Source organism: Phytohabitans aurantiacus (genome assembly GCF_027923225.1).
GTDB lineage: Bacteria > Actinomycetota > Actinomycetes > Mycobacteriales > Micromonosporaceae > Phytohabitans > Phytohabitans aurantiacus.
Window position 1 is genome coordinate 744,187 of record NZ_BSDI01000007.1, and the last position, 55,615, is coordinate 799,801.

Annotated in this window: 54 protein-coding genes and 2 pseudogenes (2 of these 56 running past the window's edge); 25 read left to right on the forward strand and 31 right to left on the reverse strand. The window is 71.2% G+C overall.

The window, feature by feature from the left end:
- From ligD (QMG73_RS10875) to QMG73_RS10890, 4 genes are all read right to left on the reverse strand, one after another.
- On the reverse strand, positions 1–324 hold the 5' end (the start) of the coding sequence (gene ligD, locus QMG73_RS10875) for a non-homologous end-joining DNA ligase LigD (RefSeq protein WP_281894187.1). Its footprint begins 1,278 nt before the window's first position; 324 of the gene's 1,602 nt are visible here — the first part of the coding sequence; its start codon is at positions 322–324; its stop codon lies beyond the left edge, outside the window.
- 39 nt (positions 325–363) lie between these two features.
- Positions 364–1,311, reverse strand: a complete 948-nt coding sequence (gene ligD, locus QMG73_RS10880) for a non-homologous end-joining DNA ligase (RefSeq protein ID WP_281894189.1) — start codon at positions 1,309–1,311, stop codon at positions 364–366.
- Between the two features lie 1,351 nt (positions 1,312–2,662).
- On the reverse strand, positions 2,663–3,073 hold the full coding sequence (locus QMG73_RS10885; protein ID WP_281894191.1) for a DUF1801 domain-containing protein: 411 nt from the start codon (positions 3,071–3,073) through the stop codon (positions 2,663–2,665).
- A gap of 10 nt (positions 3,074–3,083) precedes the next feature.
- Positions 3,084–3,911 carry an NAD(P)H-binding protein gene (locus tag QMG73_RS10890; protein WP_281894192.1) on the reverse strand — a complete coding sequence of 276 codons (828 nt, stop codon included), beginning with the start codon at positions 3,909–3,911 and terminating at the stop codon, positions 3,084–3,086.
- Positions 3,912–3,991: 80 nt separating this feature from the next.
- Here QMG73_RS10890 and QMG73_RS10895 point away from each other — a divergent pair, with 80 nt between their 5' ends.
- Entirely contained in the window at positions 3,992–4,936 is a 945-nt protein-coding gene (locus QMG73_RS10895; protein WP_281894195.1) for an AraC family transcriptional regulator, read from the forward strand.
- 116 nt (positions 4,937–5,052) lie between these two features.
- Here the strand turns inward: QMG73_RS10895 and QMG73_RS10900 are convergent, their stop codons facing one another.
- The 6 genes from QMG73_RS10900 to QMG73_RS10925 form a co-directional block, all read right to left on the reverse strand.
- Positions 5,053–5,676: a histidine phosphatase family protein gene (locus QMG73_RS10900; protein WP_281894198.1), complete on the reverse strand. Its 624-nt coding sequence runs from the start codon at positions 5,674–5,676 to the stop codon at positions 5,053–5,055.
- 605 nt (positions 5,677–6,281) lie between these two features.
- Entirely contained in the window at positions 6,282–7,415 is a 1,134-nt protein-coding gene (locus tag QMG73_RS10905) for a VWA domain-containing protein (protein WP_281894201.1), read from the reverse strand.
- Positions 7,415–8,374, reverse strand: a complete 960-nt coding sequence (locus tag QMG73_RS10910; protein ID WP_281894202.1) for a VWA domain-containing protein — start codon at positions 8,372–8,374, stop codon at positions 7,415–7,417. The genes QMG73_RS10905 and QMG73_RS10910 overlap by 1 nt, the downstream gene beginning before the upstream one ends.
- Complete coding sequence (locus QMG73_RS10915) at positions 8,371–9,258, reverse strand: DUF58 domain-containing protein (RefSeq protein ID WP_281894205.1); 888 nt, start codon at positions 9,256–9,258, stop codon at positions 8,371–8,373. Before QMG73_RS10915 ends, QMG73_RS10910 begins: the two co-directional genes overlap by 4 nt.
- The gene (locus tag QMG73_RS10920) at positions 9,255–10,226 is read right to left on the reverse strand and encodes an AAA family ATPase (RefSeq protein ID WP_281894206.1); all 972 of its coding nucleotides are present in this window, start codon (positions 10,224–10,226) and stop codon (positions 9,255–9,257) included. The genes QMG73_RS10915 and QMG73_RS10920 overlap by 4 nt, the downstream gene beginning before the upstream one ends.
- Positions 10,227–10,252: 26 nt before the next feature.
- Positions 10,253–11,044, reverse strand: a complete 792-nt coding sequence (locus QMG73_RS10925) for a S1C family serine protease (RefSeq protein WP_281894208.1) — start codon at positions 11,042–11,044, stop codon at positions 10,253–10,255.
- Positions 11,045–11,117: 73 nt separating this feature from the next.
- On the opposite strand from QMG73_RS10925, the gene QMG73_RS10930 reads away from it, so the two are divergent.
- The 3 genes from QMG73_RS10930 (at position 11,118) to QMG73_RS10940 (ending at position 15,508) form a co-directional block, all read left to right on the forward strand.
- Positions 11,118–11,930 carry a DUF4328 domain-containing protein gene (locus tag QMG73_RS10930; RefSeq protein WP_281894211.1) on the forward strand — a complete coding sequence of 271 codons (813 nt, stop codon included), beginning with the start codon at positions 11,118–11,120 and terminating at the stop codon, positions 11,928–11,930.
- Between the two features lie 116 nt (positions 11,931–12,046).
- The gene (locus QMG73_RS10935) at positions 12,047–14,896 is read left to right on the forward strand and encodes an immune inhibitor A domain-containing protein (protein WP_281894392.1); all 2,850 of its coding nucleotides are present in this window, start codon (positions 12,047–12,049) and stop codon (positions 14,894–14,896) included.
- Between the two features lie 75 nt (positions 14,897–14,971).
- Complete coding sequence (locus QMG73_RS10940; RefSeq protein WP_281894214.1) at positions 14,972–15,508, forward strand: LURP-one-related/scramblase family protein; 537 nt, start codon at positions 14,972–14,974, stop codon at positions 15,506–15,508.
- Positions 15,509–15,579: 71 nt separating this feature from the next.
- Here QMG73_RS10940 and QMG73_RS10945 read toward each other — a convergent pair whose 3' ends face one another.
- From QMG73_RS10945 to QMG73_RS10955, 3 genes are all read right to left on the reverse strand, one after another.
- A complete protein-coding gene (locus QMG73_RS10945) occupies positions 15,580–17,310 on the reverse strand; it encodes an ABC transporter ATP-binding protein (RefSeq protein WP_281894215.1) in 1,731 nt (576 codons plus the stop codon).
- Positions 17,307–18,998 carry an ABC transporter ATP-binding protein gene (locus QMG73_RS10950; RefSeq protein WP_281894217.1) on the reverse strand — a complete coding sequence of 564 codons (1,692 nt, stop codon included), beginning with the start codon at positions 18,996–18,998 and terminating at the stop codon, positions 17,307–17,309. The genes QMG73_RS10945 and QMG73_RS10950 overlap by 4 nt, the downstream gene beginning before the upstream one ends.
- 111 nt (positions 18,999–19,109) lie before the next feature.
- Positions 19,110–20,021 carry an aminoglycoside phosphotransferase family protein gene (locus QMG73_RS10955; protein WP_281894220.1) on the reverse strand — a complete coding sequence of 304 codons (912 nt, stop codon included), beginning with the start codon at positions 20,019–20,021 and terminating at the stop codon, positions 19,110–19,112.
- 82 nt (positions 20,022–20,103) lie between these two features.
- Between QMG73_RS10955 and QMG73_RS10960 the strand changes: the two genes are divergently transcribed.
- The 7 genes from QMG73_RS10960 (at position 20,104) to QMG73_RS10990 (ending at position 30,379) form a co-directional block, all read left to right on the forward strand.
- Entirely contained in the window at positions 20,104–21,165 is a 1,062-nt protein-coding gene (locus QMG73_RS10960) for a LacI family DNA-binding transcriptional regulator (protein WP_281894221.1), read from the forward strand.
- A 105-nt stretch (positions 21,166–21,270) separates the two neighbouring features.
- On the forward strand, positions 21,271–23,133 hold the full coding sequence (locus QMG73_RS10965; RefSeq protein ID WP_281894224.1) for an adenylyl cyclase: 1,863 nt from the start codon (positions 21,271–21,273) through the stop codon (positions 23,131–23,133).
- A gap of 826 nt (positions 23,134–23,959) precedes the next feature.
- Positions 23,960–24,637 (forward strand): BON domain-containing protein, encoded by a 678-nt coding sequence (locus QMG73_RS10970; protein ID WP_281894225.1) that lies wholly within the window; start codon positions 23,960–23,962, stop codon positions 24,635–24,637.
- A gap of 263 nt (positions 24,638–24,900) precedes the next feature.
- Entirely contained in the window at positions 24,901–27,531 is a 2,631-nt protein-coding gene (locus QMG73_RS10975) for a LuxR C-terminal-related transcriptional regulator (RefSeq protein ID WP_281894227.1), read from the forward strand.
- 55 nt (positions 27,532–27,586) lie between these two features.
- On the forward strand, positions 27,587–28,102 hold the full coding sequence (locus QMG73_RS10980; protein WP_281894228.1) for a general stress protein: 516 nt from the start codon (positions 27,587–27,589) through the stop codon (positions 28,100–28,102).
- Positions 28,092–28,790: an SDR family NAD(P)-dependent oxidoreductase gene (locus QMG73_RS10985; RefSeq protein WP_281894229.1), complete on the forward strand. Its 699-nt coding sequence runs from the start codon at positions 28,092–28,094 to the stop codon at positions 28,788–28,790. The genes QMG73_RS10980 and QMG73_RS10985 overlap by 11 nt, the downstream gene beginning before the upstream one ends.
- A complete protein-coding gene (locus tag QMG73_RS10990; protein WP_309299453.1) occupies positions 28,784–30,379 on the forward strand; it encodes an MFS transporter in 1,596 nt (531 codons plus the stop codon). Before QMG73_RS10985 ends, QMG73_RS10990 begins: the two co-directional genes overlap by 7 nt.
- Here QMG73_RS10990 and QMG73_RS10995 read toward each other — a convergent pair.
- The 3 genes from QMG73_RS10995 to QMG73_RS11005 form a co-directional block, all read right to left on the reverse strand.
- A complete protein-coding gene (locus tag QMG73_RS10995; RefSeq protein ID WP_281894231.1) occupies positions 30,359–30,631 on the reverse strand; it encodes a DUF6458 family protein in 273 nt (90 codons plus the stop codon). The genes QMG73_RS10990 and QMG73_RS10995 overlap by 21 nt on opposite strands.
- Before the next feature lie 202 nt (positions 30,632–30,833).
- Positions 30,834–31,127 carry a hypothetical protein gene (locus QMG73_RS11000; protein ID WP_281894232.1) on the reverse strand — a complete coding sequence of 98 codons (294 nt, stop codon included), beginning with the start codon at positions 31,125–31,127 and terminating at the stop codon, positions 30,834–30,836.
- Positions 31,124–31,450 carry a hypothetical protein gene (locus tag QMG73_RS11005; protein WP_281894233.1) on the reverse strand — a complete coding sequence of 109 codons (327 nt, stop codon included), beginning with the start codon at positions 31,448–31,450 and terminating at the stop codon, positions 31,124–31,126. Before QMG73_RS11005 ends, QMG73_RS11000 begins: the two co-directional genes overlap by 4 nt.
- Before the next feature lie 196 nt (positions 31,451–31,646).
- Between QMG73_RS11005 and QMG73_RS11010 the strand changes: the two genes are divergently transcribed.
- From QMG73_RS11010 to QMG73_RS11020, 3 genes are all read left to right on the forward strand, one after another.
- A complete protein-coding gene (locus QMG73_RS11010) occupies positions 31,647–32,135 on the forward strand; it encodes a helix-turn-helix domain-containing protein (protein ID WP_407676770.1) in 489 nt (162 codons plus the stop codon).
- A 171-nt stretch (positions 32,136–32,306) separates the two neighbouring features.
- A complete protein-coding gene (locus QMG73_RS11015) occupies positions 32,307–32,657 on the forward strand; it encodes a hypothetical protein (RefSeq protein ID WP_281894237.1) in 351 nt (116 codons plus the stop codon).
- 378 nt (positions 32,658–33,035) lie between these two features.
- Positions 33,036–33,587 (forward strand): DsbA family protein, encoded by a 552-nt coding sequence (locus QMG73_RS11020; protein ID WP_281894240.1) that lies wholly within the window; start codon positions 33,036–33,038, stop codon positions 33,585–33,587.
- A gap of 29 nt (positions 33,588–33,616) precedes the next feature.
- On the opposite strand, the pseudogene QMG73_RS11025 reads toward QMG73_RS11020, so the two are convergent.
- A pseudogene (locus QMG73_RS11025) lies at positions 33,617–33,931 on the reverse strand (YbjQ family protein); the annotation flags it as partial.
- 344 nt (positions 33,932–34,275) lie between these two features.
- Between QMG73_RS11025 and QMG73_RS11030 the strand changes: the two are divergent.
- Positions 34,276–35,574: an LCP family protein gene (locus QMG73_RS11030; protein WP_456107250.1), complete on the forward strand. Its 1,299-nt coding sequence runs from the start codon at positions 34,276–34,278 to the stop codon at positions 35,572–35,574.
- Here the strand turns inward: QMG73_RS11030 and QMG73_RS11035 are convergent.
- Together QMG73_RS11035 and QMG73_RS11040 are read right to left on the reverse strand one after the other, a co-directional pair.
- The gene (locus tag QMG73_RS11035; RefSeq protein ID WP_281894244.1) at positions 35,559–36,299 is read right to left on the reverse strand and encodes an ABC transporter permease subunit; all 741 of its coding nucleotides are present in this window, start codon (positions 36,297–36,299) and stop codon (positions 35,559–35,561) included. The two genes, QMG73_RS11030 and QMG73_RS11035, sit on opposite strands and share 16 nt — an antisense overlap.
- Complete coding sequence (locus tag QMG73_RS11040) at positions 36,296–37,006, reverse strand: ABC transporter ATP-binding protein (RefSeq protein WP_281894247.1); 711 nt, start codon at positions 37,004–37,006, stop codon at positions 36,296–36,298. The genes QMG73_RS11035 and QMG73_RS11040 overlap by 4 nt, the downstream gene beginning before the upstream one ends.
- 90 nt (positions 37,007–37,096) lie before the next feature.
- Between QMG73_RS11040 and QMG73_RS11045 the strand changes: the two genes are divergently transcribed.
- The 3 genes from QMG73_RS11045 to QMG73_RS11055 are packed head-to-tail and all read left to right on the forward strand — an operon-like array spanning position 37,097 to position 39,591.
- The gene (locus tag QMG73_RS11045) at positions 37,097–38,176 is read left to right on the forward strand and encodes a sensor histidine kinase (RefSeq protein WP_281894249.1); all 1,080 of its coding nucleotides are present in this window, start codon (positions 37,097–37,099) and stop codon (positions 38,174–38,176) included.
- The gene (locus QMG73_RS11050; protein ID WP_281894250.1) at positions 38,173–38,829 is read left to right on the forward strand and encodes a response regulator; all 657 of its coding nucleotides are present in this window, start codon (positions 38,173–38,175) and stop codon (positions 38,827–38,829) included. Before QMG73_RS11045 ends, QMG73_RS11050 begins: the two co-directional genes overlap by 4 nt.
- Before the next feature lie 9 nt (positions 38,830–38,838).
- Positions 38,839–39,591 (forward strand): alpha/beta fold hydrolase, encoded by a 753-nt coding sequence (locus QMG73_RS11055; protein ID WP_281894253.1) that lies wholly within the window; start codon positions 38,839–38,841, stop codon positions 39,589–39,591.
- A 457-nt stretch (positions 39,592–40,048) separates the two neighbouring features.
- On the opposite strand, the gene QMG73_RS11060 is transcribed toward QMG73_RS11055, so the two are convergent.
- From QMG73_RS11060 to QMG73_RS11080, 5 genes are all read right to left on the reverse strand, one after another.
- Positions 40,049–40,246, reverse strand: coding sequence for a hypothetical protein (locus QMG73_RS11060; protein WP_281894254.1), 198 nt, complete (start codon positions 40,244–40,246; stop codon positions 40,049–40,051).
- 716 nt (positions 40,247–40,962) lie between these two features.
- Positions 40,963–43,110, reverse strand: coding sequence for an alpha-galactosidase (locus QMG73_RS11065; protein WP_281894257.1), 2,148 nt, complete (start codon positions 43,108–43,110; stop codon positions 40,963–40,965).
- 54 nt (positions 43,111–43,164) lie between these two features.
- Positions 43,165–43,800 carry a TetR/AcrR family transcriptional regulator gene (locus tag QMG73_RS11070; RefSeq protein WP_407676771.1) on the reverse strand — a complete coding sequence of 212 codons (636 nt, stop codon included), beginning with the start codon at positions 43,798–43,800 and terminating at the stop codon, positions 43,165–43,167.
- Positions 43,758–45,083 carry an isoprenylcysteine carboxylmethyltransferase family protein gene (locus QMG73_RS11075; RefSeq protein ID WP_407676772.1) on the reverse strand — a complete coding sequence of 442 codons (1,326 nt, stop codon included), beginning with the start codon at positions 45,081–45,083 and terminating at the stop codon, positions 43,758–43,760. Before QMG73_RS11075 ends, QMG73_RS11070 begins: the two co-directional genes overlap by 43 nt.
- A gap of 121 nt (positions 45,084–45,204) precedes the next feature.
- Positions 45,205–46,056, reverse strand: a complete 852-nt coding sequence (locus QMG73_RS11080) for a hypothetical protein (RefSeq protein WP_281894259.1) — start codon at positions 46,054–46,056, stop codon at positions 45,205–45,207.
- A 185-nt stretch (positions 46,057–46,241) separates the two neighbouring features.
- On the opposite strand from QMG73_RS11080, the gene QMG73_RS11085 reads away from it, so the two are divergent.
- From QMG73_RS11085 to QMG73_RS11105, 5 genes are all read left to right on the forward strand, one after another.
- Positions 46,242–46,808 (forward strand): RNA polymerase sigma factor, encoded by a 567-nt coding sequence (locus QMG73_RS11085; RefSeq protein ID WP_281894261.1) that lies wholly within the window; start codon positions 46,242–46,244, stop codon positions 46,806–46,808.
- Positions 46,805–47,653 carry a hypothetical protein gene (locus QMG73_RS11090; protein WP_281894264.1) on the forward strand — a complete coding sequence of 283 codons (849 nt, stop codon included), beginning with the start codon at positions 46,805–46,807 and terminating at the stop codon, positions 47,651–47,653. Before QMG73_RS11085 ends, QMG73_RS11090 begins: the two co-directional genes overlap by 4 nt.
- Before the next feature lie 79 nt (positions 47,654–47,732).
- The gene (locus tag QMG73_RS11095) at positions 47,733–48,491 is read left to right on the forward strand and encodes a zf-HC2 domain-containing protein (protein WP_281894266.1); all 759 of its coding nucleotides are present in this window, start codon (positions 47,733–47,735) and stop codon (positions 48,489–48,491) included.
- A 53-nt stretch (positions 48,492–48,544) separates the two neighbouring features.
- Positions 48,545–49,519: a WD40 repeat domain-containing protein gene (locus tag QMG73_RS11100; RefSeq protein WP_281894268.1), complete on the forward strand. Its 975-nt coding sequence runs from the start codon at positions 48,545–48,547 to the stop codon at positions 49,517–49,519.
- The gene (locus tag QMG73_RS11105) at positions 49,498–50,331 is read left to right on the forward strand and encodes a hypothetical protein (RefSeq protein ID WP_281894270.1); all 834 of its coding nucleotides are present in this window, start codon (positions 49,498–49,500) and stop codon (positions 50,329–50,331) included. The genes QMG73_RS11100 and QMG73_RS11105 overlap by 22 nt, the downstream gene beginning before the upstream one ends.
- On the opposite strand, the gene QMG73_RS11110 is transcribed toward QMG73_RS11105, so the two are convergent.
- From QMG73_RS11110 to QMG73_RS11135, 6 genes and pseudogenes are all read right to left on the reverse strand, one after another.
- Entirely contained in the window at positions 50,319–50,867 is a 549-nt protein-coding gene (locus QMG73_RS11110; protein WP_281894271.1) for an EF-hand domain-containing protein, read from the reverse strand. The two genes, QMG73_RS11105 and QMG73_RS11110, sit on opposite strands and share 13 nt — an antisense overlap.
- A complete protein-coding gene (locus QMG73_RS11115) occupies positions 50,864–51,814 on the reverse strand; it encodes a sigma-70 family RNA polymerase sigma factor (RefSeq protein ID WP_281894272.1) in 951 nt (316 codons plus the stop codon). The genes QMG73_RS11110 and QMG73_RS11115 overlap by 4 nt, the downstream gene beginning before the upstream one ends.
- A 44-nt stretch (positions 51,815–51,858) precedes the next feature.
- A complete protein-coding gene (locus QMG73_RS11120) occupies positions 51,859–52,233 on the reverse strand; it encodes a VOC family protein (protein ID WP_281894274.1) in 375 nt (124 codons plus the stop codon).
- Positions 52,234–52,408: 175 nt separating this feature from the next.
- The gene (locus QMG73_RS11125) at positions 52,409–53,134 is read right to left on the reverse strand and encodes a 5-formyltetrahydrofolate cyclo-ligase (RefSeq protein ID WP_281894276.1); all 726 of its coding nucleotides are present in this window, start codon (positions 53,132–53,134) and stop codon (positions 52,409–52,411) included.
- Positions 53,135–53,305: 171 nt separating this feature from the next.
- Positions 53,306–53,524 (reverse strand): annotated as a pseudogene (locus QMG73_RS46360) (HNH endonuclease signature motif containing protein); the annotation flags it as partial.
- A 36-nt stretch (positions 53,525–53,560) separates the two neighbouring features.
- Positions 53,561–53,824: a hypothetical protein gene (locus tag QMG73_RS11135; RefSeq protein WP_281894279.1), complete on the reverse strand. Its 264-nt coding sequence runs from the start codon at positions 53,822–53,824 to the stop codon at positions 53,561–53,563.
- A gap of 236 nt (positions 53,825–54,060) precedes the next feature.
- Here QMG73_RS11135 and QMG73_RS11140 point away from each other — a divergent pair, with 236 nt between their 5' ends.
- Entirely contained in the window at positions 54,061–54,438 is a 378-nt protein-coding gene (locus QMG73_RS11140) for an Mth938-like domain-containing protein (protein WP_281894281.1), read from the forward strand.
- Positions 54,439–54,458: 20 nt separating this feature from the next.
- On the forward strand, positions 54,459–54,857 hold the full coding sequence (locus QMG73_RS11145) for a hypothetical protein (protein WP_281894283.1): 399 nt from the start codon (positions 54,459–54,461) through the stop codon (positions 54,855–54,857).
- Here the strand turns inward: QMG73_RS11145 and QMG73_RS11150 are convergent.
- Positions 54,838–55,615, reverse strand: the 3' portion of a protein-coding gene (locus tag QMG73_RS11150) for an AAA family ATPase (RefSeq protein WP_281894285.1). 377 nt of this gene lie beyond the right edge of the window; only the last 778 of its 1,155 coding nucleotides appear in the window; its start codon lies beyond the right edge, outside the window — the gene reads right to left on this strand; its stop codon occupies positions 54,838–54,840. The genes QMG73_RS11145 and QMG73_RS11150 overlap by 20 nt on opposite strands.

Genomic DNA, 55,615 nt, shown 5'->3' on the forward strand with positions numbered 1-55,615 from the left:
GATGACGCCCTCGAAGTCGATGTACTCGATGGGGTGATCCTCCACCCGGAACGCGGCCCGGCGCACCTTCGGATCCAGGGTCGGCCCTTTCGGCACCGCCCAGCTCACCAGTACCCCGGCGATCTCCAGCCGGAAGTCGTAGTGCAGCCTGCGGGCCCGGTGCCGCTGCACGACGAACCGCTCCGCGTTCCTTGTCGACGTGGCACCGCCGTTGGTTGTGGCACCGCCGTTTGTTGTGGCATCGTCCTTTGTTGATGTGGCACCCGACGGCTCCGGCGTCCGCCCGAAGTCCCTCTTCCGCCGGTACTGGTCAAGCCGCTCCATGAGTCCGTATTACCCCGCAGGCCCGGTTATGAGTCTGTATCACCGCGGAGCCTCGTGCCAGTAGACCCCGTCGGGTGCCTTGTCCGGGCGCAGGCCGCGCCAGCTCGGGTGCCGGAGCCGGCCGTCGGGCGTGAGCGTCCGGTACACCACCTCGGCCACCAGTACCGGCTCGATCCACCTCGCGTCGCGGCTGTGCTCCCGCGGCGCGGGCACGTCCAGCGGCGACGCGTCGATGGCCAGCGGCTCCAGCAGAGCCGCCAGTTCGCGCAGCGCCGCCTCGGTGAAACCGGTGCCCACGTGCCCGACGTAAACGAGCCGCCCCTGCTCGTCGTACGCGCCCAGCATCACCGAGCCGATCATGCCGAGGCGCCGGCCCGCGCCGGGCTTCCACCCGCACACGATCACCTCCGCGGACCGCTCCAGCGCCGTCTTGATCCAGTCCTGCGAGCGCTGGCCCGGCCGGTACGTCGAGGTCAGGCGCTTCGCGACCACGCCCTCCAACCCGCTCTCGCGGGCGGCCACGAGCATGTCCGCGCCCGTGATGCGGTCGGCGGTAAACGAAGGCGGCGCGTACACCAGGCCGCCGCTGAGCCCGAGCTGATCGAGCAGCTCACGGCGGCGCGTGTACGGCTCGCCGATCAGCGGGTGCCCGTCGAGTTCCAGCAGATCGAAGAGGTACAAATGGACGGGCGTCGACACGACGAGCATGCTCGACGGCCGGGCGACGTGCATCCGATGCTGCAGCCGCGCGAACGACGGCGCGCCCCGCTCGTCCAGAGCGACAATCTCCCCGTCGAGCACGGCACGCAGTCCGCCGAGCGCGCCGTTCGCCTCGGCGATCTCCGGGTACGAGTTCGTGATGTCCCGCAGGTTCCGGCTGGTGAGCCGCGTCCGGCCGCCACTCGGCTCGACGATCGCCCGGACCCCGTCCCACTTGAACTCGTACGCCCACGCCCCGACCGGCACCTGACCAGCCACCGCGAGCATCGGCGCGACAGGCCGATGTAACCCCCCGCCCACCCCTAGATCATGACCGCCAACCCCCAACAATAGGGTCATTTCCCCTAAAACCCACCCACTGCTCGGCTCCGATTCCCCGCTTGCTCACTCCGCGCCGCTACCCCGCCCCCGACCGCGCACCGCGCCGGGCCGCGCGCCCCTCTCGCGCGCCCTCTCCGCGCACCCCCTCTCCGCGCGCACCGCGCCGCGTGCCCTCTCCGCGCGCCGCGCGCACCGCGCCGCGTGCCTCTCCGCGCGCCGCGCGCACCGCGCCGCGTGCCCTCTCCGCGCGCCGCGCGCCCTCTCCGCGCGCCGCGCGCCCTCTCCGCGCGCCGCGCGCCCTCTCCGCGCGCCGCGCGCCCTCTCCGCGCGCCGCGCGCACCGCGCCGCGCGCCCCTCCTTCCGCCGATCAAGGGCAAATGCACGTGGTTGGATCTCTTTCCGCGTGCATTCGCCCTTGATCCATGCAGATCTCCTTGATCGACGCGCCGACACCCCGCGGCCCCCGCGCGCTACACGACAACACCGCACGACCGCACCGCGCACCCCGCCGCCTTCCGCCGATCAAGGGCGAACGCGCGCGATTCGATCTCTTTCAGCGTGCGTTCGTCCTGAGTCCCCGGGGTGAGAGGCGGCGCGCCGTCGTCGCCGGGGCTGGCCGCCGGGTTTGAGAGGTTGGCGGCGGCGTATCGGCGCACCCTGCGCGCCGATCAAGGCCATTCGCATGGATCAAGGGCGAATGCACGCGGTTAGCGATCCAACCACGTGCGTTCGCCCTTGATCGGCGCGACCGGCGTGGCGACACGCCGTGCCGTGCCCGCCGGGCGGCGCCTGCGCGTGGAATCGGAGATCAAAGCACGTGCGTTCGCCCTTGATCGGCGGGAGCGGCGTGGCGACACGCCGTGCCAGGCCGGCCTGGGGGCGGACGCGCGCGGAAAGGAGATCCAACCACGTGCGTTCGCCCTTGATCGGCGGGCGGCGGAAGGCGGGGAGGCGGGAGGCGAGCAGGGCGCGGCGACACGCCGTCACGGGCGGGCGGCAGCGCCGAGGGAAAGGGCGAGCGCGGGCTGGATCGCCCCTCATTCACCGACCTGTGGGTGGCCCGGAGGGTCAGAGCTTCTTGATCCACGCAAACCACCTTGATCGACGAGCGGGCGGCGGCGCGCGCCCGTACCGGAGCGACATGCGCGGCTTCGGGAACCCGCAGCCGCGCGAAGCCCCCGAGGGCGGCCGCCCATAACCCCCGCGAACCCGCCGCACGCATGCGACTGTGGCGATCCACTGCCCCATCAAAGGCAGCGAATCGCCACAGTCGCATGCGTGCGGTTGAGAGTCTGGGTCAAGGGCGACGGTCGGGGGCGGAATCCTTCAGCTTGCGCCAGCCGCCCGCGCGGTTGTTCGCGATGATCTGCTTGAACATCGCCCCCAACGCCCGCGTGTTGAGCTTCTCGCCCTCGTACACCGATACCATGCGGGCGGTCTTGTTGTCGTGACCGGCTGTGATGATGCCCTCCGGATCGGGGACGATCGTGCCGTCGTAGAGGAAGACGTTCACGTGGTCCTTCGTGCCCATCAGCGCGCAGATGTTGCCTTTGAGCACGAAGTAGGGCTGGACCCGCCGTTTGACGGTCTCCTCCACCTCAGGGTCGCAGCCGTGCACCAGGTCGCGCACCTGCTGGCAGATCTCCCGCTGCCAGTCTGGCAGCCCGTCGATGTACGCGTCGACCCGCGGGTCCTTGACGTAAGCCACGTCAAGAATGCTAGGCGTTCCAGACGCCGGTCGCGGCCGCGTCCCTGACGAAGGTCACGAAGTCGCGGGCCGAGCGTCCGGTGACCGCGGTGACGTCGTTGGTGACATGGGCGTTGCGGCCATCGAGAATCCGCGTGAAGAGCAGGGTCAGCTCCTCGGCCTCCTCGACGGGTACGCCGTCGGCGACCATCCGCTCGGTACACACGGCTGGCGTCACCTTCTCGAACCGCACGGGCCGGCCGGACGCCTCAGAAATCAAGGCGGCCGCCTCCGCGAACGTCACCAGTTGCGGGCCGGTCAGCTCGTACGTCCGTCCATTGTGGCCATCCTCGGTCAGCGCGGCCACCGCGACGTCGGCGACGTCCTCCAGGTCGACGAACGGCTCCGGCACGTCGGTCGGCAGCGAGATGACGCCGCTGAGTACCGGCGGGAGCAGGAAGTGTTCGGTGAAGTCCTGCGCGAACCAGGTGCTCCGGACGACCGTCCACTCCAGACCAACGCCTTTGATCATCTCTTCGCTGGCCGCGGCGTCCTCTTCGCCGCGCCCGGACAGGAGTACGAGGCGGCGCACGCCCGCCTCGGCGGCGACCTCGGCGAGCGCGCGGATCGCCGGCGCGGCACCGGGAATGCCCAGGTCGGGGTAGTACGTGACGTACGCGGCGGTCACGCCCCTCATCAGCGGTGCCCAGGTCGCCGGGTCGGCGTGCCAGTCGAAGGCGGGCTGCCCGGAGCGGGAGCCGATGCGTACAGGCAGGTTGCGCGCGGTGAGACGGTCGGCCACGCGGCGTCCGGTCTTGCCGTTGCCGCCGATCAGCAGGTAGGTCGCGTTATCAGTCATGTGAATATTGCACGGCATCACGGTGAGACGATCCATTGTGCAGAAGCTCAACGACATACGCCGTCGTCTAAACTGAGCCTATGGATGCTCTCGCCGGTCTCCTTGACGGCCCGCGTGCCCGCGGCGCGTTCCTGCTGCGGGTCGTCCTCGACCCGCCGTGGTCCATGCGGATCGAGGATCAGGCCCCGCTGGCGCTCGTGTCGGTCGTGCGCGGATCCGCGTGGCTGCTTCGCGGTCGGGAAGACGCGGTGGAGATACAGGCGGGCGACGTGCTCGTCATCCGCGGCCCGGAGCCGTACCTGGTGGCCGACCACCCCACCACCCCAGCGCAGGTGATTATCCACCCGGACGAGCGCTGCACGACCGTCTACGGCGAAGACCTGGCCATCGCCATGGACCGCGGCGTGCGCACGTGGGGAAACAGCGATGACGGCCAGACCATGATGCTCGTCGGCACCTATCAGGACGCCGGCGAGATCAGCCACTCCCTGCTACGGGCCCTGCCGCCGATCCTCGTGCTGACCAAAGAGGATTGGGACAACCCGCTGGTGCCGCTTCTCGCCGCCGAAATCGGCAAAGACGACCAGGGGCAGTCGGCCGTCCTCGACCGCATCCTCGATCTGATGCTGATCGCGGTACTGCGCACGTGGTTCGCGCGCGGTGACACGGCTCCCGGCTGGTTCCGCGCTCAGTCCGATCCCGTTGTCGGTCGCGCCCTGCGGATGATGCACAACCATCCCGCGCACCCGTGGACCGTGGCCGAGCTCGCCACCCGGCTCGGGGTATCGCGGGCGACGCTCGCGCGGCGCTTCACCGACCTGGTCGGCGAGCCACCGATGTCGTATCTGACCGGCTGGCGCCTGGCCCTCGCCGCCGACCTGCTGCGCGAGCCCCGCGCGACGCTCGCGGCCGTCGCCCGCAAGGTAGGCTACAGCAGCGCTTTCGCGCTGAGCTCCGCGTTCAAGCGCGTCCGCGGCGTGAGCCCGCAGGACCATCGGGCCGCGCTGAGCGCCGACTCCGCGTAAAGCTGGGCGACCGACTCGGCATCAATTTTGGTACTTTCCAACGCCGCCCGCCATCATCCGCAACCGCGACGGCGGATTCCGCTCTACTGTGGACGAGTAACCGCCGCGACCACCCGTCAGCGGGCGTCACTGAAGCGATGCAGGGTCCAGCGCGGCGGCGGCATCTCGGTGGGGTCGCCGTCGGTCGTCCACTCGGTGACCGAGGCCGGCGCCACCTTCAGGTCGAACGCCCGATAGAGCGGCTGGGCCGCCAACGCGTGGAACGAACTGGAGACAGTCTCGCTGTGCCCGACCAATACCACGGTTCCGCCGCGGTGCCGATACACGATGTCCATAATAGACTCGCTGACGCGGACGACGAGCCGTGCCCACGTCTCGTTGTCGTGCTCGAACGGTCGGAATACGCCGCCACCCGGCGCCGCGTGCTTGGTCTGGAAGTCGGCCACCGGCATGCCGTCGGCGTAGGGTGGTGAGTGCCATGTGCACAGTCCACAGTGCTCGATAGGGGTCGCGCCGAGCGCGTCGGCGATCGGCCGCGCGGTCTCGACCGCGCGCCGTAACACCGAGCTGTACACCGCGACGTGCGCACCAGCCAACTCCCGCGCGAGCCGCTCGGCCAGCCGGCGCGCCTGCTCGTGCCCCGCCTCCGTCAGCCCCTTGCAACCCCGCGCCCCACCCACCACGGATTCGACCGAGTGCACCGACTCCCCGTGCCGCACCAGCAACAACCGCGTCCGCATCCGACCGAACCTACCGGGCTACCGCCGCGAGCCGCGCCCCACGGCAACCGGTGGCCGGCCGATACTGCCCGCCGGAGGGCGGCGAGCCGCGCCGCGCCGCCTGCCATCGGCCCTGGACCTGGCCGCGGGACAGGAGCGGCCTCGGCCGCACCCATGGGCCTTGCAGCCAAGGCCGCGCCCACGACGCCACGCCCACAAGACCGTGCCCTACACCGGCCGCGCCGCCGTCCCGCGCCGCGCCCTGCGCGCCGATCAAGGGCAACCGCATGGATCAAGGGCAACTGCACGCGGAAAAGAGATCCAACCGCGCGCATTCGCCCTTGATCGGCGCGCAGGGCGTGGCGACACGCCGTGCCGGGCCCGCCTTGGCGGCGGACGCACGCGGAAAGAGATCAAACCACGTGCATACGCCCTTGATCGGCGGAAGGGGGCGGCACGGACGCCGATGGGGCGCGCCGCGGACGCCGCACGCCGCACGCGGGGGCGCGCCGCAGGCGCCGCACGCCGCGGGGGCACGCCGCGGAGCGCGCCGCAGACGCCGCGGAGCGCGCCGCGGACGCCGCGCGCCGCGCGGGCGGCGGGGTGCCGCGCGGAGGTGCGCGGGGCTAGGGCGCGGAAGAGAGTGGCGCGGCGGACGGGGTGCGGGTGGGCGGCGCGGCGGCGCTGGCGGTTAGGGAGCGCGTGGGGAGGGTGGGGCGGGTCCACCAGGCGGACAGGGCTAGGGCGGTCAGGAGGAGGGCGGCGCCGGCCAGGGCGAACCACACCGTCACCTCCACGTCCTCGCGCTGGGTGACGATCGAGCCGGGCAGGTCGGACAGGACGTCGGTGAGTTCCTCGGCGTCTTTGGCCTGGTAGTACTCGCCGCCGGTCATGTCGGCGACCTGTGTCAGGGTCTCCTCGTCGATCTGCCGGAATCGTCCGCCGCGCGCGAATCCGCCGCCGGGCGGGCCCTGCGGGTCGCCGCGGAACGCCGCGTCGCCGCTGATCTGGTCGGGTGTGCAGACGGAGGTGGCGGGCTCGGTGGTGCCGAAGCCGATCGTGTAGACGCGCACGCGGCGGGCGGCGGCCTCGGTGGCGGCGGTGAGGGGGTCGACGCCCTGGGTGTTGCGGCCGTCGGTGAGCACCACCACGGTGTCGGGTACGAAGTCGCCGGTGGGCTCGGCGGGCGGCACCTCGACGCCGGTGGGCGGTACGTCGTGGTTGGTCGCGGCGATCGCGTCGACCGAGGTCAGGATGGCCTGGCCGATGGCGGTGCCGCGAGCCGTGCGCAGCGAGTCGATGGCCTCGACAAGTTTCTTCTTGTCGGTGGTGGGCTCGACGAGCAGCCCGGCGATACCGGAGAACGTGACCAGCCCGATGCGGGTGCCGTCGTCTTGCTCCTCGACGAAGTCGCGGGCGGCGTCCTGGGCGGCGGTCAGCCTGTTCGGCGACACGTCGGTCGAGCACATCGACGCGGACACGTCCATGGCGAGCAGGATCGACGTGCCGTTAAGCGGTACGGGCACCGACGCCTGCGGGCGCGCGGCGCCGGTGCCGAGCGCGACGAGACCGGCGGCGAACAGCCAGATCGGGATCCGGCGCCGCCACAGCGAACGCCCGGGCAGGGCGGCCCGGATCAGCGCGACGCTCGGCACCCGCACGGTCTCGCGCCGCCGGCGCCGGCGGGTCCACCACCGGTACGCGAGCAGCAGGGGGAAGGCGAACAGCGCGGTGAGGGCCCACGGCCAGGTCAGCGACATCAGAGTATCCGTCCGAACCAGGTGATCATCAGCAGCGCGCCGATCGTAAGGAGCAGCACCGAGGCGGCGACGACACCGCCGGTCAGCTCGACGAACTCGTCTTCGACCGTGATCCGCAGGTCGAGCGACTCGTAGACGGCGTCGAGGGCCTGCGCGTCCTGGGCGCGGTGGTAGGCGGCACCGGTCGCCTCGGCGACCTGGGTGAGCAGGTCCTCGTTCAGCGCGGTCGCTATCTGGTACCCGTCGACCTCGATCGTGTCGCCCTGGAGCGTGCCGATGCCGACGGTCTCGATGTGCACGCCCGCGGCGGCGGCGAGTTCGGCGGCCGCGATGGCGTCTGGACCGCCGGTGTCTTCGCCGTCGGAGAGCAGCACGATGGTGGCCGAGCGCCAGTACCCGAGATCCGGCAGCGGCTGCCCCTCTTCGGGCAGGCTGACCGACTCGCCGGTGATGGCCGACAGCGACGCCAGGATGGCCTGCCCGAGCGAGGTGCCGCCGGCGATGGTGAGCCGGTTGATGGCGCCGATCGTGCCGTCGGTGTCGTTCGACGGGAGCTGGGTGGTCTGGGCGCCCTGTCCAAAGGCGACCACACCAACGTCCACTGTGTCTGGTTGCTCCTTGACGAACCCGGTCGCGGCGGCCTGCGCGGCGGCGAGCCGGCTGGGCGCGATGTCGTCGGCGGCCATGCTGTTGGAGACGTCGAAGGCGAGGATCACCGTGCCGGAGGCGCGCGGAACCGGTACCGTCGCTTGTGGACGGGCGAGTCCCGTGAGAAGCAGGATCAGCGCAACCAGAAACAACGCCGGCGGGATGTGCCTTCGAAGACCTTTGTCCGCGGGCCGCAGGCCCGCGGACACCAACACAGACGTCCGCCGCCGGTGCATCCACCTGTACGCCAGCACGAGCGCCACGGCACCGATGGCGGCGACCACGAGCATGGCGGGGTTCTGGAAGCTCACCTCCGCCTCGCCTTCGACCGGCGCGCCATCCCGACGAGCGCGGCGACGAGGTCGTCGCCGGTGCCGACGCGGTGCGCGGTCACGCCGGAGCGGCCCATGGCGCCGCTGACGGCGGCCTCGCGGGCGTCGACCTCGGCGCGCAGTCGCTGGCGGAAGAGCGGATCGCTGGTGTCGGCGAGCAGTTGCTCGCCGGTCTCGGCGTCTTCGACCAGGACCAGCCCCAGGTCGGGCAGGTCCAGCTCCATCGGGTCGACGACGCGGATCGCGATCACCTCGTGCCGGTAACTCAGCCGGGTCAGCGCCGGCTCCCAGTCGACCTCGGCGATGAAGTCCGAGATGACGAACACCAGGCTACGCCTGCGTATCGTGCCGGCGGCCAGCCGAAGCATCGCGGCGAGGTCGGTGGTGCCGCGCATCGGTGGCGCCGCAACGGGTTTGGTGAGTTCGTGCGTCAGGTGCAACACGTGGTTGCGGCCGGTGCGCGCCGGGATGACCCGCTGCGCGTGGTTGTCGTACAGGATCGCGCCGACCCGGTTGCCGCCCTGTGTGAACAGGCGCGCGAGGCAGACGGCGAGCTCGGCGAGGCGCGAGTCCTTGCCCCGGTCGGGCGGGCCGAACCGCATCGAGGCCGACTGGTCGAGCACCAGCCACGCGGTGAGGTCGCGGTCTTCGGTGTACTGGCGGACGTACGGCTCGTCGAGGCGGGCGGTGACGTTCCAGTCGATGTGCCGCACGTCGTCTTCGGGCGTGTACTCGCGCAGATCGGCGAAGTCGATCCCGGTACCGCGAAAGACCGTGCGGTACGCGCCCAGCAGCCGCCCGTCGAGTCGACGGACGACCTGCCAGTCGAGGCGCCGCAGCAGCCGGTCGGGTGGGCTTGTCACACAGCGGCCTTACGCATGGGCGCGTCCGGCACCGGCAGCGCGCCCAGCACCTGGGTGAGGATCGTGTCGGCGGTGACGTCGTCGGACAGCGCCTCATAGGTGAGTACGAGCCGGTGCCGCAGCACGTCGAGGGCCAGTTCGGTGACGTCCTGCGGCACCACGTAGTCCCGCCCGCGGATGTAGGCGAGGGCGCGCGCGGCGAGAATCAGGTTGATCGACGCGCGGGGGCTGGCGCCGAAGTCGACGTACCGGGTCAGCCCGCCGAGCCCCACGCTGGCCGGCTCGCGGGTGGCGGTGGCGAGGCGCACCGAGTACTCGATCAGGGCCGGGTCGACGTACACGTCGTCGACCTGCGCCTGCATCTCGATGAGCCGGTCGGGGTCGACGACCGCCTGGGTCATCGGGTCGGGCGAGATCGCCCGTTCGACGATCACGAACTCCTCGGTGGCGCTCGGGTAGCCGACCAGCACCTTCATCATGAACCGGTCGACCTGCGCCTCGGGCAGCTGGTAGGTGCCCTCGGACTCGATCGGGTTCTGCGTCGCCATGACGAGGAAGGGCCGTGGCACCTTGTGCGTCTCGCGCCCGATCGTGACCTGCTGCTCCTGCATGACCTCCAGCAGCGCGCTCTGCACCTTCGCGGGCGCCCGGTTGATCTCGTCGGCGAGCAGCAGGTTGGTGAACACCGGCCCGAGCGACACCTCGAACTCCCCGCTGCGCTGGTGGTACACCCGGGTGCCCACGATGTCGGCGGGCACCAGGTCGGGCGTGAACTGCACGCGGTGGAACTGCCCGCCGATCGCTCCCGCGAGCGCCTTGACGGCCAGCGTCTTGGCGAGGCCCGGCACGCCCTCGACGAGGATGTGACCGCGTGCCAGCAACCCGATGAGGAGCCGTTCGAGCAAAGCGTCCTGCCCCACGATGGTCTTCTTGACCTCGTACAGGATCTGCTCCACCGGTGCGTCCATGCGTGTTTCCCTCAGCTCTTGGTCGGTCACTGTTGGGGTCCGTCGCCGCCGCCCGCGGCGGCGGCCGCGCCGATGGGCACGGCGAAGCCGATGCCGATGAAGGTGCCGGCGGACGTCGGGTTGGCCAGCGCCACCACGATCCCCACCGTCTCGCCGCGCAGGTTGACCAGCGGCCCGCCCGAGCTGCCCGGGTTGACCGCCGCGTCGAACTGGATCAGGCCGTTCAGTCGCGGGCCCTCCGTGCCGGCCGCGGACCGGTCGAGGCCGGAGACCACACCGGTGGTCGCGCTGCGGACCATGCCGAGCTGGTTGCCGACGGCGACGACGCCATCGCCGACGGCGAGGCCACCACCCAGTACCGCCGGGACCAGGATCTGGGGCAGGGTCGCGGCCGCGAGCATCGCGATGTCGATCTCCTCGTCCGCCGCGCTGACCGCGGCGGCCGATTGGGTACCGTCGGCGAACGTCACCCGCACCCCGCCGGCACCCTTCACGACGTGCAGCGCGGTGAGGATCACGCCCTGCGCGCTGGCGACCACCCCCGTGCCGGTGGCGGTGGTCTTGCCGCCCTTGTCGAGCGCCTCGACGATCACCACCGAGGGTGCCACGGTGTCGTAGACCTCTTTGGCGCTGAGCTCCTCGACCGCGGTGGGCTCGGGTGTCGGCGTCGGCACGGCGACGGGTTGATCGGCGGCGCCCCAGCGGAACGACGCGAACGCGACCAGCGCGAGCACAGCGATCGCCGCACCGGTGATCAACAGACGGCGCGAGCGCGCGGGTTTCTGGACCGGGGGGTCGCCCGCGTCGGGTTGGCCCATGCCTCAACATAACCGGGCAGCCTGTGAATCACTTATGAATCCGTCGCCCCCCGCGAACCGCCGCCATCGAGTAGTGTCACGCGCCGTGCTGTGCCAGACCTGTGGAACCGAACTGCGCCCCCGCGCCCGCAAATGCTCGCGCTGCCTGCGGCCGGCGCCGCAGTCCCTCATACCCGGGTACCCGCTGCGTGGCCTCGGCCTCGCGACGGTGATCGCGATCGGTGTCGCCAGCGTCGCGTCCTTGTTGTTCGCCTTCTGGCCGGTCGCGGGCGCCGCGCTCGCGCGCAAGGCCGCGCGGACCGAGGACGCCGACCTGCTCGACACGACGGCCCTCGTCGAGGGCCTGCTCGGCGTGAGCACGCTCTTCATAATGATCACAACGGCGGTACTGCTGATCGTGTGGCTGTACCGGGCTCGGCAGAACCTCGACAAGCTGGGTACGGCCGAGGGCGCCATGGGGCCGGGCTGGGCGATCGGCGGCTGGTTCATCCCGTTCGCCAACCTCGTGATCCCGTTCCGTGTGATGGCGGCGGTTGCGCGTGGCAGCCTGCCACGGTCCGGCCGGCTGACCGCGCTGCTGTGGGGCTGGTGGCTGACGTACCTGGCCGCGACCAGCCTCGAACAGGTCATGAGCACGATCGACACCGCCGCCTACGACAAGCTGCCCTATCCGGTGGTGAACGCCTCCAACTTCGCCGACTACGTCGCGTACTACGAGGACCAGTTGCTGCGGTTGCTGCCCAGCGGCTTGCTGTACGTGATCGCCGGCGTATTCTTGATCATGCTGATGCTGCGCGTGAGTCGCGGCCAGGAGGAGCGGCTGAGTGCCGTGCCGGCCGAGCCGATCATGCCAGGAATGGCCGTCTCTGGCCCGCCGACCGCCTGAAGCCGGCCGGCATTTCGGGAGTATCCGATTTGGACGCTAGGCCGTCCGAAACTGTCTGCTCACTGACGGTTGTCCATGACACAGCGTTCGCATAGCCTCCTCACGTTCGCTCAGTGATGCGCGAGAAGGGGGAGAAAGTGCGCGGCAAGAAGATACGGGCACTGGTGTCGGTACCCGTCCTGGTCATCGCGTCGGCGGGCTTATCCGTCGCCAGCGCGGGGCCGGCGGCCGGCAAGCCCGCCCGGTTCGTTCCGACGGACCGTGATTACTACATCAACTACGTGGAGCCGAAGGTCGAGCGGCCCACCGACGGCCGCGAGGTGGTCGCCGAGGGCGCCAAGGGCAAGCTGAAGCAGGAGAGCCCCGACCCGGTCAGCGAGTATGGGCGCAAGTTCGCCGAAGGCAACCCGGTGGCCGCCCGCGGGCTGGCCAGGACCGAGGCCGAGGCGGTGCGCACGGGCAAGAACCCGAGGCACATCCGATACAAGCAGGCCGACGAGACCCAGGTCGCCAAGCTGCTCACGATCCTGGTGGAGTTCAACCCCAACGCAAACGACGACTTCACCGGCGTCATGGTGCCGCAGGCGACGTTCGACGACGCCACCACGCCGCAGAACGAGCGGTCCTGCGTGCCGGGCAACACGCAGAACGGCCCGCTGCACAACAACATCCCCAACCCGGCCGAGGCGTCGCACCCCGACAACAACTCGATGTGGGTGCCCGACTTCTCGTCCGAGTTCTTCAACAAGCTGCTCTACAGCAAGGAGGGCGTCACCGAGCGGGTGCGGCCCGACCTGCGCGGCCCGGACGGCAAGAAGGGCATCAGCCTGCGCGGCCTGACGATGGCCAACATGTACACCGAGATGTCCAAGGGCGCCTACACGGTCGACGGTGAGGCGACCCCGTGGGTGACCGTGCCGCACTCCGAGGCGTGGTACGGCGCCGACACCTGCACGCTGGTCGACGGCGTGTGGGAAGCCGGCGCGAGCCAGGACATGAACGGCCACCCCGACAACCCGGCCGGCCCGGCGGCGCTCGGCGCCGACGCGGTCGACGTGCTGGCGGCGCAGAACCCGAACTTCCCGTGGGCCGACTACGACATCGAAGACGTCGCGGACGCCGACGGTGACGGCAACGTGCTGGAGCCGGATGGCGTGGTCGACCACCTCGTGCTGGTACACGCCGGTGAAGACAAGTCCGGTGGCGGCGGCGCCCAGGGCCCGTACGCGATCTGGGCGCACTCCTCCGCGATCGTTCCGGGCCACACCGTCCCGGGCACCGACATCGCGATCAGCAACTACATCGTCCAGCCGGAAGACTCCGGCGTCGGCGTCTTCGCCCACGAGTACGGGCACGACCTCGGCCTGCCGGACCTGTACGACACCGGCTCCGGCGGCGACTCGGACGTCGACTTCTGGGACCTCATGTCGTCCGGCTCGCACACCGGCCCGATCTTCCAGAGCATGCCCACGCACATGGGCCTGTGGGACAAGTTCGTGCTCGGCTGGGCCGACCCGCTGATCCTCAACCCAGGTGACGCCGCGCAGCGGGTCAAGCTCGGGCAGACCTCCCGCACCCCGGTCGGCACCGAAGACGGCATCCGCGTCAACCTGCCGCCCAAGCAGGTCACGCTGTCGACACCGCACAGCGGCGCCAACCAGTGGTGGTCGAACAACGACCAGTCCTGGGCCGACGTGCGCCTCACCCGGTCGATCGCCGTACCGGCCGGCGGCGACGTGCGGTTCTGGATGTGGGACAACTACTCGATCGAGGAAGACTGGGACTTCGGCTTCGTCGAGGTGTCCACCGACGGCGGCGCCACGTGGGCCGAGCAGAAGATCTTCGACGCGGCCGGCACGCTGGTGTCCACCGACGACGGATACGCCGACCCCAACAACCGGATGCGCGACTACGGCAACAAGAAGTACGGCCTCACCGGCACCACGGGTGGCCAGTGGCGGCACGACTACGTCAGCCTGACGCCGTTCGCGGGCCAGAGCATCCAGCTCCGGCTGCGGTACGCCACGGACGCCGCGTTCGAGGACACCGGCTGGTTCGGCGACGACTTCTCGGTGACCGCTGACGGCGCCACCGTGTGGTCCGACGACGTCGAGGGCGGCAACAACGGCTGGACGCCGACGGTCACGACCTTCACCAACACGACCGGCGCGGGCTGGAACATCTCGCCCGGGGCGTTCTCGTTCGCGCACTACTACCTCGCGGAGTGGCGTAACCACGACGGCTTCGACGAGGGCCTGAAGTACGCGTACTCCACGAACTACCTGCGCGACGGTGCGTGGAAGGTCGAGCGGGTGCCGTACAACGCGCCCGGCATGCTGGTGTGGTACCGCGACACCAGCTACGGCACCCTCAACCACGTCCTCAACAACCTCTTCGACCCCCCGAGCATCGGGGCGAAGGGCGGACTGCTGATCGTCGACTCGCACTTCGACCCGCTGCGCCGCAAGGGCGTGGCGGCAGACAAGGACCCGTCGGCTCTGAACAACCTGCCCTCGCGTCCGCAGTCGTCGAACGCGGCGTTCGGCTTCCGCTCGACGTACCCGTTCACCGAGTGCTTCGAGGCGCCGAACGAGCCGTTTAGCTCGTACTGCTCGAAGTTCGGGCCCAAGCCCGGCAAGCTGTCGTTCACCGACGCCAAGGGCTGGTACCCGGGTGTCGAGTACCGGCCGGATCTCAACCCCAACAACCCGCTGTTCTTCCGCGACTCCGACGCGTCGGTCGTGGTGCCCTCCGAGGGCAACGCGCCCTACACGGTGCGGATCGTGGACGCGAACGGCAACCCGGCCACCGACGTCTACGGTGTCGACCTGGGCGGCGGTGTGCTCACCGGCACGGGCAACCCGGGTGACGCCGGGGTGGACTTCGGCGTGAAGTTCGTCCTTCTGGAAGAGGGGCAACGCAACCAGTGGGCGACCGTCCGGGTCGTCCCGCCCGCGGCGCCGTAACCGCTCGACACACAGTGTTGGGGGCCGCCCACGGGCGGCCCCCTTCCCTTGTCGGGATCAACTACCGTCGGCGTCATGGATCTGCGCGTCCCGTTCACCGGCACCCTCTACCTGCCCGACAAGGAGTTCCTCGCCGCGGGCACGCCGGTGCTCCTGGCCGACGGGCAGCCGGTGGCCTCGATCCGGTGGCACACCTGGACGCAGCGGTTCGAGGTGCTCGACAACGCCGGGGCGGTCGTGGCGGAGTGCCGGCCGGAGGGGCTGTTTCGGCGGCGGTACCCCGTGCACGCCCCGGATGGGCGGGTCCTGGTCGACCTGAAGCCGGGCACGTGGCGCGCCTTCAACGGCGCCGAGCTCACCGTCGCGAGTGGTCGCCGGCTCACGATCCGCCAGCCGAGCATGTGGTCCAGCCGGAACTTCGAGTTTCACTCGCCGGAAGGGCTGGTGGGCCGGATCTCGCCGACCACCGGCACGTTCACGTTCCGGCCCGATTCATACGCCTTCGAGCTGCTCCGGCCGGTGCTGTCGGCGCTGGAGGCCATCTCCCTCGCGCAGGTGCTCCGGCTCGTCGCGCGCGGCCAACGGGCGGCCGCCGGGTCTGCCAGCAGCTGACCCCTCCCGCGTGATCAGGGCGTCCCTCAAGTCGCCCTAACGGCTTGAGGGACGCCCTGATCACGGGATGGCTAGCCGTGCCAGGAGCGCCAGAGGGCGGCGTACGTGCCGCCGGCGGCGACCAGCTCGTGGTGGCTGCCCAGCTCGGCGATCCGGCCGTCTTCGAGTACCGCCACCCGGTCGGCGTCGTGCGCGGTGTTGAGCCGGTGGGCGATCGCGATCACGGTACGCCCGGCCACGACCGCGCCGAGGGACCGCTCGGTACGCCGTGCGGTGGTCGGGTCGAGCGCGGCGGTGGCCTCGTCGAGGATGAGCGTGTGCGGGTCGGCGAGGACGAGCCGGGCCAGCGCGATCTGCTGCGCGTCAGCCGCGCTGAGGTCGAGGGCACCGTCGCCGAGCTGGGTGTCGAGCCCTTCGGGCAGGTCGGTGTGCCAGTCCGCGCCGACCGCCGCCAGCGCCTCGCGCATCTGCTCGTCTGACGCACCGGGCGCGGCGAAAGCCAGGTTGTCGCGGAGCGAGCCGATGAAGACGTGGTGCTCCTGGGTGACGAGGGCGATCCGGCGGCGGCGCTCGGCCGGGTCGAGGTCGGTCACCGGGCAGCCGCCGACGCTGACCGTACCCTCGCGTGGCGCGTCGATGCCGGCGAGCAACCGGGCCAGCGTCGACTTGCCGGCGCCGGACGGGCCGACGATCGCCAGCCGCTCACCCGGTTGTACCTCCAGGTCGATGCCGTGCAGCACGTCATGCCCCTCGGGGTACGCGAACCGGGCACCGCGCACGACGAGCCGCTCGCCCCGGGGCGTGGACGACTCGCCGCGCGGCTCGGGCGGCACCATGCCGACGCCGAGCACCCGGGCGAACGAGGCCATGCCCCGCTGTGCCTGCTCGATCCACTGCAGCATCTGGTCGAGCGGCCCGATCGCGCGTTGCAGGTACAGCGCGGCGGCGACCACCTCGCCGAGCGTGAACCAGCCTTTGTCGAGGAAGAACCCGCCGAACAGCAGCACCGCGGCGATGGGCAGCGCGTAGCTGCCCTCGGCCACCGGGAAGAAGACCGACCGCAGCGCGAGCGTGGCGCGCCGGGTCGCCCACATGTGGCCGATGCGCTCGGTGCCGTACCGGATGCGCTCGTCGGCGAGGCCGAGCGCCTCGACGGTGCGCGCGCCCTCGGCGGTGGTGGTCAGCGCGTCGGTGAGCTCGGCGGTGGCGGCGCCCTCGGCGAGGTACGCGGCGCCGGCCCGGCGCAGGTACCACCGGGTGCCCGCGTAGATGGTCGGGAAGCCGACCAGCGCGACCAGGCCCAGCAGGGGGTGCAGGAGGAAGATCGCGCCGATCAGCAGGGCCAGCTCGGCCAGCGACAGCATGATGACCGGCAGCACGTCCCGGACCATGGTGCCCACAGTGGACACATCGACCGAGCTGCGGGTGGCCAGGTCTCCGGTGCCGGCGTGCTCGACGACCGACACGGGTAGCTGGAGCGCCTGCCGGACGAAGCGTTCGCGCAGCCGCGCGACGGCCCGCTCGCCGAACCGGTGGCCGGCGTACTGGGCGTACCGGGTCAGCAGCGCCTGCGCCAGCACGCACCCGCCGATGGCCAGCGCCAGGCGGTCGACGGTGCCGATGCCGGCGCCGCCGCTGACCTCGTCGATGATGCGGCCGAGCAGCCACGGTGTGGCGAGCCCGGCGATCGCCGCGGCGCTGTGCAGGGCCAGTACCACCGCGGCGGCGCGCCGGTCCCGGGCGATGAGGTCGAGCGTGGCGCGGCGTACGGCGGCGCGGTCGGCCACCGGGAGCCGCCTCACCGCCGGACCCCGCCGCGTTCCGCGGCGTCGTCGTCGATGTCGGCGTCCCGGGCCACCAGCGCCCGGTAGCTCGGGTCGTCGTCGAGCAGCTCGGCGTGGCGGCCGGTCGCGACCACGCGGCCGTCGCGCACGTGCGCCACGAGATCGGCCTCGCCGAGCAGCAGCGGCGACGTGGAGACGAGGACCGTGGTGCGGCCGGCGCGCGCCGAACGCAGCCGCCGCGCGACGCGTGCCTCGGTGTGCGCGTCGACGGCGGAGGTGGGGTCGATCAGGATCAGCACATCGGGCTCGGCGAGCAGGGCACGGGCGAGGCGTATCCGCTGGCGCTGGCCGCCGGAGATCGTGCGGGCGCGGGCCACGAGGTGGGTGGAAAGCCCGTCGGGCAGCGCGTCGACGACGTCTTCGGCGGACGCGGCGCGCAGCGCGGTCCAGATCTCGGCGTCGCTGGCGCTCTCCCGGATCCGCAGCGTCTCGCGTACCGTGCCCGCGAACAGATACGAGTCGTGGTCGGCGACGAGGATCCGGGCGCGCACCTCGTCGAGTGCCATCTTGGCGAGCGGTATCCCGCCCCAGGTGGCCTCGCCGGGTGCGAACCGCCCGAGCCGGTCGCCGAGCGCCACCGCCTCGGCGGGCTCGTCGACGGCCACGCCGACCAGCAGACCGTCGGGCACCACCAGCCCGGTGTCGGGATCGTAGAGGTCGGCGGGGCGCTCCGGCCCGGGCTGATCTCCTCGGCCACCGGTGCCGTCCGGGATCACGCTCAGCACGGCGATGATCCGGCGGGCGGCGACCCGGCCACGGATCATCTGGTAGGCGGCTTCCAGGAGGAACCAGACCGGCACGATCAGCACCGACACGTACCCGTACACGGCGACCATCTCACCGATCGTGATGTCGCCGCTCGCGGCGGTGCGCGCCGCGAGCCACACCACGGTGGCGAGGAAGATGCCCGGTATCACCACCGTCAGCGCGTCGATCCAGCTCCGGGCGGCGCCGACCCGGTACCCCTGTGCCAGCAGGTCCTGCGACTGGGTCGAGAAGCGGCGCGCGAACAGGCCACGCCCGCCGACACCGGCGAGCACGCGCAGCCCGGCGACGATGTCGCTGGCGCGGGCGGTGAGCGCGCCCTGCTGGTGGCGGTACACGTGCTCGGCGCTCTCCAGGCGGCGCAGCAGCGGGCCGGCGATGAGGGTCATCACCGGTACGCCGAGCAGCACGAAGAGCGCCAGGAACGGAGAAGCCGACCACAGCAGGACGGCCACGACCCCGTACGCGATGACCGCGCCCACGCCCGGCCCGGTGACCGTCAGCACCGCCGACACGTTTCCGATGTCGGCGCCGCCCACCGTGGCGGCCTCGCCGGCGGCCAGCCTGCGCGGCAACACGGCGCCGACCCGGGAGACGTGCCGCACCAGGACACCGGCGGACCGGGCGGTCGCGTCCTCCCGGACGAATGTCATCGTGCGGTGGCGCATGATGCCCAGGTACGCGAGCACGAACCCGGCGACGGCGATCGCGCCGACCCACAGGGCCAGCGCCCGGCGGTCGTGCGCGCGCAGCCCGTCGTCGATGGCGCGGGAGATAAGGTACGGCCGGACGGCCAAGCCGATCATCCAGACCGTGCCGATCAGGCTGCCCCGGAGCACGCGCACCGGCTGGCTGCGCACCAGCCACCACATGTACCGCATCGGCCCCCTCGTGTCCGGAACGCCAGGGTCCGGGTGAGGGATTCGCGGCATGAACCACACGCTACCGACGCGGCCGGCGATTGTTGAATCGATTTTCGCCTGGTCCGCCCGTCAGCGCAGAGCGGCCGCGACCGCCTCGTCGAAGCCCGCGTGGAAGGTCGCGTCCTCGGACTCGACCTCCCACAGCTTGTTCTGGAGCACCCGCGCCAGCGTCCACGCCACCGCCCGCTCCCGGTCGAGGCCGAGCACCTCGGTCATCAGGTCGAACCGGCGGCGGACCGCGCGCGGCACGTCGCCGGTCGCGACCACGTCGTCCCAGCGGTTGTGCAGGCCGGCGAGCAGCTCGAACCCCGGGTCACCGGCGAGCGGCTTGGGGTCGATGGCGAGCCACGGCTCCCGCTCCCCCGCGAGCACGTTGTCGAAGTGCAGGTCCCAGTGCAGGAGCCGGTCGCCCGGCTCGGGCAGCACCTCCCGGAGCGCGGCCGCGCAGTCGCGGATCAGCCGCCGCCGGTCCTGGTTCGCGTCCGTGGCCAGCGCGACTGGCACCCGGTCGAGCATGGCGGCGCCCACGTCGACCATGCGCCGCACGTCATCGGGCGCGGGCCGGGCGTTGAGGCGCAGCAGCAGCTCGCTGATGATCCGGAGCGCGTCCAGGTCGCTGGGCACGTCCGCCAGCGTGCGATCGCCGAGCCGCTCCAGGAGCAGCGAGCCGCTCTCCGCCTCGTACTCCAGCAGCCGCACCGCGCCGGCGCCGTTCCAGGCGCGGAGCGCGACCGGTTCCCCGACCGTCTCGTCGTCGACGGGCTGGATCTTCAACATCGCCGGCGTACCGTCGGCACGCACCACCGGCACGATCAGCGCGACCGCCCCGCAGATCGGCGTCCCGTCGCGGCGCAGCTCCCATCGCTCGATCAGGTCCGCCGCGAGCCCCGGCAGGTTGTCCAGCCACACCCGCCCGGCGTCGCCGAAGTACTTGCTGTGCGTGGCGACCAGCTCATCGGGCACGCGAAGCTCGCTCGTCATGCGCCCAAGCATGGCTTCACAGCTCTTCGAGATCCAGGAGGCAGGCCCTAGACTGGCTCGGCTCTCAAGGGAAAGGACATCGATGCGAAGACGGCCGACCGTCTACGACGTCGCGGCGCGGGCGGGCGTGTCGATCGCCACGGTCTCGTTCGCCTTCACCCAGCCGGGCCGGGTCCGCAAATCCACGCTCGACGCGGTGCTCGCGGCCGCCGACGACCTCGGCTACGTCCCCAGCGCCAACGCCCGCGGCCTCGCCACCGGCCGCACCGGCGCCATCGGACTCTACTCCTTCGACTATCTACTGGACTCGGTCGACTACCTGCTCGACTCGGTGCCGCGCCAGACCACTCAGACCGACATCCGCACCTTTCCCCTCTACATGGACGAGGTCCAGCGCGGCGTACAGCTCGAATGCCGCCAGCGCGGCTGGGCCCTCATGCTCGGCGCCGGCCACACCCACGGCCACCTGCCCGACGTCATCGACGTCGCCGGCCGCGTCGACGGCCTCATCGCCTTCGCCGGCTCCGCGACGCCGGAGGCCATCATCCAGGTGGCGAAACGCATCCCGGTGGTCGAGCTGGGAGGCACGGCACGGCACGAGGGCGTTCACACGGTACTGGTCGACAACCGCACCGGCATGCGCGAGCTCACCCGGCACCTGGTCACCACGCACGGCTGCCGCGACCTGGTCTACCTGGGCGGCCTCGGCCTGGCCGAGTTCGACGCGCGCTACGAGGGCTTCGGCCACGCGCTGGCGGCCGCTGGGCTGCCCGTGCCGAGCCCCACGCCCAGCAAGCCCGGCCACGACCACACCACCACAGCCGCCGTCGAGGAGCTCATCCGGGCAGCGAAGCTGCCCGACGCGATCGTCTGCGCCACCGACCAGGAGGCGCTGGTCGCGATGGACACGCTGGTCGCGGCGGATATCGCGGTACCGGCCAACGTGATCGTCACGGGCTTCGACGGTACCGTCGCCGGCCGCTTCGCCACCCCACGCCTGACGACCGTGCGCCAGCCGATGGAAGAGATCGGCCGCACGGCGGTACGGATCCTCGCCGGCCTGCTGGACAGCTCCGGCGGCTACCCGAACGAGTACGACTACCTGCCGTCCACGTTCGTGATCGGCGCCAGCTGCGGCTGCTGACCCCACTGTCCATAGCGGAACGCGCTACCAGATGGGGATGGCGCGGGCGGGCGGCACAGGGTAGAAACATCTCGGAGAGCGCTCTCACGACGAGAGGACCACCTCATGCCCGCACGCACACGTACCAGCCGCGCGGTCACGCTCGGCCTGATACTGGCGACCGTCGCCGCCGCCAGCCCGGCCGCCAGCCCGGCCGCCAGCGCCGCCGCCGCGCCTTCGCACGGCGGCGCCCAGTCCCTCGGACCGAACGTCACGGTCTTCGACCCCGGCATGCCGGTCGGGCAGATCCAGGCGGCGCTCGACGCCGCCCACACGTCGCAGGTCGACGCCGAGATGGGCACCAGCCGGTACGCGTTCCTGTTCAAGCCGGGGACGTATGGGAGCGCCGAGCAGCCGCTTCAGATCAAGGTCGGGTACTACACGGAGATCGCCGGGCTCGGTGGCTCGCCGACCGACGTGGTCATCAACGGCAAGGTCGAGGTGTACAACCGCTGCCTCGCGGACGGCGGCACCGGCAACTGCCTGGCGCTGGTGAACTTCTGGCGCACGCTGTCGAACCTGTCGCTCACCGTCAACGCGTCCGGCCAGGACTCCTGCCGCGCCTCGGCGAACTTCTGGGCGGTCTCGCAGGCCGTCTCGATGCGCCGCCTCAACGTGTCCGGCGCCAACCTGTCCCTTATGGACTACTGCACCGCCGGACCGCAGTACGCCAGCGGCGGCTTCATCGCCGACTCGCGGCTGCCGTTCGTCATCAACGGATCGCAGCAGCAGTGGCTGACCCGCAACAGCGAGGTGGCCGGCTGGTCCAACGCGGTGTGGAACCAGGTGTTCGCGGGCGTCACAGGCGCCCCTGACGACGCCGCGTTCCCCGACCCTCCATACACGACACTCGCCACGACGCCGGTGAGCCGCGAGAAACCATACCTTTTCGTCGACGCCAAGGGCCGGTACCAGGTGCGCGTGCCCTCCGCGCGGCGAAACAGCAGCGGCATCACGTGGGCGGCGGGGCTGACGCCGGGCCGCACGATCCCGCTGTCCGACTTCCACGTCGCGACGCCCCGAGACTCCGTGCGCACCATCAACACCCAACTGGCGCGCGGCAAGCACCTGCTGCTCACCCCGGGCGTGTACGACATCGGGCGGAGCATCGAGGTGCGCCGGCCGAACACCGTGGTGCTGGGCATCGGGCACGCGACCCTGACCGCGGTCGGCGGCGCGACACCGCTGGGGGTCGCGGGCGTGCCAGGCGTGGTGATCGCGGGCGTGACGATCGACGCGGGCCTCACCGAGTCGCCGGTGCTGCTGCGGGTCGGCCGCAAGCACGGCTTCGAATTCACCATGCCGAACAACCCGACCACACTGTCCGATGTGTACTTCCGGGTGGGCGGGCCGCACGTGGGCAAGGCAGACACCGCGCTCGAAGTCAACAGCGACCACGTACTCATCGACCACACGTGGGTGTGGCGCGGCGACCACGGCGTCGAAGGCTTCACCGACACTGAGCGCTGGAACACCAACACCGGCCGGTACGGCGCGGTCATCAACGGCGACGACGTGACCGCGACCGGACTCTTCGTCGAGCACTTCCAGCGGTACAACACAGTCTGGAACGGTGAACGCGGCACCACGATCCTGTACCAGAACGAGCTCCCGTACGACCCGCCAACGCAGGCAGACTGGATGAACGGCGACGTCGAGGGGTACGCCGGCTACAAGGTCGGCGACCGCGTCCGCAAGCACACCTTGTACGGCGGCGGCGTGTACGTTTTCAACCAGAACAACCCGTCGATCCATACTGAGAACGGCTTCGAGGTCCCGAACCGCCCGGGTGTCACCCTGCACCACGTGATGACCGTCAACCTGAGCGCCGGCACCATCGACCACGTCGTCAACGGCACCGGCGAAGCCGCCGACACCACCCGCATCGGCGCCCCGGTCTACCTCCCCCACTACCCCAAGTCCCCCTAACCCTCCCACGCGCCCCGGCACGCCCCCGCACGCCCGCACAACCGCACGAGGTCGCAACCGCACAACCGCGCCGGCGGGCGCGGCTTCGCGGCGCGCCCTCTCCGCCGATCAAGGACGAATGCACGTGCTTTGATCTCCGATCCACGCGCAGGCGCCGCGCGGGCGCCGCGGGGCCAACGCGGCACGGCGCGCCGCCGCGCCCTCTCCGCCGATCAAGGGCGAACGCACGTGCTTTGATCTCCGATCCACGTGCGGGCGCCGCGCGGCGAGCGCGGCACGGCGTGTCGCCACGCCGGCTACGCCGATCAAGGGCGAACGCACGTGGTTGGATCTCTTTTCGCGTGCATTCGCCCTTGATCCATGCAAACGCCCTTGATCGGCGGGGCGCTGCCGGCCGTGAGAGCCGTGCCGCCGGATGGCGATGAGGCAGAGCAAGGAGATTTGAGCTACCGCGACGGCCGCCGCGGTCCGAGCCGTCGCTCCCGCGGCCTCGCCCGCCGCCGTCCCACGGGCCAACCCGGACCGGCGTTGATTGTGCAACGCGGAGGGTGAGGCCGCGCTGGCCGCGATCAAGGGAGATCGCGTTGATCGAGGGCAAACGCACGCGGAAAAGAGATCCAACCGCGTGCATTCGCCCTTGATCGGCGAAAAGAGGGGCGCGCGCCGCGAAGCCGCGCCCGCCGGCGCGGGCGAAGGCGCGCGCAGCGGGCGAAGGCGCGGGGGCAGGGGGATGGGGGTGAGGGGGGTTCATCCTTCGGGGGTGACAACGCGTCATCCCGGTTGGCGGCACGATGGCGCGCGATGGTCGCCTTTCGGAGGAGAGAGAATGACGCCCGCAACGATCACCCGCCCCGATGAGCATGTTCAGCGGGACATTCTTACCGAGCTTGAGTGGGATGCCCGGGTACAGCCGAACGAGATCGGCGTGGCCGTGCGCAACGGGGTGGTGGTTTTGACCGGCTGGGTGGAGAGCTTCGCCAAGAGGTGGGCGGCCGAGCGGGCGGCGCAGCGGGTACGCGGTGTGCAGGCGATCGCCAACGATGTCGAAGTACGGCTGCCGGCCACCGCGGACCGGACCGACGCGGATATCGCCTCGGCGGTACGGCTGGCGTTGGACTGGGACGCGATGGTGCCCGCCGAGCGGATCGCGGTGTCGGTGTCCCGGGGTGCGGTGACGATGCGCGGCGAGGTCGAGTGGGAGTACCAGAAGCGCGAAGCGGAGCGCACGGTGCACCGCCTGACCGGGGTCCGCAGCGTGACGAATCTGCTGGTCGTCAGGCCCAGGCGGCAGCCGGAGCCGAGCGCGCTCCACGGGCGGATCGCGGCGGCTCTGGTGCGCAGCGCCGAGACCGACGCGGAGCGTATCCAGGTGGAGTTGGACGGCGACCGGGTGATCCTGCACGGCAAGGTGCGGTCCTGGGCTGAGCGGCGCGAGGCCGAGCGGGTCGCGTGGTCGGCGCCGGGCGTCTCGTCGGTCGAGAACGACATCATGATCGCGCCGTAAACCCAAACGCGAAGCGCCCCGGCCCCCGACGGAGACCGCACACAATAGCCGCAACCCGCGCGCAGTAGGACGAACGAGATGCTAGGTTCGGTCGGGTTTGTCGGCTCGCCATGTACGGCATCGCTTCCGCGGTGGCCCCAACCGTGTCATGGCACGACTCGTTCGTCGTTCCGGGGGTGGGACGGATGCGCGAGCACCGGCGCCACGACAGCTTGTTGATGGGGCGCGGCTCGTTCAGGGAACCGCTACACAGCGGTGTCCCCTTGTTGGGATCGAAGGTCGCGGCACCGCCGCCGCCGGAGATCATGTTGGCGCGGGAGCGGCTGTTCGCGCTGCTCGACGCCGGTGCGGCCGGTCCGGTGACGGTGGTCGCCGCGCCGCCGGGCTGGGGCAAGACGGCCCTGCTCAGCGCGTGGGCCCACGAGCGAAAACCGGCCTGGTTCACCGTCGAGAGCGACGACGGCGTGAGCGGCAAAAGCCGCGGGAGCGACGACGGCGTGAGCGGCGACGGAGGCGCCCGCTTCTGGTCGTACCTACGCGCGGCCGTAACCAGCGTGACGGCCCACGATGAGCTCGACATACCGGCACCGCCACGCCAGCGGGACGACACGTTTCTGGTGCGGTTCGCGCACGCGCTGGCCAGGCTGCCGCGGCCGGTCGTGGTGGTACTCGACGACCTGCACCAGGTCACCGACCCCGCCGTACTGGACGGCCTGGACTTCCTGCTGCGGCATGCCGGCGAGCGGCTGCGCCTGGTCGTCGGCACCCGTACCGAACCCGCGCTCGGCCTGCACCGGTGGCGCCTCGGCGGCGGGTTGACCGAGATCGGGGCGGCCGAACTGGCGTTCACGCCCGACGAGGCGAGCGCGCTGCTGGCCCGCCATGGCGTACACGCGACTCCCCGCCAGGTCGACGACCTGCACTTTCGCACCGAAGGCTGGCCCGCCGGCCTGCGGTTGGCGGCGCGCGGGCTGCGCGGGCATCCCGATCCGGACCGCTTCATCGGCGAGTTCGGCGGGGATCATCCGAGCGTCTCGGCGTACCTGAGCGAAGAGGCCCTGAACGGTCAGCCGGCCGAGGCGCGGGACCTGCTGATGCGCACGTCGATCGTGGAGCGGGTGTCGGGCGAGCTGGCGGAGGCGCTCACCGGACGCGACGACGCGGCCAGCATCCTCGCCGACCTGGAGGGCACCAGCGCGTTCGTCATCCGGCTCAGCGCGCGGCCGGCCGCGTACCGCTATCACCGGATGTTCGCGGACCTGTTACGGGCCGAACTGCGCCGGCACGCGCCGGACCAGATCGTCGACCTGCACCGGCGGGCCGCGGCCTGGCACGCGGCGCAGGGCCTTCCGCAGGACGCGCTGCGGCACGCCCTGCGCGGCCGGGACTGGGGCCGCGCCACCGGCCTGCTCGCCGGCCACTGGCCGGAACTGGTGCCGTTCGCGCCCGGACGGGCGAGCGGCGGCAGCGTGCCCGCGCCGCCGCCCGACGCGGTGCGCGCCGACCCGGAGCTGGCGCTCGCGTACGCGGCCGAGCTGCTCAACCTGCCGGACCTGTCCACGGCCGACATGTACCTGCGCACCGCCCACCAGCACCGCGACCGCCTGCCGGACGACCGCAAGGAAAGGTTCGCGCTGGTCGCCGCCGCGCTCCGGCTCGCGCACGCGCAGTTGGGCGGCGATCGTACCCAGGTGCTGCCGGCCGCCCAGCGACTGCTCGAACTGACGCGGTCCCCCGAAAGCGACCTGCGCACCCGTGCGGTCGCCCGCACCGCCGTCGGCGTCGCCGAGTTGGACGCCGGCGACCTGCTCGCGGCCGAGTCCACCCTGGTCAAGGGGTTGGCCGACGCTCGGCGGGCCGACCTGTCCCGGCCCCGGCTGACGTGCGCCAGCCGCCTCGCGGCGATCCGGGCGGTACGCGGTGAGCTGCGCCGTGCCGAGCGCACCGCCCGGAGCGCGCTGACGCTGTCGGCGTACCCGGGACAACCGACCGCGGACCGCTGCTTCGCGCACTTGGCCATGGCGGTCGTGGCTCTGTACCGCGACCGGCTCGACGACGCCGAGGCGCACCTCGCGCTGGCCGCGCCGCCGCGCGTGCCGGCACCGGCTCCGGCGCTGGTCGCGCTCGTCGCGACCACGCGGGCGCGGCTGCTGCAGAGCCGCGGCGACCTGGCCGCCAGCTACGCGGCGCTGGCCGCCGCCCGCCGCGAGCTGCCGCCGCTCCCCCAGGTGCAGGGGTGGCTGGTCGCCGCCGAGGCCGACCTGCGCACCGCGCACGGCGACACCGGTACCGCGCGCGAGCTGCTGCCAGACCCGGCGGCGGACGACGCGATGGCGGTGGCGCTGGCCCGCGCCCACCTTCGAGACGGTGACCCGGGTGCGGCGGCTCGCGCGCTGCCCGCGTGGCAGCGGGCCGACAGCGGCTGCGCGGCGGGCGTCCGCGTGGAGGCGGGGCTGCTCGACGCCCTCGCCGCGCGCCGCGCGGGCGATCGGCACCGCGCGGCCCGCGCGCTCGAGCTGGCGCTCGACCTCGCCGAACCGGAGGGAAACCGGCGGGCGTTCGTGCAGGCCGGCGCCGACGCCCGCGCACTGCTCGCGGAGCATCTTGAGGCGGGTACCGCGCACTGGCCGCTGATCACCGAGCTGATCGCGGCCAGCGACCGCGGCCGTCCCGCGATACCGGAGGCGCCGCGGGCGACCAGCGACGCGCTGACCGAGCGGGAGTTGACGGTGCTGCGGTACCTCCAGAGCATGCTGTCCAATGTGGAGATTGCCCGCGAGATGTCGTTGTCGGTCAACACCGTCAAGACGCACGTGCGCAACATCTATCGCAAGCTCGACGCCACCCGCCGCCGCGAAGCCGTCCGCCGCGGCCGGGAGCTGCGCCTGCTCTAGAAATCACCCGGGCTGGGTGATCTGCCGTCACCTGCCGGGCCGCGAAGGTGTGCGCATGACACACGCGCACACGTCGGTGCTGGACCGGCGTACCACCGTCACGGTCGCGGCGTACGACAGCTATCCTGCCGCCCAGCGTGCCGTGGATCTGCTGTCTGACCGACGGTTTCCGGTCGATCGGGTAGCCATCGTCGGCAACGACGTGCACCTGGTCGAGCAGGTCGTCCGCCGGCTGACCGTCGCCCGCGCGGCGCTGGCCGGAGCCGGTACCGGTGCCTGGATCGGCCTGCTCATCGGCCTGCTCGTGGGCGCCTTCGCCGTCGACGGCTGGTTGCCGGTCATCGCCAGCGGCGTCGTGCTGGGTGCCGTCTGGGGCGCGGTGTTCGGCGCGATCGCGCACGCCACGACCGGTGGCCGCCGCGACTTCGCCTCGGTGAGCGGCCTGCGCGCGAGCGAGTACGCGGTCGTGGTCGACGCGGCACACGCGGAACACGCCATCCGCATCCTGGAAAGCGCGCGCCACGACCGGCCCAACGGCCGGGAACGCGAACGCTGGCGCAATGAACGGTAGACGGACGCACGTGGTCGTGGGCGGCACCAGCGGGTTGGGCCTGGAGGTCGCGCGGCTGCTGGCCGCCGAGCACCGGGTGGTGGTGCTGGGCGACGTGGAGCGCGAGGTCGCGGCGGCCAGTGACTACCTCGCCTGCGACGGCATCGTGTGCGACGTCTCCGACTACGACGACGTGCGGCAGGCGATGCGCGAGGTCGCCACTAGGCACGGCGGCATCGACGGGCTGGCCCACTGCGCGGCCATGTGGGCCGGCGGCGCGCTGGACGAGCTGACCCCGGCGCGGCTGCGCCGGGTCGTCGAGGTCAACGTGCTCGGCACGGCGTACGTCATGCGGGAGGCGCTCACCTGGATGAAGGCGGCCTCCCGGGGCAACATCGTGTACGTCGGCGCGATGGCGGTCGACGTGCCGCGCCCGGGAATACCCGTGTACCGGGCCACGAAGAGCTTCGGCAAGAGCCTGGTCGAGTCGCTCGCCCAGGCGATGGGCACCGACGGCATCAAGGTGATGCAGATCCACCCGGGGCCGATGCCGACCCGGTTGCAGGAGCGGGCCGGCGCCCACTTCCTCGACCAGGTGTACGCCCAGCCGGCGCAGGTGGCCCGCGAGGTGGTCCGGCTGCTGTCGCTGGGGCCCGAGGACCTGTACGTCTCGGACCAGAAGGTCCTGCGCGCCGACGGCCGGTGGTGACAGCCGAGGCGTCCGCCTGGGCTCCGTTGCGCATCGCCGCGTACCGGAACCTCTGGCTGGCGCTGCTCGCCGCGAACGTCGGCACCTGGATGCAGACCGTCGGCGCGCAGTGGCTGCTCGTGGACGCGCCGAACGCGGCGCTGCTGGTGGCGCTGGTGCAGACGGCGGCGACGGCGCCGGTGCTGCTGCTCGCCCTGCCCGCCGGCGTACTGGCCGACGCGTTCGACCGGCGCCACCTGCTCGTCGCCGTACAGGCCTTCCTGTCGGCGGTCGGCCTGGTGATGACGTGCCTGACCGCCACCGGCGGGATGCGGCCGCCGCTGCTGCTCACACTGACGTTCGCGCTCGGTGTGGGGCACGCGCTGACCCTTCCCGCGTGGGCCGCCACGATCCCGGAGCTGGTGCCGCGCGAGCAGTTGCGGGCCGCGTCCGCGCTCGGCTCGATCAGCGTCAACGTGGCCCGCTCGGTGGGCCCAGCGATCGCCGGCCTGCTCGTCGCCCGTACCGGTGCCAGCGTCGTGTTCGCGGTCAACACCGCCACGTACCTGGTCTTCGGCGCGGTGCTGCTGCTCTGGCGGCCGGGAAGCCCGCGCGCCGACGACGTACCCGAGCGGCTGCGGTCGGCGCTGCGCGCCGGTGGCCGGTTCGTGCGCCACTCGCCGGTGTTGCAGCGGATGCTGCTGCGGGTGGTGCTGTTCATCCTGCCGGGCAGCGCGGTGTGGGCGTTGCTGCCGCTGGTAGCCAGCGACCTGCTGCACCTGGACTCCAACGGGTACGGGCTGCTGCTGGCCGCCCTCGGCGCGGGCGCGATCGGCAGCGGTCTCCTGCTGCCCTGGGTGCGCTCGCGCGTGTCGTCGGGCCCGCTGCTGGTCATGGCGGGGGTGCCCTTCGCGGCGGTGCTGTTCGTGGTGGCCGCGGTGCGGGAGCCGTGGGCCGTCGCGGCGGCACTCGTCGTGGCCGGCGGCGCCTGGGCGATAGTACTGGCGAATCTCAACGCGGAGATCCAGCTGTTCCTGCCGCGCTGGGTGCGTGGCCGCGGCCTGGCCGTGTACCAGTTGGTGTTCGGCGGCGGGCAGGCGCTCGGTGGCCTGGCCTGGGGAGCGGTGGCCGAGATCTTCGGCGTGGTGGCCGCCTACCTGGCCGCCACCGGGCTGATGCTGGCGAACGCCGGGACGATGTGGCTGTGGCCGCTGCCGGACCTGCGCGGCGTCAGCCAGCAGCCGGTCGACTTCTGGCCGGAACCGCGGCTGGCGGTCGAGCCGGACCGCCGCGCCGGACCGGTGCTGGTGGTGGGGCTCTACGAGGTGCCGTCCGAACGCGAGGACGCCTTCGTCGAGGCCATGCGCCGGGTACGCGGCTCCCGCCAGCGCACCGGTGCGGTCCGCTGGGGCCTGTTCCGGGTCGGCGAGGAGGCCCACCTGTTCGTCGAGATCTACGAACTGCTCTCCTGGGACGAGCACCTGCGCCAGCACGAGGGCCGGATGACGGTGACGGACCAGCAGGCGGAGCAGTACGCGCACGCGCTGACCGACGGCGTACCGAGGGTGTGGCACCTTCTACCGGCGGTCTCACTCGACCGGTGGCGGTGACGCGTCGGGCGGGAAGGGCGGTTGCGAGGCTTCGCCGGGGTTCCGGGAGAGCCGATTCTCCTCCACTATGGACCGGATCACCCGGCGCCGGCGGTCCCGCCAGTACCACAGGGTGATCACCAGGATCGCCGCGCCGGAGAGCATGAGGATGACGCCCATCGCGTCGAGGTCTATCCACCATGGATCGACCTGGAGGGCGTACGCGAGCACGGCTCCCACCGCGATGAGGAAGATACCGCCGCCGATGCCCATCTACTGTGGTCCCTTGCTCGTGGAGACGCCGGCCCGCCCGGGTGCTGGGTTGGATGAATCCCGGGCGGGCCGGCTGGGAGGGGCCGGCCGGGACGCACGCCCCATGAACACGTCCCGACCGGCGGATCACCGGGCACCGCTCAAGAGCCGGTGATCCCCGGTGCGCGGGGGCCACCCCGCGCACCGCTTTCGCGGGAGCCGCTCACTCCGCCATCGCGGAGTGTTTCCCGCCACCCGTGACGGCTCCCGCATACGCACCGCTCGTGTACGTGGTTCCCGGACGTACCAGGGCGGTGCGGGTTTCGTTGGCGGCTCGGATCGCTGAGGTGGCGGCTACCTGCGCCTCGCGGCGGCGGCGGTTCCAGCCCGCCCGATCCCCGTCGAAGTAGCCCTGCCGATACCCGAGCCGGTAGTTGAGCTGTCCATGGATCCGGCCGACCGCGTAGCTGGACGACCCCACCAGCAGGAGGCAGAAGAGCACCATGAACGCGGTCATGGGCGCCCCTCGTCGTCCAGTAGCCGGCCGATGTCCGTCATGCTCACCTCCTCGATGAGTTCGACGCTGATCCGGCAGCCCCGGAGCACGACCTCGGCTATCGAGGAGCGCCGGATGTCGCCTCCCGCGTCGTAGACCCGCACGCTGAGATCGGGGCAGCCGAGGTGGCTCCGCCAGGACTCCCACTCCCTCCGATCGGCCACGCTGAGCGAGACGTAGCGGGTGCCGCGTGCCAGGAAGACACGCCACGGCACGTTGAGGCCCGCCGAGACCCCGTCAGCAATGAGAGCGAACGCTTCGGCCCGCGTCGCCACATCTGTCATCTGCTGATCCTCGTCAGTTTCCGATATCTGTCACGTGCATGTGACAGACCGTAGGTGTAACACACATGAGACAGCATCGTACTTTCGGCTGACATGTGATCGACGAAAGGCTAGGTATGGTTTGGAGGTGCTACCCCTCTTACGTAAGCGAAATAGCGCGATCAAACCCGGCGAACCTCCGTCCCAGCGACGTGACATGGATGTACCGTCTGAGGGTGAGTCGGAGAACTCGTCGTACCGTCACGGCGTGTCGGAAAGCCCCGGACGGAAGCTGGCGTTCGCCGCCTTTGTGCGCAAGGCCCTCGAAGACGCGCGCGCGACGCGCGCGTGGACGGGGTCGGAGGTCGCGCGCCGCACCGGCGTATCGCGCCAGACGATCAACCGGTGGGTACGCGGTGACTGGACCAGCGACCCGGAGGCCGAGCGCGTCGTCGCCTTCTGCGCCGGCCTCGGCATCGACCCGACTGTCGCTTTCGGACTTCTCGGTTGGGCCGAGCACACGCCCGTGCGGTCAGCGCCGGCGCCGCCGCCCATGGATCCTGATGTCGAGGCGTTGCTGCGCCGCCTGGTCGACCCGAACGTGTCGGACGCGGAGAAGTTCCACATTCGAGAGACGATCCGGTATCTCGCCTACCGGCCGCCCGTTCGCGAGGAACCGCGCAAAGGCCGCAGAAGGGTCAGCTAGGCCGTTCCAGTCTCCATATGGCGAAAGAACCACGGCGGTACCGGCGATGTACCCCGTGCAATGTCGCTTTTCGGACTACGGTCCCTCTTCGTACTGCTTGGGCTCGTCGTCGGCGGGGAGACGGGACAAGGCCGGACACAGCCCTGCGGGACAAGAGGAGGGGTCTGCCCGATGACCCTGAAATGGAGCGCGGTCGTCATAGCGGCCGTCGCCGTAAGCCTGTGCGTGACAGCCAACATCCTCGTCGAGGCGCTCACCGTCAACCAGGTGCCGCTGGTGGTCAACCTGTTCGCGGTCGCCAGCGCCGCCGTGGCCACGGTGCTCGCCGTCCTGGCCGAGTACCAGCACCGGCTCGAGGAACGGTTAGGCACGCTCTCCGACTACCTGGTCAAGCAGCTCAACGACATCGACAACCGCACCGGTGACCACAACGCCGGTTTCGTCGAGGGGTACATGCTCGGCCAGGCCCACGACGGCACGGTCGTGCAGCTGGCGCCCCGCGTCTCCGGCCGCCGCGACTAGGGCTTTTTTATAAGGGTCGCTTGACTGGCACGACTCTCTGCTTGACAGCGCGTACTATCCGTTGCTGCACTGGTGCGCGGCGTAGAAGTTGCACGAATGGATTTCGCACGGCACGGCTCCCCGCCATGACCCGCCGATGCCGGAAACGACGCCGTCCGTGCCCGTGACCATCCGCACGCGTGGTCCCGGGGCTGGTGACGCCTGGACTGACCGACGCGCCGACAAAGTCGTGGCGCGGCGCGAGGGAAGGCGCTGCCTCCAAGGCCCCGGGCCATGCTCCGCTCACGCGGGGCGCTGCCCCTTTTCACCCCGCGGGTGTGACCCCTGATCACCCGCCCGCCGCCCAGGATCGGTCGGCAAGGTAGAAGAGGGGGCAGCATGAGTAACCCATTCCGGATCACGACCAGCCGCCTGCGCGGGCCGGTCACCGACGAAGACCACATCCTGGGCAGTACCCGCGCGCCGGTGACGCTCGTCGAGTACGGCGACTACCAGTGCCGGCAATCCGCATCGGTACACGCGATCGTGCAGGAGGTGATGTGGCAGCGCCCCACCACCGTCGCCTTCGTGTACCGGCACTTTCCGCTGACCGACCTGCACCCGTACGCGGAACTGGCCGCCGAGACCGCGGAGGCGGCGGGCGCCCGCGGCCACTTCTGGCAGATGCACGATTGGCTGTACGCCCACCAGGACCAGCTCAAGCCGCTGAACCTGGCGCTGGCCGTGGACCGGATCGGGCTGGACGTCGAGCACGTGGGCCGCGCCCTGAACGGCCGCCACTACCTGTCAAGGGTGCGGCGAGACTTCAGCAGCGGCGTGCGCAGCGGCATCGTCGGCACGCCGGCGTTCTTCCTCAACGGCGTACGGTACGACGGAAACTACGCGCTCACCGACCTGCTCACCGCGATCGACCGGGCCGCGATAACGTAGCTCTGCGCTCACTCCCCTGACTCGGTCAAAGGCGACACGACCACCGCGGTGCCGTACGCGCACAGCTCCATCCACGTCGTACCGACCTCGCGGTGGTCGAATCGCATCCCGATGACCGCGTTGGCGCCACGCTGACGGGCGGCGGCACGCAGGTACTCGATGGCCTCCGTCCGCCAGCGCAGCAGATGCTGGCTCGCCGCGGGGTCGAACCGACCCCCTCGCAACGACTTCACGCCCTCGGCGAACGCATTGCGAGTACGCGGCAACGAAATGACCACCTCGCCCAGCACCGCGTGGATCCGGTACCCAGGAAGGCCATCCGTCGTCACCACCAACATTCCCCCAAACTAGGACCCGTCACAATCGTCCACAGCGGAATCCACGAAGTTTCCGCGTTCTGCGAAACGGCACTCCCGGTCGCACTCGCCGCGCCGCACATCCAGCGTCCGATGTAGACACTAACCTCGTGTCGTCGAGCAAGGAGCCAGCAACGGCGACGCGGCTCACGATGCCGGGCAGCACGCGGCGGGCATCGGGGTAGCCCGATATCCCTTGGAATAGATCGTTTGGACGCCGCTCACCGACCAGATTGTCCCAATCCGCGCGGCGGGCCTGCCGTCGTGACGTTGCCGCAATATCCGCGAAAACGCGGCCTCCGGAAGGCGGCGACGCCGCAAAATCCCCGAAAATGTCCCCTCCACCCACCGCCGCAAGACCGGCACGCCCGGACAGGCTCCACCAGCGCGGCGGCGCCGCGCCGGCCAAGGTCCGCGGGTGCGGAGCACGGCCAGGCCGCGCCGATCAAGGGCATTCGCATCGATCAAGGGCAAACACACGCGGAAAGAGATCCAACCGCGTGCATTCGCCCTTGATCGGCGGAAGAGGGCGGGCGGCGCGGTGCGCGCGCCGAACGCGGCAGCGCCGCGCGGGACGGGCGGTGGCGGGGCGGAAGAGGGGGTACTCAGGTAACGCTGCGTTGCCGCACAGGTTGCGTTCAGGAATCCGGCATACCGTGCGCAGCGTGAAGCGTCGCGCTCTGGTTATCACGCTGGCAGTGGTGTTTTTGCTGGCCGGCGGGGGTCTGGGGGCCGCGTGGGCGTACGGGCGGTCGCTCGACCACCACCTCGCACGCACCAACGCGTTTGCCGGGCTGCCCAGTGAGCGGCCTACCGAGACCGTCACCGGAGCGCTCAACATTCTCGTGCTCGGCAGCGACTCTCGCGACCCGGACAGCACGACCGACTCGCGCACCGACACGATCATGCTGGTGCACGTCGACGCCGACCATCAGCATGCCTACTCGATCTCCATACCGCGCGACACGTGGGTGTACGTGCCGGAGTCGGCGGACGGCAGGAACGGCGGGACCAAGGCGAAGATCAACGCCGCCTACGCGTGGGGCGGGACGCCGCTGGTGGTGCAGACGGTGGAGAGGTACACCGGGGTGCGGATCGACCATGTGGTGCTGGTGGACTTCGCCGGGTTCGCGCGGATCACCGACGCGCTCGGCGGCGTCGACATGTACGTCGATCAGAGCATCACCTCCATCCACCCGCCGTACCGGAAGTTCACCAAGGGCGAGCACCATTTCACCGGTGCCGAGGCGCTCGACTACGTGCGGCAGCGGTACCAGTTCAAGGATGGCGACTTTACCCGCGAGAAGCACCAGCAGGCGTTCCTGAAAGCCTTGATGGACAAGGCGGCCAGCACCGGGACGCTCACGGACCCGGTGCGGCTCAACGCTTTCCTTCAGGCGGTCACGAGGTCGGTGACCGTGGATGAGGACTTCGACCTGGTCGACACCGCACTCGCCCTGCGCGACCTGCGCGCCAACGACATCACGTTTCTCACCAGCCCCAGCACCGGCACGGCCACTGTAGACGGTCAGAGCGTCGTCGAGCCCGACACGGTCAAGGCGAAGGCGCTGTACGCCGCGGTTCGCGACGATACCGTGGCGCAGTGGGTGGCCGCTCAGGCGTCGCGCTGACGCAGGACCGCGTATCCGCCGAGGAGCGCGGCCGCCACCCACAGCACGAGCAGCCCCATGCCGCTCCACGCCCCGTAGTCCCGCGCCCACCGGTCCTCGTCCTGCGGGCCGGCCAGGTGCAGCATGACCCACGCGGTCTGGTCCGGCAGGAATTGGGTCACCTCGCGCACCTTCGGGATGTTGCCGAGCCCCTGCGAGCCGAGAAACAGCACCGGCAGCAGGATGCCCATGGCGAGCGGGCTGCTGCGCAGCATCGTCGCCACGCCCAGCGCGAACGCGGTCATCAACGGCAGGTACAGGCACGCGCCGAGGACCGCCTGCGTCCAGCCGTCGACGGTGAGCGACCTGCCCAGCCCGGCCTGCGCCGTGAGGAACGTGACCGGCACGGCCACCACCGCGACCGCCGCGGCCACGAGCGTCGTGGCGGCCACCTTCGCGGCGAAGAACCGGGCCCGGTCCGGAATCGCGGCGAGCGAGGCCCGGATCGTGCCGGTGGAGTACTCGCTGGTCATCGCGAGCACGCCGAACACCACCAGCGGCAACTGCCCGAGCGTCAGCGGCAGGAAGGCGATCATCAGCGGGTCCTTCTCGAACGCCTGGCCGCCGCCTGATCGGACGCTCAGCGCCAGCAGGTACCCGAGCGCGCCACTGAGCACGACGGTGAGCGGCAGTGTCCACAAGCTGGACCGGACGGACCTGATTTTTGTCCACTCCGCGGCGATCATCGGGCGCCTCCCGCGGTGAGCCGCAGGAACGCGGCCTCCAGGGAGTCGGTGCCGCTCTCAGCTACGAACTCGGAGACGGTGGTATCGGCCAGCAACCGCCCCCGCGACACCACCACGAGGTGGTCGGCGGTCATCGCCATCTCGGTCATCAGGTGACTGGAGACGAACACGGTGCGCCCCTCGGCGGCCAAGCCGCGGAACAGTTCGCGGGCCCACACGACGCCCTCGGGGTCCAGCCCGTTGACTGGCTCGTCAAACAGGAGCACCGGCGGGTCACCGAGCAGCGCGGCCGCGATGCCCAGCCGCTGTCCCATGCCCAGTGACAGCGCCTTCGCACGCCGGCCGGCCACGTCGGCGATGCCCACCTGTTCCAGCACGGTGCGGACCCGCGACCGCGCGATCCCGTTCGTCTGCGCCAGCCACAGCAGGTGGTTCAACCCGCTGCGGCCGCCGTGCACCGACTTCGCCTCCAGCAGAGCGCCCACGCGCCGTAACGGATGGCGCATGTCCCGGTACCGCTCGCCGTCGATGCGCACGTCGCCACCGCTCGGGCGGTCGAGCCCGAGCATCATGCGCATCGTCGTGGACTTACCGGCGCCGTTCGGCCCGAGAAACCCTGTCACCACACCGGGACGCACCGTGAACGACAGCCCATCGACCGCCACCACCCGCCCATACCTCTTGCTGAGGTCACACACTTCGATCACCCACACCACGCTAGGAACGCGGACGGCCGCCGGCAGTCCACGAAAGTCGCGATCCGCGCCGACGAAGGTTGACGCACGTACCCTTCAGGCGTGAGCCGACACATCCTCGCCGCCGCCGTGGTCGCCGTCGACACCGCGCTGCTCGTGGCCGTACACGGCATCGGCCACCTGTGGGTGGTGGCGCTGTTCGCCGCGACGGTGATTCTCGGGTACCGGCAGCGGCTCGCCGGGTTCGGTGGCGCGCTGCTGCTCGGCGCGGCCACCGCTGGCGGGTACGCCGTCCTGGTCTGGACCGCCTACCGCGCAGGGCGCGGCTCGTCAAAGCGCGCGCTGGTCGCTGTCGGCGCGGTTGGCCTCGCGGCGCATCTCGCGATACGCCCGGCGGATCCGCGCGCGGTCCCCCAGACCATCGTCGTCTACCTGGTGTTCGTCGCGCTGCCGGCGGTCGTCGGCCGGTACGTCACGCAGCAGGAGCGGCTGATGTCCGCGCTCAGTGACCAGGCCCGCCTGGCCGAGCGGCTGCGCATCGCGCGCGACATGCACGACTCGCTCGGTCGCCGGCTCAGCCTGGTGTCGATACAGGCGGCGGCGCTCGAGGTGACACCGCTGCCGGCGGAGCAGCGGCGCGCCGTCCATCAGCTCGGCACCGCCGCACGCGAGGCCATGACGGAGCTGTACGGCGTGATCGGTGCTCTGCGCGGTCCACATGACACTGTCGACATTGGTGTGTTGGTGACTCAGTTTCGTGACGCCGGAGTGCCCGTGACGGTCGAACCCGAGCAGCCGCCCGCCGTCAGCGAAACCGCCTACCGCGTGGTCGAGGAAGGACTGACCAACGCCGCGAAGCACGCACCCGGCCAGCCGGTGTCGGTAAGCCTGCGCGGCGAGGGCGACACGCTCCTCGTCACCGTCGCGAACCCAGCGCCGTCGAGCTCGGCCGCCGCGGGCGGCAGGCGCGGCCTTCCCGGTCTGGATGAGCGGGTACGCCTCGCGGGCGGGCTGCTGCGTCACGGGTACGCCGACGGCCGGTTCCGGCTGACCGCGATGCTGCCCGCCACGCCGGCCGCGCCAAAAGCGTCCCCGGTTCGCCCGGCGTTGCTCGGCACCGCCGCGGCGGTACTCGTCCTCGTGGTCCTGCCCGCCAGCCTGATGCTGGGGGTCAAGGGGTGATCCGGGTGCTTGTCGTCGACGACGAACCACTGATCACGGCGGGCATCCGCACGGTGCTGGAGTCGGCGGGCGACATCGCGGTCGTGGCGGAGGCGTCCGATGGCCGTTCCGCCGTGACGCAAGCCCTGCGGCACCACCTCGACGTCGCGCTCATCGACATCCAGATGCCGGTACTAGATGGACTGTCCACAGCGGAGGAACTGCGCCGCGTCAAGCCGGATCTGCGCACGGTCATGCTGACCTCGTACGGCGCGGAGCCAAACGTGTTGCGTGCCCTGGAGGGTGGCGTCGCCGGCTTCGTGCTGAAGAACTGCGCTCCCGACGAACTGATCGGCGCGGTCCGGGCGGCGCACCGCGGCGACGCGTACCTGTCCCCCGAGGTGACCCGGATGGTGCTCGGCATGGTCGGCCCGTCCGCCGCCGGGCGCCGCCGCGCGGCCACCGACCGCTTGGCGGGGCTCGCACCACGCGAGGCGGATGTGCTTTCGTTGGTCGCCGAGGGCCTGTCGAACGCCGAGATCGGCCGGCGCCTGGGCATGAGCGAGCCAACCGTGAAAACCTACGTCAGCCGGGTACTCGTGAAGCTCGACTGCGAAAACCGTGTACAGGCGGCGCTTCTTGCCCGCGACGCCGGCCTGTCCCGCCCGTCGTAGGGTGTTGCGGTGACTCTCGCTCATGACGTGGCCGGCGACGGCTCAGCACTGCTCCTGCTGCACTCCACGGTGTGCGACCGGCGGATGTGGGACCCACAGCTACCCGCGCTGGCCGGCGCCGGATTCCGTGCGGTGCGCTGCGACCTGCGCGGCTACGGCGACTCCCCGGTGCCCGCCGAGCCGTACAGCGACGCGGAGGACGTCGCCGAGCTGCTCGACACGCTCGGTGCCGACCGGGTGGCGCTGGTGGCCGCGTCCGGCGGCGGGCGGGTGGCGCTGGAGGTGGCCGCGCGCTGGCCGTCGCGGGTGTCCGCGCTGGCGCTGCTGTGCACCGCGATGGCCGGGCACGAGCCGAGCGCGGAGCTGCGGGCGTTCGGCGAGCGGGAAGACGCGCTCCTGGAGGCCGGCGACGCCGACGCGGCCACCGAGCTGAACGTGCGAACCTGGCTGACGCCGGACGCCACCGAGCAGACCCGCGAGGCGGTCCGCGCGATGCAGCGGCACGCGTTCATGGTGCAGCTGGCCGCGCCCGACGTGGCACCGATCCGGGCCGAGTACGACCTCGGCGCGATCACGGCACCCACGCTGCTGGTCTCGGGCGCCCGGGACCTCGTCGACTTCGGCCAGATCGCCACCCGGCTGGCGGCCGAACTGCCCGACGCCCGCCACATCGAGCTGCCCTGGGCGGGCCACCTGCCGAGCATCGAGCGCCCGGACGAGGTAAACGAGATTCTGCTCGACTTCCTGCGCGTTGACAGCTGACTACGCGAGCCCTATGGTCACAGGAAAGCGCTTTCCTGAGCTGAAGGGACACCTCAGATGGGCACCCGCTCCGGCCACGGCCACATCGCGAACGCGCCGGCGGCGGCCCGCACGACTCCGCACCCACGCGGCACCCCGTTTCCACCACCGAGGGGCACCCGCCGCCCCATCATCCCCGCCCGCGACAAGCCCGGCTAGAGGCTCAGGACCACGATCGAGAGTTGAGCTGCCGCGATGCCCGCCGCGCTCCAGACCGTAGCTCCCGCGGCCTCGCCCGCCGCGGCTGGTCACGCTCACCGGGTTGTGTAGCCGCGAAGGGCGAGGCCGCGGGAGCAGCGGTCTCGCGCACGACGAACGCCGCGGTAGCTCAAGAGCGCTTTGGGCGGGATGGGCGCGCCGCGCGGGCGGCCGGCATCGAGGGGGGATCGACGCCAGCCGCCCGCGGCGAATTCGCCGGTCAGCGGAAGCCGAACCGGCGCCTGCGCTTGCGCCCGCCAAGGCGCTGCAGGGTGTCCGCACCGCGATGCAGCATGCGCGTGGCCCGCGACGAGCCGCGCCGCTGCTCGACGGCGTGTCCGATCTGCCGCGCACCCGCTGCCACCAGCGGCACGGCGATCGCGATCAGTGCCCAACGTCCAAGGGCCTTGCCGATCATGTCAACCTCCAAGGGGGTGCTCCCTTGGGCTTACCCACACGCCCCTCCGATCATGTACGCCCGCCCTCCCTGCGCGCCGCCTCCCGCCGATCAAGGGCGAACGCACATGGTTAGATCTCTTCTCCGCGCGCGTCCGCCCCCAGGCCAGCCCGGCACGGCGTGTCGCCACGCCGCACCCGCCGATCAAGGGCAAACGCACGTGGTTGGATCGCTAAACCGCGTGCATTCGCCCTTGATCCATGCGAGTGCCCTTGATCGGCGGCGGAAGCGCGCGTGCGCCGCTGCTCGTTGCGGGCCGGGGTTGCTCGCTGCTCCGGTCGCGGCCACCGCAAGGCGCGTCGAGCGAAGGCATCGCCCGGGTCGATCGTGGATCGCGGAGGGTGAGGCTGCGGGAGCGACGGTCTGGCGCGCGACGCGCATCGCGGTAGCCCAAAGCTCGATCCTGGTCTTGAACATGACGTCTGGATCCACAGCAAGCGTCGCGCGACGGCGTTACGACAAGTTCGGGGATGTTGCGGCCTCAGAGCGACCAGGATGCCGCATCTTCGCCGAAGATGCGGCATCCACCCCCGCGCGATGCGGTCGCGCGGCGGTCATCGCCGTCGCGAAGGGCCGTCGATCAAGGGCGATCGCATGGATCAAGGGCGAATACACGCGAAAGGAGATCGAACCACGTGCATTCGCCCTTGATCGACGAGAAGCGGAGCGGGGCGGGGTTAGGCGGGGGTTATGGAAACTAGGGTTACGGTGTTTGGGGCGCGGCGGGGCATGGGGAGGCCTCGGGCGGATAGGACCTCGGCGTCCACTGCCGCCTCGCCCGCGGGGCCCACCGGGTCGATGTCGCCGGGGTAGGCGCCGCCTCGGGTCACCGGCCTGAGCCAGCGCGCCTCGTACCGGCCCGGCGCCAGTCCCGGCACGCGTAGGTACGGCAGGCGCTCCGACTCGGACTCGTCCATCTGTACATGGGCCATCAGCGCCCGCCGCCCGTCCGCCGCGATCACGCCGTGCGCCCACACCGCCGGGTCGGGCGAGTCCAGGCGGACCACGCGCCCGCTGTGCAGCAGGTCACGGTGGGTCTTGTAGATGTCGATCCACTCGGCCAGCGCGGCGCGCTCGTCGACGTCGGTACTGGTCAGGTCCCATTCGATGCCGAAGTGGCCGAAGAGGGCGGTCGCGGCCCGGAAGTCCAGCGGGAACACCCGGTGGGTCTGGTGCGACTCGGGCGACGCGATGTGCGCGCCCAGGTACTCAGGGGCCGCGAGCTGGACGGTCCAGCGCTGGATGGCCTGCCGGGACTTGGCGTCGGTCATGTCGGAGGTCCACACCCGCTGGACGCGTTCCAGTACGCCGATGTCGACCCGCCCGCCACCGGACGCGCACGACTCCCACTCGACGCCGGGGTGGCGGGCGCGCAGCTCGTCGAGGAGCCGGTAGAAGCCGAGGGTGTGTCCGTGTACCGCTGGGGCGCCGCCGCGGGCCGCCGAGCCGGCCTCCAGCAGGTCGCGGTTGTGGTCCCATTTCACGTACGAGATGTCGTATGTGGACAGTACGGCGTCGATGCGCTCGATCAGGTAGTCGACGACCTCGGGGCGCGACAGGTCCAGCACGTACTGGTTGCGCTGCAGCAACGGGGTGCGCCCGCCCGTCGACAGGATCCAGTCGGGGTGCTGGCGATACAGGTCGGAGTCCGGGTTCACCATCTCCGGCTCGAACCACAGGCCGAACGCCATGCCCAGCCCGCGTACGTGGTCGATGAGCGGGCCCAGCCCGTCCGGCCAGACGCCCTCGTCCACGTACCAGTCGCCGAGCCCGGCCTTGTCGTCGCGCCGGCCACGGAACCAGCCGTCGTCCAGCACGTACCGCTCGACGCCGATCGAGGCCGCGATGTCGGCGAGTTCGCGAAGCCGCGCCAGGTCGTGGTCGAAGTAGACGGCCTCCCACACGTTGAGGTTGACCGGGCGGGGGCCGCTCGGGTGGGCCGGCAACGACCGCTGGTACCCGTGGAAGGCGGCCGCGAGTCCGTCGAGCCCGTCGCGGGAGGCGGCCACGTGCAGCCACGGCGAGCTGTACGAGTCGCCGGGCGCCAGGATCAGCTCGCCGGGCAGCAGCAGCTCACCCCCGCCAGCGGTGGCCGGGGAGGCGCCGCTGCGCTCCACCCGGTACACGTTGTTTCCGCTCCACGCCACGTGCACGCCGATGACCTCGCCGCGCTCGAAGCCGAAGCCGGGCGTGCCGACCACGATCATCGTCGCCGCGTCGAGGCCGGTCTTGCCGCGCCGGTTCTCGCGCAGGTACAGCCCGTCGGTGAGCTCGTGCCGCTGCGGCACCCGCTCCCGCGCCCAGCGGCCGGTGAAGTCGAGCACCTCGGTCAGGTGCTCGGGCAACGGCAGCACGACCTCCAGACCGTCCACAATGTACGGCGAGTCGCCGGTGTTGGTGACGGTGTGCCGCAGCCGCAGCGCTCCACCGGGCAGCGACTCGGCCTCGGTCGCGAGCGCCAGCCCGGCCGCCTCGTCGGTGGCGCTCACCCGCAGCAGCGTGCCGTCGGTCGTGACAGCCGTGGTGCGAAACACCGTGGACCAGTCCAGCCCGGCTGGAGGAGAGCCGGCCGCAGTAGCGGTGCCGAGGCGGTGGCCGCGCAACCCCGGCCGCACGTACCAGCCGTGGGCCTGCTCGGGCAGCAGCGAGCCGGCGCCGGCCCCGGCGGTCGCCGCCCACGAGGCGCCGTCGCCGCCCGCGACACCGAGCCACGAGACCAGCGGCAGCCCACCGGACGGGTCCGGCGCCAGCGCCAGCACGGTGTGCCCGGCCGGAGCCGGATCCGGGTGCACCAGCGCGTCCCACCGCAGGTCGTCGTCAGCCATGTCCCGCCTTTCAAGCCGCTCGGACCTGGAAGCGTACCGGCCCTGAGCAGAGCGTCAGCGGCGGGCGGAGGCGCGGGTGACCTTCGCACGCAGGGCGCGACGGGCGACCGGACCGAGTTCGTCGACGACCTCGACGAGCACCGCCAGCTGTTCGAGGGCGTCCAGCGCGTGCCGCGCCCCGTCGGAGTCCACCCCTTCGAACAGCTCCAGCCCGATGAACGCCGCCGACACCGCGCGCGCCAGGCCGGGCACGTCGGCGACGTCCGCGAACGGCGATCCGGCCAGCAGGCGGCTGAGTACCGGCTCGATCTGGTCGATCCAGAGGCGCAGCGCGGCGGCGACCGGTGCGCCCAGCTTCGGGTCGGCTTGCGCGCCGGCGAGCAGTTGGGCGAGTACCGCCACGTTGCCGAGCCCGCGTTCCTCGGCGTGCAGGGTGCGGCCGACGTCGAGCAGCTCGCGCAGCGAACCGACCTCGGCGAAGGCTTCGGCGTACCGCTCGACACGCGCCGCCGTGCTGATGGTGCAGGCGGTGGAGAGCAGCTCGTCGACGCTGCCGAAGTGGTAGAACACCAGCGCCTGGTTGACTCCGGCGGAGGCCGCTATCGTGCGGGCGGAGACGCCGGCGATGCCGTGGGTGCGGATCGCGTCTATCGCGCCGTCGAGCAGCCGCTGCTTGGTGTCGTTCGACATCCGCTCCCCCGTGCGCTGTCTCGGTCTCCGCTGTTTCGTAGCACCGTGTCAGAGAGCGGCGCGGCCATGTGCGGTGCCGCAATCATCGCATCGGTGACGAGTTGCGCAAGCCAAGCGGCGCCGGGCAGCCGCAGCAACCACCCGACCGTGGCCCAGCCGAGGCTCAGGTGCTCCAACGCCCGCGCGACGGCGGCCACCCCCCGTTCCTCGTGGCCGCCGTCGGCGTACAGGGATCGCCAAAGCGGCGGATGATGCTCGTGCGCGGGTGCCAGGGTGAGGCCGCGCGGGCGCCGCCGCTCCAGGAACCGCCACACGCCGCGGCACGCCTCGCACCCTTCGTCCAGCCACAGCACCGCGGGCGGACCGGCACGGTACGGCGTCCAGCGCGGACGCCAGTCCCGCACGGACCGCCGGTATTCGCGCCACCGCTCGCCGTGCCTGACTTCGAGGTCGTGGTGTTCGTGCGGGCGCGCGACGCCCGCGCCGAACGCGGCGGTCGCCAGCGCCACCGCGCCGAGCGTCGCGCTGCGCGTGCCGGCCGCGAGCAGCACGAGCAGCGCGACGGCGCTGAGCTGCATCGGATTGGCGAGATAGGAGTACGGGCCGGTGGTCACCAACCGCACCGGTGGATCCCATGGGTACGGTGTGCCGCCGCCCCGGACCACGAACTCGCGCACCGCCATCAGCGCGGGCGTCGCGACCAGGAGCCCGACCTGCGCCAAGGGAAACAGCGACGGTCCCGTCAGGTGCGCCCACGAGCCGTCGCCCAGCTCGAACGCGACGCTGGGCACGAGCCACAGCGTGACCGCCGCGAACACGGCGACCTGGAGCACCGCGCGCGCCCCGAGGTGGCGCCGGTCGGCGGTCCAGCGGCCGAGAAGCTGCGCGGGCAGCGCGACGAGCAGCAGCCCTACTGTCTCACCGATCAGCCAGTGCGGGCCGAGCCAGACGAGCGGGTCGAGGGCCGGCATCGCGACCGCGTCCAGCCACAGCAGCAGACCGAGCGCGACGGGCAACGGCACGAACCGCCGGTACAGCACGGGAATCGCGCCCCACAGCACCGCCCAGCCGAGCCACAGGTCCACCGGCAGGCCGCGGAACGCGCCGTCGACGGCCGCGAACCCGTACCACCCGGCGAACCGCGCCACCTCGCCCAACGCCGCGATGCCCACGGCCGCCGCCACAAAGGCGAGGAGCGTGGCGGCCCCGTCGCGACCGGGCCGCCATCGCGCCATCGCGGCCAGCCCCGGCACGATGAGGCAGAGGTACCGCGCGGCGGTCATGCGCCGCCGCCCGCAGCCGACACAAAGCGGAGGGAGCGCAGCGACCGTAGCGACTGTCGGCTACAGGGCGGCTTTGAGGCGCATGACCCGCGTGAGCGGAGGCGAGCGCCGGTTGACTCGGTCACCGCAGTGCCATGGCGTCGAGCAGATAGCCGGCGCCTTCGCGCATCAGCACCTGCTGTACCGGGCCGAAGTACCACGACGGGTCCAGGCGCCGGGTGTACACGATGGACAGTCGCACCTCGGTGCGCTCCCCCACCGCCTTCCACCGCACGGTCGCGCTGCGCCAGACGAGCCAGCGCGCCGTGATGGCGGAGTCTTCGACGACGCGGAACTCGACCCGCCCCGGCGCGGCCTCGACCACCTCGGTGATGGTGTGACCGCCCGACCCGTGCGCGCTGCCCGGGTAGTGGAACATCCAGCGGTCGCCGGGCGAGAGCCCTCTCCCCTCGATCCGCTCCGGCAGGGGGACGCCGAGCATCCGCAGCGGCACCGAACGCACCGCCGCCGGCCCCGGTCCGTCCGTGAGCCGCCGCGCCACCTCGTCGGCGCTCAGCGCGACCGTCCGGGTCACCGTCACCGCCTGCTCCGGATCCAGCCGCGCACCCGTACCTTCCAGCGCCAGCACCAGCAGTAACGGGATCGGCAGCAGCGCGTACCGCTTCTCGGGCCGCTCGGCCCAGTTCAGCAGCGCAACGGCGCCGTGCGCGACCGCGTACACGAGAGGGGCCGCGAGTGCGACGCAGATCGCGCCCTCGTGGAGGACGACCGCCGCGAGCAGCAGGCCGACGGTGGTCACCGAGAAGACCCGGCCGTGCGTGGTGCGGCCCGGCATCAGCACGAGCCCGACCGCCAGCAGGACGGGCAGCCCGACGAACAGCAACGCGCTGTCGGCCCGCCCGTCACGCACGGCCAGAAGGAACACCGTCACACCGAAGAGCCCCACCAGGCCGGCCAGTATCCAGCGCGCCATCGCATCCACCCCCGTGCACTTGAGCGCTCGCTCAAAAGCACGGTAGCACTCGTTTGAGCGAGTGCTCAAGAGACGGGGTCAGGGTCACTACCTCTAAGGCGTCCTAGGAGGCTGGTCTGCTTGGGTGCTCTCGGCGAATGCGACACGGTTGTGCCCGCCGGCCATAAAGAGGTGTGACCACGTCGATGGCTCCAACCGATGAGCAGCTCTGGTCGGCCTGCACCCTCGGCGACCACAGCGCCTTTGGTGAACTCTTCGAGCGGCACTCGCGGGCGGTGTACAACCACGCGTTCCGGCTCACCGGCTCGTGGAGCGCGGCCGAGGAGGTCACCCAGGCGACGTTCGTGACCGCCTGGCGGCGCCGGAAAGCGGCTCGGGTGGTGGACGGCTCCACGCTGCCCTGGCTGCTCGTCGTGGCGACCAACACCGCACGCACGGAACGCCGGTCGGCGCGGCGGTGGCAGGCACTGCTGCGCCGGGTGCCGCCTGAGCCGGAGGCGGTACCCGATCCGGCCAACGACGTGCCCGCGCGCCTCGACGACGAACGCCGCATGACCGCGCTGCTGGCGCTCGTGCGCCAGCTCCCCCGGGCCGAACGCGAGGCCATCGCGCTCTGCGTCTGGTCCGGTGTCCCCTACCCGCAGGCCGCGACGATCCTCGGCGTCGGCGAAGGCGCGGTCCGCTCCCGAGTGAGCCGCGCCCGCGCCCGCCTGGCCCGCATGGTGGCCGAGTCCCAGGAGGAAGAACGATGAACGACATCCTCGACCCGCCCGGCGAGCGCGACCTGCCCGCTGGCCGGCAGGAGCGCATCCGCGCGCGGGTGCTCGACAGCGTCCAGCACCCCGAGCGGCACACCGCGCGCCGGCTGGTGCTGGTGGCGGCGGTGACGGCCGTGGCGGCCGGCACCGTCGGGGCCATCCGATGGAACGGTGACAGCGACTGGGGCGTGTCGGCGATGTCGATGGCGATGTCGGCGTCGGAGCTGTCACCGAATCTGCGCAAGGCGGCCGACCAGTGCCTGGAGTGGAACCGCGACCAGGCCGATTCGGTACAGGTCACGCTGGACGACGTGGCGGTCGCCACGCAGCGTGAGTACGACTCGGCGCTGCTGTTCCTGACCGACGACGGGTTCTACAGCTGCAGCGTACGGAAGGAGCCCTCGATGGAGGTGACGGGCGGTTCCCGATCCGACATCTGGAGCGCCCCGCAGAGGGAGTGGCTGCCCGGCCCGATCCAGCGCCTCGGCGGTACGTCGAGCGACGTCGACGGCGGCGACGTGACGGTCATCGGGCGTGCCAGCGCCCGCGTGGACAAGCTGCTGCTCGACTATGGCGATGGGCACACCACCGCCGCGCGGCTGCAAGACGGCGCGTTCGGCCTCATCAGCGACGGCACGCCGGTACGCCCGGACGCGCGGCTCGTCAGCTACGACCGGGATGGCAACGAGATCGACCGGCGGCCGCTCTTCAACCGCCAGAGCGACTACGAGCACTGCTACGTCGACCCGGCCGGCACCGTGGTGTATCGGAAGGACCGTACGGAGACGACGGACCCGGACCCGCGCGAGTGCCAGCCCGCCGACCGCTGGGACCGCTGAGTCGCCGGTCTGAACACGGGCGCCGGTCTGATCTCGGGCCGTCGGGAACCAAACGCGCCTGATGACCGACAATCCAGTCATGAGGTGTGATGACTTCCGGGAATCGCTGTCGGCGCGGCTGGACGGTGAGGACGACCCGGCCGAGCGCCCCGCGACCGACGCGCACCTGGCCAGTTGCCTGGACTGCGCCACCTGGTTCGAGGCCGCGGCCCAGGTCACCCGGCTGACGCGCACCTCGGCAGTACCGGACGATATCGACCTTACAAGTACAATCCTGGCCAATATCCCCACGCCGGCCGCACGCCCGCGCGGCCGGCGTCTGGTGGCGGTCCTCCGGGTACTGCTCGGTGCGCTCGGCGTCGCGCAGTTCCTGCTCGGCGCGGCTCAGATCAGCGGCTTCGCCGCCGCGGCACACCTGCACAGCGTCACCGGGGAGCCCGCCGGGCACCTGTGGCACGAGTCAGCCGCGTGGAACGTCGCCGTCGGCGCCGGGTTCGCTTGGATCGCGTGGCGGCGCACCCGCCCCACCGGGATCGTCCCGACCCTGACCGCGTTCGTCGCGGTGCTCACCCTGCTGACCGTCAACGACCTGATCAGCGGCCGCGTCGACGTCGCGCGCGTCCTCAGCCACTCGATCATCGTCGCCGGTTACGCGATCATCCTGTACCTCTCCCGGCGCGGCGCCGCCCCCAGCGAACCGCCCGCGAGCGGCTCCCGCTGGCGCGCCACCTTCGAACCGGAGCCCGCGAGCGAGCCGGCCGCTCCGCCCCGCCTGCGCCTGATCCGCGGCTTCCCCGGCCCCATCGAGGCCCGCTACGACGACCGCCGCGCGGCTTGATCACGTTGTGAGGGCGGCTTGAACACGCGGAGGGGGTCTGGTTTGCTGGCGCGGTGAGGGTCCTGGGGTTGGCCACCGTGTCCACTGTGGCCGTTTCGCTGTGCTTGGTCGGCTGCGGTTCGCCCGACGAGCCGGCACCACTCGACGGCACCGACGTCATCACCACACCATCACCGAGCGCACCGCCCACCGCCGACCCGCCGACCGACCCGGAAATCGACCGGGCGCGCCAGATCCTGGGTGGCGCCCAGATCAGCCCCGACGGGCGGTACTCGGTGACCGGCGACGGCGACCGGGTCGTCATCCGCACGGCCAGCGGTACGGAATTCGACTGGTTCGGCACCGGATCGGACTGGCAGGTCGGCGCCGAGTTCTCCCCGGACGGCCAGCGTCTTGCGGTCGGTGTCCAGGACGCGGTGGTCCTCTACGACTTCGCCACGAAGGACCCGCACGCCGTGATGTACCCGATAGGCGGCGACCACCTGACCAAGCCGCGCTTCTCCGGAGACGGGGCGCACCTGGTGGTGGAGGAGTTCGACAAGGCCCGCAACGGCCGGTTCGTGGTGTTCGACGTCCGCACCGAGCGCCCGGTGACGTCGCCGTATCCCCCGTACATCGAGGTGTCGAGCGACCCGGGCAAAATCTGGTACGCGAGCGAGCTGGCGGTGTTCGACGGCGGCGCCAAGGTCGTGGCCGCCGGCGAAGACGGTTTCCTGCTCTGGTCGACACGGTCGCAGACGTTCGACTGGGTGCCGTGCGGCTGCCGGGGCGAGCTGGCCGCCGTCGACCGGGCGGGACGCCACGTGGCGTTCGGCGCGCGGGACGGCTCGATCTCGATGTGGACGGTCAGCGGTCCCACCGAGGTGAAGCGGTGGAAGCCACCCGGGTCCGGTGAGGGCGCCGGCCCGCCGACGCTGACGTTCACAGAGGACGGACGGCACCTGCTCAGCAAGGCCGGCAAGGACGGCTACGTGTGGTCGGTACCCGAGGGGAAGCTGGTGGGGTCGTGGCGCGACGCCGGCGCGTAGCCCCAACTCCGCGCGAGCCCAAGCCTGGACGCTTCGCGTGGTTCACCCCCGTCTGGCGGTTCGTGGCGGGCACCGTGGCCGCGGCGGCGATCGGCACCCCCGTCACGATCTTCGTGACCAAGGCGTTGGACGGCGATGACCCCAACCCGATCGCGGTGAACGTCGTCGGCAATCCGGCCACCGTCGAGGCCTGGGCGGATGTGCAGTTTCGCGTCGCGCTGCCGCCGGACGCCCAGCCGGCCGAACCCCCGCCCGGTGACTGCCCCGGCATCGTCGACTGGGCACACCGCCAGGGCGGCACCGACCAGAAAGACACCCGGGTCCGGTTCTCCGTCCAGGGGCTCGCCGACCAGGGCATCCTGATCGACAAGCTGTGGGCGCACGTGGTCCGTCGCAGCGCGACCCCGGAGCCCGCGGGCGTCGAGATCCGGTGCGGCGGCCCGCAGGGCGCGACCGAGGTGCGGGACGTGGTCATCGACCTCGACGCGAAGCGACCGGCGGCCGTGTACGCGGCGAAGGCCGAAGGGCGGTTGCCGCTGTTCGGTTTCACGCTGCAAAAGGGCGAGACCGAGGTGTTCCAGCTGGTAGCGAGCACCACCGGCACCGTGGAGTGGCTGCTCGAACTGGAACTCGTGGTCGCCGGCGAGCGGCGGAACGTCAAGGTGAGCAACCACGGCGCCCCGTTCCGGACGACGGCGTGGCAGCCCTCACGGCGGTACCAGGTCGAGCCCGGCACCGACTACTGGTCGGAGTGCGTCAACGACGTGTGCCGGGAAAACGTCTCGCCGGCGACCTTCCGCTACACCCCTTGATCGGCCTTGCCCAGGAGCCAGCTGCCGGCCGAGTCCGGGTCGTCGGAGGTGTAGAACTCCTCCATCAGCTGGACGTACTCCTCGCGGGACAGGAAGCCGTCGCCGTCGGCGTCCAGATGTGGGAACGCCGCTGCGGCGCGCGCGGGGTCGACGGTCATCGCGACGAGGAAGGCGTGGTGCTCGGCGGCTGTGATCCGGCCGTCGTGGTCGGCGTCGATGAGGTCGAAGAAGCTGTACGACGGCTCGATGATGACCTTGTGGAAGCGCTGTGAGTCGGCGTGCAGCCCGTCGAAGCCGGCGAGCGCCTCCTCCAGGGTGACGCGACCGTCGCTGTCGCCGTCGAACTGCCGGAGCAGCTGCCAGCCGCCCTCCACGAGCTGGCGATGCAGCTGTGCGTACTCCGGGGACCCGGGCTGGAGCCCGCTGAGGCCAACCATCCGGCCGGCGGCGATCTCGTAATCAGACTCCTCGATCGCACCGTCGCGGTCGGCATCCCAGAACGTCAGCATGTCGATCAGGCGCGCGCAGGACGTCACTCAACATCCGAGGCTCCTTCCGTATGACCACTTCGTACGGTAGCCCCAGGAACACGATCAGTGAGTCCGCCGTTTGGTGCGGGCAGACGCATCGACGCGAGCCTGCCCGGATCGACGAGGATCTGGATCCCGGTGATCCGGTCGTCGACGACCGTGAACGCGATGATGGACAGCGGCGTTCCGTCTTCGCGCCAGGAGACGTACCCCAGACGGCCGTCGACGAGTACGGCCTGGTGCCGTGCGACTGAGCCGGCGAACATCCGGGCACCGGCGGCGACCTCGGTAGCGCCGATCGTGACGACCTCGCCGCCCGGGGTGTCGACCGTCAGCCGCACGTCCGGGTCGAGCACGCACAGCAGCCCCTCGAAGTCACCGTTGAACGCCGCCGCGCGGAAGGCGCGGATCACCTCGCGCTGTTCGCGCGCGACCACGGCCGGCCGCTCGGTCGTCCGCACCTTCCTGCGGGCGCGGCTGGCGATCATCTTGGTGGCGTCGGCGGACTTGCCGAGGATCTGCCCGATCTCGTGGAACGGGACCCCGAACATGTCGTGCAGGACGAACGCCAGCCGCTCGCTCGGCCCGAGCGAGTCCAGGACGACCAGCAGCGCGAGCCCGACCGAGTCGGCCACCGCCACGTACTCCTCCGGCACGGGCCCGTCGTCGACCGTCGGCACCAACTCCCACAGCCCATCGCCGTAGGACGCCTCGGGGCGGGCCTGGCGCGAGCGCAGGACATCCAGGCTGATCCGCCCGACCACCGTGGTCAGCCACGCCGCCAGGTTCTCGATGGCCGCCGCGTCCTGGCGCGCGAGCCGCATCCAGGCCTCCTGGACCGCGTCTTCGGCGTCGGCGTGCGATCCGAGCACCCGGTAGGCGACCGCGCGGAGCCGATCGCGCTGAGCCTCGAACGCCTCGGCGACCCGGTCCGCCGGGCGGTGGTCGGTCATGGTGCCGCCTTCCTCGGATCGCCTCGATCCTAAGTCCGTCGTGGTCACGCCTTTCCCCGGCGCTGCTGGCGAAGCGAGATCCGGTTTCCGTCCGGATCCACCGCCTCGATCCGGACGCCGAACGGATAGTCCTCCGGCTCCGGCTGCTCGAAGGTCACGCCTCGCTGGCGAAAAACCTCGACGTCTTTCCGCAGGTCGTCCGACTCGAGGATCAGCGGACCGGGTGCGTCGCCCGGCCCCGGCTGCCCCGCGGCGGCCGCATGCGACCACAGGATGATCTTGACCGGCCCGCCGGCGACGCCCACGACCAGGAAGCGCCCATCGGGCCCCGGATAGTCCACGTGCTTCTCCAAGCCGAGCCCTTCCGTATAGAACCTCAACGCACGGTCCTGATCGGTGACATAGACCGTCACGTACATGATGTTTGTCAGCACTGTTCTCCCCGCTCCACTCGTCGGTCGTTACCCCTACGACGGGCGGCGGCGGGAGAAGGTAACAGCTCATGGCTCGCGACGTTGACGACAAGCGCGCCCTGTTCGTCCGGGTCGTCGACAGCGCGTAACCGCCTGTACGCCTGACGGCGTCGGCCGCCGCCTATTCGTCCAGGTTGCGCTGGCGAGCTGCGAGGGCGGGTATGGCGGCGATCTTCTTCTCGTCGAGATGATTCCAGAGCACGCCTGCGGGCCGTCTCGCCTCCTCGCAGGGGATGATCCGCTCGGGCGTGACGATCGCGTCGAGGCGAAAGTCGTGCCCGGTTTCGGGTAGCGGTCCGTCGACGACTTGGAGTTCGTGCACTGTGGTGACGATGGTGGTGTCGGCGGTGATGAGGCCGGCTTCGATGAGTAGGGCGAGTTCGATGTCGGAGTAGCCGGCGCCTTTGCCTATGCGGGCTCCCTGGGTGTTGACCGCGACGCTGCCGCAGATCACGAGGTCGATGGCCGGCATGTCGTCGATCGCGACGGTCGGGGCGAAGGTGGCGACGGCTTGGTGGGAAGCCACCTGGTCTGGTGGGCCGGGCAGGTGGGCCGGGTCGAGCAGGTAGAACGGCTGGGCGTTGGCGAGGTTGGGTACGGCCATGAAGACGGTTTTGCCAGCGGCCAGGGCGAGGGCTCGGGCGGGGAGCTGGGCGCGGTCCGGGTTGGTCTTGATGGTGTGAGCGGATTGCCAGGCCGGCAGGTTGGTGAGCAGTTGCGCTGCGGTGTCGGCGCCGGTGAAGGCGGGGATGTGACCGTGCACTCCTGGCTCGACGACGTGGTGTTGTTCCAGCAGTGTCCAGATGTGTTCGCGGACCTGTTGTTTCGGGTCGTCGGCGGTGGTCACGGTCCTCCTACGCGGCCATCAGGGTCAGCAGCAAGCAAGTTACTCACTAGTGCTTGGTCTGCGGCGAAGACGGCACGGTATGGACCACCGCGCGTGCTCGCGATCTCGTGGCGCCACATGGACGTCGAAGGGCTCACGCCGGGCAAGGACTCAAGCTGCATCCGGGCAGCACTATCTGCGAAGCGTGAAAGTGTTGCGGCGAGGACGGCGGCCGGGGTCGAGATAGGCGGGCGGGATGAAATCCGGCCGCCCGTCGACGCCCATCCGCACTTCCCATTCGCCCTGGTGGACGACCCTGTGATGATGGCCGCAGACCAGGACGGCGTTTTTCAGCGTCGTTGGCCCGCCGGCCTTCCACCCCTGGATGTGGTGGCCGTGACACCAGCGGGGCGGCCGGTCGCAGTGGGGTCGACCTGCGGCGCGGTGTCAGCATTTCGGCTGGTCCGTTTCCGCAGGCCGCAGCCGGTGTCGCAACCACACCGTCGCGCTCGTCGCGTGCTGCGCCGCCGGAATGCCCCGGGCGTCGACCTCCCGCACCGCGTGCAGCTTGACGGTCGCGGCCAGCTGCTCCAACGCGTGCGCGGCGTCCAGCACCGCGAGAAGATCCGCGTCCGGCAACGACCACACAGCCGCGTCAGCGCACTTGGCGGCCAGGTCACGAGCCTGTGCCAACACGTCGACGTCGAGCATGCATCCATTCTCGAACGCCAGCACTAGATCAATCTGCCTCGATCCCCCGGCCCGGCGTGTCGCCCGGCGTGTCGAAAAAACTCATGAGCTACCGCGATGTCCGTCGCGCTCCAAACCGTCGCTCCCGCGGCCTCACCCCGCGCGTCCCCACGATCAACCCCGTCGCGGGCGGGCATATCGCGGAACGGTGCTTGGTCCGCGGCGAAGACGGTACGGTCTAGCCGGAAGGAGTCGCCATGACGGATGACCGCAAGGTATCGCCGCGCGTGCTCGCGATCTCGTGGGGCCACATGGATGTCGAAGGGCTCACGCCGGGCAAGGACTTCAAGCTGTATCCGGGCGGCGGCCGGCTGTGGGACTGGTCCGAGACCGGCACGCAGCACCGCCCCGGCGTCCAGCCCGTCGACGTCGAGGAACTCCTCTCGTACGGCGCCACGGTCGTCGTGCTGTCGCGCGGGATGCAGCTCCAGTTGGAGATCGACCCGCGCACGCTGGCGCTCCTCGGCGAACGGGGCGTCGCGGTGCACGTGGCCGAGACGGTCGAGGCGGTCCAGTTGTACAACGATCTGGCCCTCACCCAGCCCGTCGGCGGCCTCTTCCACTCCACCTGCTGAGCCGCCAAGGGAGCGTCGCGTTGCTGTCGGACCTACTGGACGAGATCGAGCGGCAGGGACCGGATCCGGTCGTGAGCCTGGAGTCGTTCTTCGAGGGCAACGACGATCCCGGCTCGATCGGCTGCAACCTCGACGACCATCCTGGGGTGCCGCGCTTCTACGCCGTGCTACGGGCAGTCCGCGAGCGTCGCGACGTGCACGGCGTGTGGGTCGGGATCACCGAGGTGTTGGGGCCGGACGAGTGGCCATTCAGCGACACGGTCTACGTGGTGACGTCGGCTCCGTCCGACCAGGTGGCGGTGTGGACGGCAGAGCTCCAGCCGGACGAGCCGGGACCGGACGAGTGGACGCCCGAGCCGCCGGCTCGGCTGAAGCCGGTGCCGGCGGGCGCGCGGGTGGTCACCGTTTGCTGGGACTGAGGCTCAGGATTTCGCGGGCGGTTTGTTCTGGGGTTTGGCCGTTGGTGTCGATGCGCAGGTCGCCGACGTTGGCTCGGTCGATTGCCTCGGCGTGCGCTGTCGCTTCGCGGGCCGCGCGTTTCAGTACCGGCGTGGGCTGGCCGTTCAGGGCGTCGCCCGCGATCGGTGGGCCGCCGCCCTGGCCGCGGAGCATGACGCGTTCGGTGAGCTGTTCGGGGTCGGCGTGGAGGCGGCAGATGGTGATCGTGGCGGCCGGCATCGCGGCGGTGTACGCGTGGACGTCGGCGTCGGCGTCGAGTGGGCCGACGACGACGACGAGGCGCTGGGCGCCGATCGCGTGGTAGGTCTGCCAGAGTGCGGCCAGGTTGCGGGCCTTGACGTCGTGGTTGCGCGGGTCGCCGGCCGGGGCGGGGCGTAGGAAGCCGATCTGGTCGAGGTCCACAAAGGCTGCCACGCCGTCGCGCCTCATGATGTCCCACGCCTGGTAGCCGGCCGTGGACTTGCCGACGGCGGTGGGGCCGCACACCCACAGGATCTCGGCCGGCACGGGCGTCGGGTCGGGGCGCGGCGCCGCCTCGGGCTCGCCGTCGGGCAGGACGGGCCAGCCGCCGGCCCGCTCGCGTACCAGGTCGATGACCTCGTCGACCGACAGGCCGGTGGTGTCGATGGTCAGGTCGCCGTGGCCGGCGCGGTCGAGCACGTCGGCGTAGCTCAGCGTCCCGTCGACGTCGTCACCGGGCCTGCCCCGGCCCGCGAGG

What these genes read in the sequence shown, in the direction of transcription:
- ligD (WP_281894189.1), bottom strand. Translation starts at nt 1,311, where the DNA reads ATGCTCGCGGTGGCTGGTCAGGTGCCGGTCGGGGCGTGGGCGTACGAG.
- QMG73_RS10890 (WP_281894192.1), bottom strand. Translation starts at nt 3,911, where the DNA reads ATGACTGATAACGCGACCTACCTGCTGATCGGCGGCAACGGCAAGACC.
- QMG73_RS10895 (WP_281894195.1), top strand. Translation starts at nt 3,992, where the DNA reads ATGGATGCTCTCGCCGGTCTCCTTGACGGCCCGCGTGCCCGCGGCGCG.
- QMG73_RS10900 (WP_281894198.1), bottom strand. Translation starts at nt 5,676, where the DNA reads ATGCGGACGCGGTTGTTGCTGGTGCGGCACGGGGAGTCGGTGCACTCG.
- QMG73_RS10905 (WP_281894201.1), bottom strand. Translation starts at nt 7,415, where the DNA reads ATGTCGCTGACCTGGCCGTGGGCCCTCACCGCGCTGTTCGCCTTCCCC.
- QMG73_RS10920 (WP_281894206.1), bottom strand. Translation starts at nt 10,226, where the DNA reads ATGGACGCACCGGTGGAGCAGATCCTGTACGAGGTCAAGAAGACCATC.
- QMG73_RS10925 (WP_281894208.1), bottom strand. Translation starts at nt 11,044, where the DNA reads ATGGGCCAACCCGACGCGGGCGACCCCCCGGTCCAGAAACCCGCGCGC.
- QMG73_RS10935 (WP_281894392.1), top strand. Translation starts at nt 12,047, where the DNA reads ATGCGCGAGAAGGGGGAGAAAGTGCGCGGCAAGAAGATACGGGCACTG.
- QMG73_RS10940 (WP_281894214.1), top strand. Translation starts at nt 14,972, where the DNA reads ATGGATCTGCGCGTCCCGTTCACCGGCACCCTCTACCTGCCCGACAAG.
- QMG73_RS10950 (WP_281894217.1), bottom strand. Translation starts at nt 18,998, where the DNA reads ATGCGGTACATGTGGTGGCTGGTGCGCAGCCAGCCGGTGCGCGTGCTC.
- QMG73_RS10955 (WP_281894220.1), bottom strand. Translation starts at nt 20,021, where the DNA reads ATGACGAGCGAGCTTCGCGTGCCCGATGAGCTGGTCGCCACGCACAGC.
- QMG73_RS10960 (WP_281894221.1), top strand. Translation starts at nt 20,104, where the DNA reads ATGCGAAGACGGCCGACCGTCTACGACGTCGCGGCGCGGGCGGGCGTG.
- QMG73_RS10965 (WP_281894224.1), top strand. Translation starts at nt 21,271, where the DNA reads ATGCCCGCACGCACACGTACCAGCCGCGCGGTCACGCTCGGCCTGATA.
- QMG73_RS10970 (WP_281894225.1), top strand. Translation starts at nt 23,960, where the DNA reads ATGACGCCCGCAACGATCACCCGCCCCGATGAGCATGTTCAGCGGGAC.
- QMG73_RS10980 (WP_281894228.1), top strand. Translation starts at nt 27,587, where the DNA reads ATGACACACGCGCACACGTCGGTGCTGGACCGGCGTACCACCGTCACG.
- QMG73_RS10985 (WP_281894229.1), top strand. Translation starts at nt 28,092, where the DNA reads ATGAACGGTAGACGGACGCACGTGGTCGTGGGCGGCACCAGCGGGTTG.
- QMG73_RS10995 (WP_281894231.1), bottom strand. Translation starts at nt 30,631, where the DNA reads ATGGGCATCGGCGGCGGTATCTTCCTCATCGCGGTGGGAGCCGTGCTC.
- QMG73_RS11000 (WP_281894232.1), bottom strand. Translation starts at nt 31,127, where the DNA reads ATGACCGCGTTCATGGTGCTCTTCTGCCTCCTGCTGGTGGGGTCGTCC.
- QMG73_RS11005 (WP_281894233.1), bottom strand. Translation starts at nt 31,450, where the DNA reads ATGACAGATGTGGCGACGCGGGCCGAAGCGTTCGCTCTCATTGCTGAC.
- QMG73_RS11010 (WP_407676770.1), top strand. Translation starts at nt 31,647, where the DNA reads ATGGATGTACCGTCTGAGGGTGAGTCGGAGAACTCGTCGTACCGTCAC.
- QMG73_RS11015 (WP_281894237.1), top strand. Translation starts at nt 32,307, where the DNA reads ATGACCCTGAAATGGAGCGCGGTCGTCATAGCGGCCGTCGCCGTAAGC.
- QMG73_RS11020 (WP_281894240.1), top strand. Translation starts at nt 33,036, where the DNA reads ATGAGTAACCCATTCCGGATCACGACCAGCCGCCTGCGCGGGCCGGTC.
- QMG73_RS11030 (WP_456107250.1), top strand. Translation starts at nt 34,276, where the DNA reads ATGTCCCCTCCACCCACCGCCGCAAGACCGGCACGCCCGGACAGGCTC.
- QMG73_RS11035 (WP_281894244.1), bottom strand. Translation starts at nt 36,299, where the DNA reads ATGATCGCCGCGGAGTGGACAAAAATCAGGTCCGTCCGGTCCAGCTTG.
- QMG73_RS11060 (WP_281894254.1), bottom strand. Translation starts at nt 40,246, where the DNA reads ATGATCGGCAAGGCCCTTGGACGTTGGGCACTGATCGCGATCGCCGTG.
- QMG73_RS11065 (WP_281894257.1), bottom strand. Translation starts at nt 43,110, where the DNA reads ATGGCTGACGACGACCTGCGGTGGGACGCGCTGGTGCACCCGGATCCG.
- QMG73_RS11070 (WP_407676771.1), bottom strand. Translation starts at nt 43,800, where the DNA reads ATGTCGAACGACACCAAGCAGCGGCTGCTCGACGGCGCGATAGACGCG.
- QMG73_RS11075 (WP_407676772.1), bottom strand. Translation starts at nt 45,083, where the DNA reads ATGACCGCCGCGCGGTACCTCTGCCTCATCGTGCCGGGGCTGGCCGCG.
- QMG73_RS11080 (WP_281894259.1), bottom strand. Translation starts at nt 46,056, where the DNA reads ATGGCGCGCTGGATACTGGCCGGCCTGGTGGGGCTCTTCGGTGTGACG.
- QMG73_RS11085 (WP_281894261.1), top strand. Translation starts at nt 46,242, where the DNA reads ATGGCTCCAACCGATGAGCAGCTCTGGTCGGCCTGCACCCTCGGCGAC.
- QMG73_RS11090 (WP_281894264.1), top strand. Translation starts at nt 46,805, where the DNA reads ATGAACGACATCCTCGACCCGCCCGGCGAGCGCGACCTGCCCGCTGGC.
- QMG73_RS11095 (WP_281894266.1), top strand. Translation starts at nt 47,733, where the DNA reads ATGAGGTGTGATGACTTCCGGGAATCGCTGTCGGCGCGGCTGGACGGT.
- QMG73_RS11115 (WP_281894272.1), bottom strand. Translation starts at nt 51,814, where the DNA reads ATGACCGACCACCGCCCGGCGGACCGGGTCGCCGAGGCGTTCGAGGCT.
- QMG73_RS11120 (WP_281894274.1), bottom strand. Translation starts at nt 52,233, where the DNA reads ATGTACGTGACGGTCTATGTCACCGATCAGGACCGTGCGTTGAGGTTC.
- QMG73_RS11135 (WP_281894279.1), bottom strand. Translation starts at nt 53,824, where the DNA reads ATGCTCGACGTCGACGTGTTGGCACAGGCTCGTGACCTGGCCGCCAAG.
- QMG73_RS11140 (WP_281894281.1), top strand. Translation starts at nt 54,061, where the DNA reads ATGACGGATGACCGCAAGGTATCGCCGCGCGTGCTCGCGATCTCGTGG.